The sequence below is a fragment of the Allosphingosinicella sp. genome, assembly GCF_036402135.1.
Lineage (GTDB): Bacteria > Pseudomonadota > Alphaproteobacteria > Sphingomonadales > Sphingomonadaceae > Allosphingosinicella.
Genome location: NZ_DASWTN010000029.1, coordinates 51,469 through 106,859, shown reverse-complemented (window position 1 = coordinate 106,859; position 55,391 = coordinate 51,469). Strand labels below are relative to the sequence as shown.

The 55,391-nt window shown below is 64.7% G+C and carries 56 protein-coding genes (2 of these 56 only partly in view); 30 read left to right on the top strand and 26 right to left on the bottom strand.

Features of this window, described 5'->3' with window-relative positions:
• A protein-coding gene (rarD, locus tag VGD10_RS08690; protein WP_331040419.1) for an EamA family transporter RarD crosses the window boundary here: on the bottom strand, positions 1–501 show its 5' portion. The gene continues 423 nt to the left of window position 1, outside the view; only the first 501 of its 924 coding nucleotides appear in the window; it begins with the start codon at positions 499–501; its stop codon lies off the left edge, out of view.
• 108 nt (positions 502–609) lie between these two features.
• Between rarD and VGD10_RS08685 the strand changes: the two genes are divergently transcribed.
• Genes VGD10_RS08685 through VGD10_RS08660 form a run of 6 tightly spaced genes read left to right on the top strand, consistent with a single transcriptional unit; the run spans position 610 to position 4,038 of the window.
• Positions 610–963 carry a ribose-phosphate pyrophosphokinase gene (locus VGD10_RS08685; protein ID WP_331040418.1) on the top strand — a complete coding sequence of 118 codons (354 nt, stop codon included), beginning with the start codon at positions 610–612 and terminating at the stop codon, positions 961–963.
• A 43-nt stretch (positions 964–1,006) separates the two neighbouring features.
• Complete coding sequence (locus VGD10_RS08680; protein ID WP_331040417.1) at positions 1,007–1,384, top strand: CrcB family protein; 378 nt, start codon at positions 1,007–1,009, stop codon at positions 1,382–1,384.
• Positions 1,381–2,466, top strand: a complete 1,086-nt coding sequence (locus VGD10_RS08675) for an RluA family pseudouridine synthase (protein WP_331040416.1) — start codon at positions 1,381–1,383, stop codon at positions 2,464–2,466. Before VGD10_RS08680 ends, VGD10_RS08675 begins: the two co-directional genes overlap by 4 nt.
• Positions 2,463–3,125 carry an HAD-IA family hydrolase gene (locus VGD10_RS08670; protein WP_331040415.1) on the top strand — a complete coding sequence of 221 codons (663 nt, stop codon included), beginning with the start codon at positions 2,463–2,465 and terminating at the stop codon, positions 3,123–3,125. Before VGD10_RS08675 ends, VGD10_RS08670 begins: the two co-directional genes overlap by 4 nt.
• Entirely contained in the window at positions 3,122–3,352 is a 231-nt protein-coding gene (locus tag VGD10_RS08665; protein ID WP_331040414.1) for a hypothetical protein, read from the top strand. The genes VGD10_RS08670 and VGD10_RS08665 overlap by 4 nt, the downstream gene beginning before the upstream one ends.
• Complete coding sequence (locus VGD10_RS08660; protein WP_331040427.1) at positions 3,349–4,038, top strand: ATP12 family chaperone protein; 690 nt, start codon at positions 3,349–3,351, stop codon at positions 4,036–4,038. The genes VGD10_RS08665 and VGD10_RS08660 overlap by 4 nt, the downstream gene beginning before the upstream one ends.
• A gap of 6 nt (positions 4,039–4,044) precedes the next feature.
• Here the strand turns inward: VGD10_RS08660 and gmk are convergent, their stop codons facing one another.
• On the bottom strand, positions 4,045–4,677 hold the full coding sequence (gene gmk / locus VGD10_RS08655) for a guanylate kinase (protein WP_331040413.1): 633 nt from the start codon (positions 4,675–4,677) through the stop codon (positions 4,045–4,047).
• 73 nt (positions 4,678–4,750) lie between these two features.
• Here gmk and VGD10_RS08650 point away from each other — a divergent pair, with 73 nt between their 5' ends.
• The gene (locus VGD10_RS08650) at positions 4,751–5,308 is read left to right on the top strand and encodes a DUF2585 domain-containing protein (RefSeq protein WP_331040412.1); all 558 of its coding nucleotides are present in this window, start codon (positions 4,751–4,753) and stop codon (positions 5,306–5,308) included.
• Here the strand turns inward: VGD10_RS08650 and egtD are convergent.
• From egtD to gluQRS, 5 genes are read right to left on the bottom strand one after another with little or no spacing between them, the layout of a single operon-like run.
• Complete coding sequence (gene egtD / locus VGD10_RS08645) at positions 5,305–6,270, bottom strand: L-histidine N(alpha)-methyltransferase (protein ID WP_331040411.1); 966 nt, start codon at positions 6,268–6,270, stop codon at positions 5,305–5,307. The genes VGD10_RS08650 and egtD overlap by 4 nt on opposite strands.
• Entirely contained in the window at positions 6,270–7,517 is a 1,248-nt protein-coding gene (gene egtB / locus VGD10_RS08640; protein WP_331040410.1) for an ergothioneine biosynthesis protein EgtB, read from the bottom strand. The genes egtD and egtB overlap by 1 nt, the downstream gene beginning before the upstream one ends.
• Positions 7,518–7,551: 34 nt before the next feature.
• A complete protein-coding gene (locus VGD10_RS08635) occupies positions 7,552–8,124 on the bottom strand; it encodes a cob(I)yrinic acid a,c-diamide adenosyltransferase (RefSeq protein WP_331040426.1) in 573 nt (190 codons plus the stop codon).
• A gap of 2 nt (positions 8,125–8,126) precedes the next feature.
• Positions 8,127–8,342, bottom strand: a complete 216-nt coding sequence (locus VGD10_RS08630) for an HIG1 domain-containing protein (protein ID WP_331040409.1) — start codon at positions 8,340–8,342, stop codon at positions 8,127–8,129.
• Positions 8,343–9,212 carry a tRNA glutamyl-Q(34) synthetase GluQRS gene (gene gluQRS, locus VGD10_RS08625; RefSeq protein WP_331040408.1) on the bottom strand — a complete coding sequence of 290 codons (870 nt, stop codon included), beginning with the start codon at positions 9,210–9,212 and terminating at the stop codon, positions 8,343–8,345.
• Between the two features lie 258 nt (positions 9,213–9,470).
• Between gluQRS and VGD10_RS08620 the strand changes: the two genes are divergently transcribed.
• Positions 9,471–10,037 (top strand): HNH endonuclease, encoded by a 567-nt coding sequence (locus tag VGD10_RS08620; protein WP_331040407.1) that lies wholly within the window; start codon positions 9,471–9,473, stop codon positions 10,035–10,037.
• On the opposite strand, the gene VGD10_RS08615 is transcribed toward VGD10_RS08620, so the two are convergent.
• The 6 genes from VGD10_RS08615 to argH are packed head-to-tail and all read right to left on the bottom strand — an operon-like array spanning position 10,034 to position 15,033.
• Positions 10,034–10,315 carry an HNH endonuclease gene (locus VGD10_RS08615; protein ID WP_331040406.1) on the bottom strand — a complete coding sequence of 94 codons (282 nt, stop codon included), beginning with the start codon at positions 10,313–10,315 and terminating at the stop codon, positions 10,034–10,036. The genes VGD10_RS08620 and VGD10_RS08615 overlap by 4 nt on opposite strands.
• Positions 10,315–11,271 carry a CorA family divalent cation transporter gene (locus VGD10_RS08610; RefSeq protein ID WP_331040405.1) on the bottom strand — a complete coding sequence of 319 codons (957 nt, stop codon included), beginning with the start codon at positions 11,269–11,271 and terminating at the stop codon, positions 10,315–10,317. Before VGD10_RS08610 ends, VGD10_RS08615 begins: the two co-directional genes overlap by 1 nt.
• Positions 11,272–11,275: 4 nt before the next feature.
• Positions 11,276–12,136: a UTP--glucose-1-phosphate uridylyltransferase GalU gene (gene galU / locus VGD10_RS08605; protein WP_331040404.1), complete on the bottom strand. Its 861-nt coding sequence runs from the start codon at positions 12,134–12,136 to the stop codon at positions 11,276–11,278.
• 16 nt (positions 12,137–12,152) lie between these two features.
• Positions 12,153–13,427, bottom strand: a complete 1,275-nt coding sequence (lysA, locus tag VGD10_RS08600) for a diaminopimelate decarboxylase (protein WP_331040425.1) — start codon at positions 13,425–13,427, stop codon at positions 12,153–12,155.
• Entirely contained in the window at positions 13,427–13,663 is a 237-nt protein-coding gene (locus VGD10_RS08595) for a hypothetical protein (RefSeq protein ID WP_331040403.1), read from the bottom strand. The genes lysA and VGD10_RS08595 overlap by 1 nt, the downstream gene beginning before the upstream one ends.
• A complete protein-coding gene (gene argH, locus VGD10_RS08590) occupies positions 13,663–15,033 on the bottom strand; it encodes an argininosuccinate lyase (protein WP_331040402.1) in 1,371 nt (456 codons plus the stop codon). The genes VGD10_RS08595 and argH overlap by 1 nt, the downstream gene beginning before the upstream one ends.
• 19 nt (positions 15,034–15,052) lie before the next feature.
• Here argH and VGD10_RS08585 point away from each other — a divergent pair, with 19 nt between their 5' ends.
• Positions 15,053–15,610: a TlpA disulfide reductase family protein gene (locus VGD10_RS08585; protein WP_331040401.1), complete on the top strand. Its 558-nt coding sequence runs from the start codon at positions 15,053–15,055 to the stop codon at positions 15,608–15,610.
• Here the strand turns inward: VGD10_RS08585 and VGD10_RS08580 are convergent.
• The 3 genes from VGD10_RS08580 to VGD10_RS08570 form a co-directional block, all read right to left on the bottom strand.
• The gene (locus VGD10_RS08580; protein WP_331040400.1) at positions 15,585–16,490 is read right to left on the bottom strand and encodes a DMT family transporter; all 906 of its coding nucleotides are present in this window, start codon (positions 16,488–16,490) and stop codon (positions 15,585–15,587) included. The two genes, VGD10_RS08585 and VGD10_RS08580, sit on opposite strands and share 26 nt — an antisense overlap.
• A gap of 73 nt (positions 16,491–16,563) precedes the next feature.
• Positions 16,564–17,391: a 2,3,4,5-tetrahydropyridine-2,6-dicarboxylate N-succinyltransferase gene (dapD, locus tag VGD10_RS08575; RefSeq protein ID WP_331040399.1), complete on the bottom strand. Its 828-nt coding sequence runs from the start codon at positions 17,389–17,391 to the stop codon at positions 16,564–16,566.
• Positions 17,388–18,056, bottom strand: coding sequence for a pyrimidine 5'-nucleotidase (locus VGD10_RS08570; protein WP_331040398.1), 669 nt, complete (start codon positions 18,054–18,056; stop codon positions 17,388–17,390). The genes dapD and VGD10_RS08570 overlap by 4 nt, the downstream gene beginning before the upstream one ends.
• Before the next feature lie 102 nt (positions 18,057–18,158).
• Between VGD10_RS08570 and VGD10_RS08565 the strand changes: the two genes are divergently transcribed.
• Positions 18,159–20,444 carry a S8 family peptidase gene (locus tag VGD10_RS08565; protein WP_331040397.1) on the top strand — a complete coding sequence of 762 codons (2,286 nt, stop codon included), beginning with the start codon at positions 18,159–18,161 and terminating at the stop codon, positions 20,442–20,444.
• A gap of 17 nt (positions 20,445–20,461) precedes the next feature.
• Here VGD10_RS08565 and VGD10_RS08560 read toward each other — a convergent pair whose 3' ends face one another.
• The 4 genes from VGD10_RS08560 to thrS all read right to left on the bottom strand — a co-directional run bounded on the left by VGD10_RS08560 (position 20,462) and on the right by thrS (position 24,359).
• Entirely contained in the window at positions 20,462–21,052 is a 591-nt protein-coding gene (locus VGD10_RS08560; RefSeq protein ID WP_331040396.1) for a hypothetical protein, read from the bottom strand.
• 136 nt (positions 21,053–21,188) lie between these two features.
• Positions 21,189–21,458: an usg protein gene (locus VGD10_RS08555; RefSeq protein ID WP_331040395.1), complete on the bottom strand. Its 270-nt coding sequence runs from the start codon at positions 21,456–21,458 to the stop codon at positions 21,189–21,191.
• A 238-nt stretch (positions 21,459–21,696) separates the two neighbouring features.
• Complete coding sequence (gene infC, locus VGD10_RS08550) at positions 21,697–22,209, bottom strand: translation initiation factor IF-3 (protein WP_331040394.1); 513 nt, start codon at positions 22,207–22,209, stop codon at positions 21,697–21,699.
• Between the two features lie 152 nt (positions 22,210–22,361).
• Entirely contained in the window at positions 22,362–24,359 is a 1,998-nt protein-coding gene (gene thrS / locus VGD10_RS08545; protein WP_331040393.1) for a threonine--tRNA ligase, read from the bottom strand.
• A gap of 111 nt (positions 24,360–24,470) precedes the next feature.
• Here thrS and VGD10_RS08540 point away from each other — a divergent pair, with 111 nt between their 5' ends.
• Genes VGD10_RS08540 through VGD10_RS08505 form a run of 8 tightly spaced genes read left to right on the top strand, consistent with a single transcriptional unit; the run spans position 24,471 to position 30,199 of the window.
• Positions 24,471–25,574 (top strand): YjgN family protein, encoded by a 1,104-nt coding sequence (locus tag VGD10_RS08540; RefSeq protein WP_331040392.1) that lies wholly within the window; start codon positions 24,471–24,473, stop codon positions 25,572–25,574.
• A 3-nt stretch (positions 25,575–25,577) separates the two neighbouring features.
• Entirely contained in the window at positions 25,578–26,618 is a 1,041-nt protein-coding gene (locus VGD10_RS08535) for a M48 family metallopeptidase (protein ID WP_331040391.1), read from the top strand.
• A gap of 44 nt (positions 26,619–26,662) precedes the next feature.
• Entirely contained in the window at positions 26,663–27,406 is a 744-nt protein-coding gene (locus VGD10_RS08530; protein WP_331040390.1) for an alpha/beta hydrolase, read from the top strand.
• Positions 27,403–28,170 carry a tetratricopeptide repeat protein gene (locus VGD10_RS08525; RefSeq protein WP_331040389.1) on the top strand — a complete coding sequence of 256 codons (768 nt, stop codon included), beginning with the start codon at positions 27,403–27,405 and terminating at the stop codon, positions 28,168–28,170. The genes VGD10_RS08530 and VGD10_RS08525 overlap by 4 nt, the downstream gene beginning before the upstream one ends.
• Positions 28,171–28,209: 39 nt before the next feature.
• The gene (locus VGD10_RS08520; RefSeq protein ID WP_331040388.1) at positions 28,210–28,626 is read left to right on the top strand and encodes a VOC family protein; all 417 of its coding nucleotides are present in this window, start codon (positions 28,210–28,212) and stop codon (positions 28,624–28,626) included.
• Position 28,627: 1 nt separating this feature from the next.
• Complete coding sequence (locus VGD10_RS08515; protein ID WP_331040387.1) at positions 28,628–29,035, top strand: VOC family protein; 408 nt, start codon at positions 28,628–28,630, stop codon at positions 29,033–29,035.
• The gene (gene gloB, locus VGD10_RS08510) at positions 29,019–29,756 is read left to right on the top strand and encodes a hydroxyacylglutathione hydrolase (RefSeq protein ID WP_331040386.1); all 738 of its coding nucleotides are present in this window, start codon (positions 29,019–29,021) and stop codon (positions 29,754–29,756) included. Before VGD10_RS08515 ends, gloB begins: the two co-directional genes overlap by 17 nt.
• 47 nt (positions 29,757–29,803) lie before the next feature.
• Positions 29,804–30,199, top strand: a complete 396-nt coding sequence (locus tag VGD10_RS08505) for a hypothetical protein (RefSeq protein WP_331040385.1) — start codon at positions 29,804–29,806, stop codon at positions 30,197–30,199.
• Here the strand turns inward: VGD10_RS08505 and VGD10_RS08500 are convergent.
• Positions 30,196–31,986, bottom strand: coding sequence for an AMP-dependent synthetase/ligase (locus VGD10_RS08500; RefSeq protein WP_331040384.1), 1,791 nt, complete (start codon positions 31,984–31,986; stop codon positions 30,196–30,198). The two genes, VGD10_RS08505 and VGD10_RS08500, sit on opposite strands and share 4 nt — an antisense overlap.
• A 126-nt stretch (positions 31,987–32,112) precedes the next feature.
• Between VGD10_RS08500 and VGD10_RS08495 the strand changes: the two genes are divergently transcribed.
• Positions 32,113–33,816, top strand: coding sequence for a gamma-glutamyltransferase family protein (locus tag VGD10_RS08495; protein WP_331040383.1), 1,704 nt, complete (start codon positions 32,113–32,115; stop codon positions 33,814–33,816).
• Here VGD10_RS08495 and VGD10_RS08490 read toward each other — a convergent pair.
• The gene (locus tag VGD10_RS08490; RefSeq protein WP_331040382.1) at positions 33,813–34,850 is read right to left on the bottom strand and encodes a quinone-dependent dihydroorotate dehydrogenase; all 1,038 of its coding nucleotides are present in this window, start codon (positions 34,848–34,850) and stop codon (positions 33,813–33,815) included. The genes VGD10_RS08495 and VGD10_RS08490 overlap by 4 nt on opposite strands.
• Before the next feature lie 105 nt (positions 34,851–34,955).
• Here VGD10_RS08490 and VGD10_RS08485 point away from each other — a divergent pair, with 105 nt between their 5' ends.
• On the top strand, positions 34,956–36,803 hold the full coding sequence (locus VGD10_RS08485; protein ID WP_331040381.1) for a DUF885 domain-containing protein: 1,848 nt from the start codon (positions 34,956–34,958) through the stop codon (positions 36,801–36,803).
• Here the strand turns inward: VGD10_RS08485 and VGD10_RS08480 are convergent.
• Positions 36,800–37,255: a hypothetical protein gene (locus VGD10_RS08480; protein ID WP_331040380.1), complete on the bottom strand. Its 456-nt coding sequence runs from the start codon at positions 37,253–37,255 to the stop codon at positions 36,800–36,802. The two genes, VGD10_RS08485 and VGD10_RS08480, sit on opposite strands and share 4 nt — an antisense overlap.
• A 100-nt stretch (positions 37,256–37,355) precedes the next feature.
• On the opposite strand from VGD10_RS08480, the gene VGD10_RS08475 reads away from it, so the two are divergent.
• The 8 genes from VGD10_RS08475 (at position 37,356) to VGD10_RS08440 (ending at position 46,575) form a co-directional block, all read left to right on the top strand.
• Complete coding sequence (locus VGD10_RS08475) at positions 37,356–37,769, top strand: Rrf2 family transcriptional regulator (RefSeq protein WP_331040379.1); 414 nt, start codon at positions 37,356–37,358, stop codon at positions 37,767–37,769.
• Positions 37,766–39,238 carry a Fe-S cluster assembly protein SufB gene (gene sufB / locus VGD10_RS08470; RefSeq protein WP_331040378.1) on the top strand — a complete coding sequence of 491 codons (1,473 nt, stop codon included), beginning with the start codon at positions 37,766–37,768 and terminating at the stop codon, positions 39,236–39,238. The genes VGD10_RS08475 and sufB overlap by 4 nt, the downstream gene beginning before the upstream one ends.
• Positions 39,239–39,641: 403 nt before the next feature.
• On the top strand, positions 39,642–40,385 hold the full coding sequence (gene sufC / locus VGD10_RS08465; RefSeq protein WP_331040377.1) for a Fe-S cluster assembly ATPase SufC: 744 nt from the start codon (positions 39,642–39,644) through the stop codon (positions 40,383–40,385).
• Between the two features lie 103 nt (positions 40,386–40,488).
• Positions 40,489–41,571 (top strand): SufD family Fe-S cluster assembly protein, encoded by a 1,083-nt coding sequence (locus VGD10_RS08460; RefSeq protein ID WP_331040376.1) that lies wholly within the window; start codon positions 40,489–40,491, stop codon positions 41,569–41,571.
• Positions 41,568–42,785 carry a cysteine desulfurase gene (locus VGD10_RS08455; protein ID WP_414639514.1) on the top strand — a complete coding sequence of 406 codons (1,218 nt, stop codon included), beginning with the start codon at positions 41,568–41,570 and terminating at the stop codon, positions 42,783–42,785. The genes VGD10_RS08460 and VGD10_RS08455 overlap by 4 nt, the downstream gene beginning before the upstream one ends.
• A complete protein-coding gene (locus VGD10_RS08450) occupies positions 42,782–43,237 on the top strand; it encodes an SUF system Fe-S cluster assembly protein (RefSeq protein ID WP_331040375.1) in 456 nt (151 codons plus the stop codon). Before VGD10_RS08455 ends, VGD10_RS08450 begins: the two co-directional genes overlap by 4 nt.
• Complete coding sequence (locus VGD10_RS08445; protein ID WP_331040374.1) at positions 43,237–43,596, top strand: iron-sulfur cluster assembly accessory protein; 360 nt, start codon at positions 43,237–43,239, stop codon at positions 43,594–43,596. Before VGD10_RS08450 ends, VGD10_RS08445 begins: the two co-directional genes overlap by 1 nt.
• A gap of 195 nt (positions 43,597–43,791) precedes the next feature.
• Positions 43,792–46,575: a TonB-dependent receptor gene (locus VGD10_RS08440; protein WP_331040373.1), complete on the top strand. Its 2,784-nt coding sequence runs from the start codon at positions 43,792–43,794 to the stop codon at positions 46,573–46,575.
• 51 nt (positions 46,576–46,626) lie between these two features.
• Here the strand turns inward: VGD10_RS08440 and VGD10_RS08435 are convergent, their stop codons facing one another.
• A complete protein-coding gene (locus VGD10_RS08435; RefSeq protein WP_331040372.1) occupies positions 46,627–49,359 on the bottom strand; it encodes a [protein-PII] uridylyltransferase in 2,733 nt (910 codons plus the stop codon).
• A gap of 15 nt (positions 49,360–49,374) precedes the next feature.
• Positions 49,375–51,981, bottom strand: a complete 2,607-nt coding sequence (gene mutS, locus VGD10_RS08430; RefSeq protein ID WP_331040371.1) for a DNA mismatch repair protein MutS — start codon at positions 51,979–51,981, stop codon at positions 49,375–49,377.
• A 118-nt stretch (positions 51,982–52,099) separates the two neighbouring features.
• On the opposite strand from mutS, the gene VGD10_RS08425 reads away from it, so the two are divergent.
• The gene (locus VGD10_RS08425) at positions 52,100–54,364 is read left to right on the top strand and encodes an NADP-dependent malic enzyme (protein WP_331040370.1); all 2,265 of its coding nucleotides are present in this window, start codon (positions 52,100–52,102) and stop codon (positions 54,362–54,364) included.
• Between the two features lie 14 nt (positions 54,365–54,378).
• On the opposite strand, the gene VGD10_RS08420 is transcribed toward VGD10_RS08425, so the two are convergent.
• Positions 54,379–54,843, bottom strand: coding sequence for an outer membrane protein assembly factor BamE (locus VGD10_RS08420; RefSeq protein ID WP_331040369.1), 465 nt, complete (start codon positions 54,841–54,843; stop codon positions 54,379–54,381).
• A gap of 149 nt (positions 54,844–54,992) precedes the next feature.
• Between VGD10_RS08420 and VGD10_RS08415 the strand changes: the two genes are divergently transcribed.
• On the top strand, positions 54,993–55,391 hold the 5' portion of the coding sequence (locus VGD10_RS08415) for a ubiquinol-cytochrome C chaperone family protein (protein ID WP_331040368.1). The gene runs 126 nt beyond the window's last position; the window shows 399 of its 525 coding nt (coding positions 1–399); the start codon lies at positions 54,993–54,995; the stop codon falls past the right edge of the window.

Here is a 55,391-nt window from a genome sequence, read left to right as displayed (position 1 = left end):
GGCGAAGCTCGAGGCAAGCGTAAGGCTGATCCAGAGGCCACTGCCGGCGCCTACCGCCAGCACGGCCACGCCCGCCGCGGCTAGGCCAACCGCGGCCTTTTGCGGATTGCTGAGCTTCTCCTTCAGAAGGAGGACGCCCAGCAGCACGTTGACGAGCGGGTTGAGATAATAGCCGAGGCTGCCCTCCAGCACATGGCCGTTCAAAACTGCCCAAATGTAGACCAGCCAATTGGTGCCGATCAGTACCGAGGTGAGGGCGAGCACGCCTAAAACCTTCGGCGTCCTCACCGCCTCCCGGATTGCGCCCCAGCGGCTCCACAGGGTCGCCAGAGCACCGAGGAACAGCAAAGACCAGAGGATGCGGTGGGCGACGATCTCGACCGGATCGACATGCGCCAGCGCCTTGAAATAGAGCGGCAGCACCCCCCAGAGAAGGTAGGCGCCGAAGCCTAGAAAGAGCCCGCCGCGGGCCCGCGCGTGATCCTGTGCGGGGGAGTTCATATGGGGGCACCTAGGCCTCGGCGGGATGCTCCACAAGCCGGTGCAAAGTGGATGCACCATCCAGTGAGACAAATTGGTGCAGGGGCGGCGATGCGCTAATCTGGAGCCATGACGCTTGCCGAACCGGAAGAAGTGCGCGCGATCCTGGTCGGCGCGGCCAAGGGCGGAACGGCGCTCACCTATGCCGAAGTGCTGGAGCAATTGGGCTATGCCTTTTCGCGGCCGAAGATGCGGGCGCTTTGCTCTATTCTCGGCGCCGTCGACGAGGAGGCGGAGGCTCGGGGGGAGCCGGAGCTTGCCGTGCTGGTCGTGAGGCAGAGCGATGGTCTTCCGGGACAAGGCTGGTGGGTTGCCGGCGGCGCGCGGAGCCGGGGCTATGACGGGCCATGGGAGGGGCGGGAGGCGGCAGCCTTCATCCGCAAAGTGCAGGCGGAGACCTTCGCTTACTGGCGTGGGCGCTAAGCCGCACTGGCGCACGCCGTCCGCCGTCGCTACATCGCCGCCCATGCCCAATTTCCTCCTCGTAATGATCGGCGGCGCCATCGGCGCGGGCGTTCGCTACGGCGTCACCTTGATCGCCGCGCAGCGGGCGAGCGCCGCCTTCCCTTGGGGCACTTGGGCGGTGAACCTTGTAGGGAGCTTGCTTGCCGGGCTGGCGCTGGGCATCATCCTGGCCCGGGGCGGCGAGGGCGACACGATCCGAGTTTTCATCCTCACGGGCATATTGGGCGGCTTCACAACCTTTTCGGCCTTCAGCGCAGAAACCGCCTTCATGATCTTCGAAGGGCAATATGCAGCGGCCGCTTTCTATGTGGCGTCGTCGGTGATCGGCGCGCTCCTGCTGACCTTCCTGGGCCTTTGGCTGTCGGGAGCAGGCGCATGAGCCTTGCCGGGGACGTTCGCCAGTTCACCGTCGATGCCGAAGATGACGGCATCAGGCTCGACCGCTGGTTCAAGCGACACCTGCCGGACGCGACGTTCAACATCGTGTCGCGCTGGGCGCGGACAGGACAGCTTCGCGTCGACGGCAAGCGCGCAGCGCCGGGCGATCGGATCGAAGCCGGCCAGATCATCCGCGTACCGCCTGCCGAACCGCCTGCCGCGCCGAAGCCGAAGGTGGAGAGGCGGCAGCTGAGCGAGGACGAGATCGCGTTTGTCCGGGAAATGGTGATCCACCGCGACGCGCAGGCGATCGTCGTCAACAAGCCGCCTGGCCTTGCGACGCAAGGCGGCACCAAGACCCAGACGCATCTGGACGGACTGCTCGACGGCCTTGCCGATGAAGGGCCGCGGCCGAAGCTCGTCCACCGGCTCGACAAGGACACGTCGGGCGTGCTGCTTCTTGCGCGGACGCCGCGAAGCGCCGCCTTCTTTTCGAAATCCTTTTCGGGCCGGACTGCGCGCAAAGTCTATTGGGCGCTCGTCGTCGGCGTGCCGGAGATCAGGGACGGCTTCATCGATCTTCCTATCGCCAAGCAGCTGGGCACGGGCGGCGAGAAGATGCATGTCGACGAGGAGAACGGGCTTCCCTCCAAGACACGCTACCGCCTGATCGAGCGGGCGGGCAACCGCGCCGCCTGGGTCGAGCTGCAGCCTTATACCGGCCGCACCCACCAGCTTCGCGTCCATATGGCGGCGATCGGTCATCCGATCGTCGGCGACGGCAAATATGGCGGCCAGGAGGCGTTCCTGACCGGCGCGATCAGCCGCAAGCTGCACCTCCATGCCCGGCGCATCAGGATCGATCATCCCGACGGCGGGCGGGTCGATGTGACCGCGGAGCTGCCCGATCATTTCGCGGACAGCATCGCCAGCCTCGGCTTCGATCCCGCACTCGGCGATCTGCCGCTCGACGAGCCGAAATTTTCTGAGACGCCGGAGGGCAAAAGGAAGGCGGCAACTGCTGCCGCCAAGGCCCGACGCAAGGAGCGGCGGGGTGAGCGGCGATCGAGGAGCGGCCGGTGACGAACCGCCTCGCTATCTTCGACTGCGACGGGACGCTCGTCGACAGCGGAGCGAATATTTGCCTAGCGATGGAAGATTGCTTCACGCGCGCCGGCTTGCCCTCGCCGCCGCGCGAGCGGACGCGGCGGGTGGTCGGGCTCAGCCTTTACGAGGCGATGCAGGCGATGCTTCCGGAAGCAGAACCCGGAATGCACCTCGCTTTGGCAGAGGATTACAAGCTCGCCTTCCAGCGGCTCCGCGGACGAGGGCTGGTCGAAGAGCCGCTTTATGACGGCGTGGTCGAGCTGATCGAGGAACTGGATGCGGACGGCTGGCTGCTGGGCGTCGCGACGGGCAAGTCGGACCGCGGCCTTCGGCTCTGCCTTGAGCGGCACGGGCTTCATCCCCGCTTCGTCACGCTGCAGACGGCCGACCGGCATCCGTCGAAGCCGCACCCGTCGATGATCGAGCAGGCGATGGCGGATGCGGGCGCCGCGCCGGAAACGACCCTGATGATCGGCGACACAAGCTTCGACATGGCGATGGCGCGGGCGGCGGGAGTCACGGCGATCGGCGTCGCCTGGGGCTATCACTCCGCAGCGGAACTGGAGGCCGCCGGCGCTCATTTCATCGCCAGCCGCCCCGCCGACATCAACGCGTACATAAAGGCCCTTGTATGAGCCGAGAGATCGACGAAGCCACATGGCGGAACCGCTTCATCATGATCCAGATGAGCCGGATCGGTTTCACGATCATGGTTTTCCTCGGCCTCGTCATTTGGCAGACGGACAAGATCGTCGAAGGAGGATCGATTATCGGTTTTCCCATTGCACTGATTGGCGTGATCGGAAGCTTCCTCGCACCGAAATGGCTCGCCCGGAAATGGCGGACGCCGCCCGCGCCATGAAGCGTTTCTACCAGAATGCCGAGGCCGCCCCAGCCGATGGCGGATATGAAATCCTGCTCGACGGGCGGCGGGTGAAGACGCCCGCGCGCGCCGAGCTCTTCGTGCCGACTAAGCAGCTTGCCGCCGCGGTCGCCGCCGAATGGAATGGGCAGGCCGAGGAAATCGATCCGCGCTCGATGCCGCTCACGGGTCTCGCCAACGCGGCCATCGACCGGGTGGCGCCTGACCCCGATACCTTTGCGGCAGGTCTCGGCGCCTACGGGGAGAGCGACCTTCTCTGCTACCGCGCCGATACGCCGCAGGCGCTCGTGCAGCGGCAGGCGGATATTTGGGACCCGCTCCTTGCCTGGGCGCGGCGGCGCTTCGACGTCGACTTCGAACTGGTCTGCGGCATCATGCACCGGCCGCAGCATGAGATGACCTTGAAGCAGCTCTCCCAGGCTGTGGCGGCGCGAACGGCATTCGAGCTTGCGGCGCTGTCGCCGCTGGTGACGATCAGCGGCTCGCTAATCATTGCCTTGGCGTTGGCGGAAGGAGCGATCGACTTGGAAGCTGCCTGGAATGCAGCCACGCTCGATGAGGCTTGGCAGGCCGAGCAATGGGGCGAGGATGCGGAGGCGAGCAAGGCGCTAGAGGCGCGGCGGCGCGATTTCGAAGCCGCACACCATTTCCTCCAGCTTCTCTAGTGGGCGTTAGCCGATCAGGCTTCGCACGAAGTCGTGGAGGAAGATGCGGCGCGTGGCCTTCAGGCGCTCGGCCTTCAGCACCGTGTGGACGAGCTTCCTGCAATGTTCGGCATCGTCGTTGATGAAAACATAATCATATTCGGCCCAGTGGCTGATCTCCGCCTTGGCGCGGGACATGCGGTTGGCGATCACCTCGTCGCTGTCCGTGCCCCGGGAGCGGAGCCGCCGCTCCAACTCCTCCATGGAGGGCGGGAGGATGAAGACGCGGACGATGTCGGGATCGACCTGCTTCAACTGCTGCGTGCCTTGCCAGTCGATATCGAGAAGCACGTCCTGCGCGCCCTCGATCTGCTTCGTCACTTCGCGCCGGAGCGTGCCGTAGCGATGGCCGAAGACGTGCGCCCATTCCAGGAATTCGCCGTCCGCGACCATCCGTTCGAACTCGGCGTCGGTGACGAAATGATAGTCCTTCCCGTCCACCTCACCGGGGCGGATAGGCCGGGTCGTCGCAGAGACGGACAATCCGATCCCGTCGTCGCTCTCGAGAATCATGCGCGAAATGGTGGTCTTGCCGGCGCCGCTTGGGCTCGAAAGGATGAAGAGGAGCCCGCGCCTTTTGAGGGGATTGACCGTCGCCATGCGCGCTACTGGCGGAGCGAGGGTGCGGGCGTCAAGCTTTTGACGCGGGAGCCGCAGCTGTTACCGTGGCGAAATGAAGATTGAACGGCGCCACTGGCTGATCGCGCTGGGCCTAGCCGCCGTGATGGCGCTCATCCTGCTCTGCATGGGCCGGCCGCCCATCTGCACCTGCGGCACGGCAAAGCTGTGGGTCAGCACCGTCCAGGGGCCGGACAACAGTCAGCATATCGCCGACTGGTACACGCCGAGCCACATCATCCACGGCTTCCTCTTCTACCTGCTCGGCTGGCTGTTCCTGCGCCGGAACCCTATCGGCGAGCGCTACATTGCCGCCGTCGCGATCGAGGCGGGATGGGAGCTGCTGGAGAACAACCAGTACATCATCGACCGCTACCGTGAGGCGACGTTCGCTTTCGGCTACAACGGCGACAGCGTCCTCAACAGCCTCGCCGATCTCGGCTGGATGAGCCTCGGCTTCTTCCTCGCGCGGCGGCTTCCCGTCTGGGCGACGGTCGCGATCGCCATCTTCTTCGAGCTGCTGACGCTTTGGACGATCCGCGACAACCTCACCTTGAACGTCCTAATGCTGGTGGCGCCGGTGGATGCTGTGCGGGAGTGGCAGTCGCTTTAGGGAGCGAAGCGCGGCGCTTCCGCCTGCGCGAGGATGAGGGCGAACTGGTCGTCGGGGTCCGTCCATTCCGTCGCGACGCCCCAGCCGGCCGCGCGGAGCAGCAGCCGGGAGTCGCGAAGGCCGTATTTATGGCTGTTCTCGGTGTGGATGGTCTCGCCTGCCTTGAAGGCGAAACTCTGCCCCTCGACGCTGAACTCCACGTCGCGAAGCGCCTCCAGGTGCATCTCGATCCGGCTCATCCGGTCGTTCCAGATAGCATGGTGGCGGAAGGCATCGACCGGGATGGTGCCCCGAAGCTCCCGATTGATGCGGTGGAGGAGGTTGAGGTTGAACTCCGCAGTCACCCCCGCCGCATCGTCATAAGCGCGGATCAGCACTTCTTCGTCCTTGATCCTGTCCATGCCGATGAGAAGGAAGGCGCCGACCCCGAGCGTGTCCTTCATGGCCCGGAGAAGGTCGACGGCGGTGCGGGCAACCATGTTGCCGATCGTCGAGCCGGGAAAGAAGCCGAGCTTCGGCAGCTTCGCCACCGCCTGCGGCAGATCGATCGGCTTCATGAAGTCGGCTTCGACAGGATGGATCGGGAGCAGCGGCATGCGCTCCTTCAGCGCCGCGGCGGAATCGCGAAGGAAGTCGCCGGAAATGTCGATCGGCACATAGGCTGCGGGATGCACCGCCTCGAGCAGGATCGGCGTCTTCGTGGAGGAGCCGGAGCCGAACTCGATCACGGCGGCGCCGCGCCCGGCCATCTCGGCGACGCTGCGACTGTAGCGGTGGAGCAGCGCTGTCTCGACGCGGGTTGGATAATATTCTGGAAGCTCGGTAATCGCCTCGAACAGCTCCGAGCCGCGCCGGTCGTAGAGCCAGCGCGCGGGTATTGCAGGAATGGGCGCGGCAAGCCCGGCAAGTACATCCGCACGAAAGGCGGGATCGGCTTCGATGATGGAAACAGGCGCGTCCATCAGAGATCCTTGGCGAGCCGGAGCCCTGAGAACATCCAGCGCTGATGCGGGTAGAAGAAGTTGCGGTAACTCGCCCGGCTATGCCCGCGCGGCGTCGCGCAGCTTGCGCCCTTCAGAACCATCTGCCCCGACATGAACTTGCCGTTATATTCGCCGACCGCGCCTTCGGCGGCGCGGAAGCCGGGATGGGGCAGATAGGCGCTCATCGTCCATTGCCACACATCCCCGAACAGACTGTCCCCGCCGATGGGCCGAACCGCGCCCGCGCTATCCAGCTGGTTGCCGCCGCAAGGATCGACGGAAGCGGCAGCAACCTCCCACTCCGCCTCGGTCGGGAGGCGCGCCCCGGCCCACCGCGCGAAGGCGTCGGCTTCGTAATAGCTGATGTGGCAGACAGGCTCGGCAAGGCTGACGGGCGTGACGCCGTCGAGGCCGAAACGCTGCCAGCCCTCCTCATCGCGCATCCAGTAAAGCGGCGCCTCCACGCCATTTTCCCGCACCCATGCCCAGGCGTCAGACAGCCAGAGATCGGCGCGCGTATAGCCGCCATCCCCGATGAACTCGATCCACTCGCCATTCGCCACAAGGCGCTCGGCAAGCGCATGCGGGCGGAGCAGCACCTCGTGGCGCGGCCCCTCGCAATCGAAGGCAAAGCCGCGCCCGTCATGGCCGATTCCGTGCACGTCGGTTTTGCCGGGGATCCAATTAACGGCACCGGGCAGCGGCGTCGGCTGGCGCGGTGGGCTTTTCCAGGTGGCAGGAAGCAGCGGGTTCGCCGCAAAGGTCGCGAGCATGTCCATCAGCATCAATTCCTGATGCTGCTGCTCGTGATTGAGGCCGAGCTCCACCAGATCGAGTACGTGGAGAGGCAGGTCCGGCACCGCGGCGAGAAGCGCCTTGTCTACGGCAGCGCGATAGGCCTTCACCTCGTCCAGCGACGGGCGGCTCAGCATGCCTCGGCGCGGGCGCGCATGCCGTTCGCCCTCCGCCTCATAATAGCTGTTGAAGAGGAAGGCCCAGCGCTCGGCGAATAGTTCGTAGCCGGGTACATGATCGCGCAGCACGAATGTTTCGAAGAACCAGGTTGTATGGGCGAGATGCCATTTTGCGGGGGAGGCGTCCGGCATCGGCTGGATCGTGGCGTCCGCGTCCGACAGGGGCGCCGCAATCGCAAGGCTGAGAGCGCGCACGGCTTCGAACCGCGCCGCGAGCGGGGCGCCTGCCGAGGCTTCGGCCTGTGTCGCCATCGCTTCCCTCCTGACGGAGCAAGGATAACCTAAGTTACCGGCTTCGTGTAGCGCCCGGTTGCCAGAGAATGTCGCCGCGCGCTTTAGCCACATAGCGTGCCGTCACGAACAGGTGATCTGAAAGGCGGTTGAGGTAGGTGAGTGCAAGCGGATTAAGCTGCACTTCGCGCGACGCTGCAACTGCCACCCGCTCCGCCCGCCGCACGATGGTGCGGGCGAGGTGAAGATGCGCCGCGCCCGCTTCGCCTCCGGGAAGGATGAAGCTTCGGAGCGGCTCCAGCGCCTCGTTCATCTCGTCGATCTCGCTCTCCAGCCGCTCGATTTGCTCGGGCGCGATGCGGAGCGTCATTTCGGACTGCGCGAAATCCTCGCCCGGCGTTGCAAGGTCGGCGCCGAGGTCGAACAATTCGTTCTGGATGCGCGAAAGCATCTGCCGCGCGCGTTCGTCCATGACGTGGAGGAGCGCGACGCCGATGGCGCTGTTCGCTTCATCGACATCGCCGATCGCCGCCATGCGCGCATCGGCCGTCGAGACGCGGGAGCCGTCGACGAGACCGGTCTCGCCGGAATCGCCGGTGCGAGTATAGATTTTAGTGAGCTTGACCAGCGTCAGGCCCCGTTGCCGCTCGCAAGCAGCAGGAGCAGCACGACGAAGATGATGGCGAGCGCCTGGAACATCACGCGCTTCCGCATCAGGTCCTGGCTACGCATGCCGGTGACGTCCTTGCCCTGCGCCATTCCGATCACGCCCTTCACGAGCACGAAGAGCGTGGCGGCGGCGGAAAGGACGATGAGGATGATGAGGATCGTCTGCATGGGCTCCATTTAGGCGCCTACCGCCGAATATCCAGCAGGCAATCGCCCGGCGAGCAAGTGGGCAGCAAGTTTCTCTGGATCCGCGCCCTGCTGCCGAAGCTCGGCAAGGGTGGGAGCACCATGCCTCTTGGCGAGCCTCTGCCCGTCTGGGCCGAGCAGCAGCGGGTGATGATGGTAGTGCGGCGTCGACAGCCCGAGCAGATGCTGGAGCAGGCGATGGACGTCGGTCGCGGCATAAAGGTCCCGGCCGCGGACGATGTCGGTGACGCCCTGCGCCGCATCGTCGATGGTGACCGCGAGATGATAGCTGACCGGCGCGTCCTTCCGCGCAAGCACCACGTCGCCGAACCGCTCCGGCTCCGCCTGCACCTCGGTATCCTCATCCTCCCAATAGAGCGGTCCCGCTTCCGCTGCCGCGCGCGCGATGTCGAGCCGCCAGGCATGCGCCTCCCTCGCGATCCTTGCCTCGCGCTCCTCGGCGGAAAGGCCGCGGCAGGTGCCGGGATAGAGGGGCCCGTCCGGGCCATGCGGCGCGGCGGCGCTGGCTGCGACTTCGGCAGCGATTTCGGAGCGCGTGCAGAAGCAGGGGTAGACGAGCCCGTCCGCCTTCAGTTCCTCAAGGGCAGCCGCATAGGTTTCCAGCCGCTCCGACTGGTAGACGATCTCCTCGTCGAAGCTGAGGCCGAGCCATTCCAGATCCTCGAAGATGCCGTCGATATGCTCCGGTCGCGCACGTGTCGGGTCGATATCCTCGATCCGGAGCAAAAAGATGCCGTCATGCTCCCGCGCGAAGCGGTGGGCGAGAAGCGCCGAATAGGCATGGCCGAGATGCAACCGCCCCGTCGGGCTCGGCGCGAAGCGGGTGACTTTGTCCTTCATGGTCCCGGCACTTCCAATTCGGTGTGGCCGGATTGCCGCGCCCTCTGTCCAATGACTGTCAGGGGCATCGAGGATAACACCGGCACTTGACCACGAGTCGCTACATGTGGTGTCATGCCCTCGTCACGCTTCCCTGCCAAAGCGTGGCGAACAGGAGAGAAGGCTCGTCTCGCCCAATCTCCCCTTGTTCTGAGTGCGACAGGGCCGAAGGGGCGTTTCGGGAGGTCTCTCCACGACGCGGGAGGCCTTTGCCGGTTCATGTACCATCCTGACCTCATCCGACATCCCGATAGCTGTCCCGCTCTCGTGCTGAACGCCGATTATACGCCGCTCAGCTACTATCCGCTCAGTCTCTGGCCATGGCAGACCGCGGTCAAGGCAGTGTTCCTGGAACGCGTCGACATCGTCTCCAATTATGCGCGCGAAGTGCACAGCCCGACGCGGACGATGCAGATCCCCAGCGTGATCGCGCTCCGCCAATATGTGAAGCCGTCCGAATATCCGGCCTTTACCCGGTTCAACCTCTTCCTTCGCGACCGCTTCGTCTGCCAATATTGCGGCGATCCGCGCGAGCTGACCTTCGACCACGTGATCCCGCGCGCCCAGGGCGGACGTACGACTTGGGAGAATGTCGCGACCGCCTGCGCCCCCTGCAATCTCCGGAAGGGCGGCCGTACGCCGGCGGAAGCACACATGAACCTCAACCGCCGCCCGATCCGCCCGACCAGCTGGCAGCTTCAGGAACATGGCCGCAGCTTCCCGCCAAACTACCTCCACGACAGCTGGCGCGACTATCTCTACTGGGACATCGAGCTGGATGCCTAAGCTTTCCGCCGCCGCGTTGGCGCGTGGAAGTCGGGTTCCTTGCTGCTTACCCAATCGACGAACTTGGCGAGTTCCGGATGCGCGCGGAGGGCTTCGGCTGAGGCGCAGTCGCGTTCGAGCTGTTTATTGGTGAGCGTGGCGTGGATGGTCTTGTGGCAGATGGGGTGGACGGGCGCGGTTTCGCGGCCGCCTCGGCTCTTGGGCACGATGTGGTGCCATTGCACCTTCTGCCCCAGCGGGCGGTCGCAGAGGAAGCAGGTCGGCGCTTCGTCCGGCACTAGCGCCTGAGCCAGTGCCTTAGCAGGAACCAGCCGAGCACCACAGCGCCGACGACAACGCAGAAGCCGACTACGCCCCAAAAAGCCCAGGGCTCCTGCGCATAGGGTATGCCTTCGACGTTCATACCGAGGAGACCGGTGATGAAGGTCAGCGGCAGGAAGATGAAGGCAACGATCGACAGTAGAAGCGCGCGGGAATCGAGCTGCTCGGCGCGCATGTCGGTGATCTGTTCGTGGAGGAGAGCCGCACGCTCGCGCACCGCTTCCAGTTCCTCGGTCATGCGGGCGAAGCGGTCGGCGGCCTCACGGATGTGGACACGGTCGTCGTCCTGCAGCCAGCCGACGCGAAGGTCGGCGAGGGTCAGAAGCGCGTCGCGGTCCGGCGCGACGAAGCGGCGATAGGCGATGGCTTCGGAGCGGATGCCGGCGATGGTGGCGCGAAGCTTGTAGACTTGCCGCGGCTCTAGGTCGCTTTCGGCATCGTCCAATTGGTCGCCGAGTGCGGCGACTTCGGGATCGAGCTGCTTCGAAATCGCGCGGGCGAAGAAGGCGACGAGATCGCCAGGATCATGGATCGCGCCCGCCTCCATCTGCCGGAGGACGATCTCGGTTGCGGCGAGCGGCCGGCGGGTGACGCTGCTGACCTTCCCTTGCCGCACCCACATGCGGATCGACACCAGGCGGTCGCTGTCATGCGTGTCCTCGACGCCGAGGCCGCGGAGGTTGACGAGCGCACCGTCCTCGATCTGGTCGCAGCGCGGACGCGTTTCGGTCGCCACAAGCGCGCTTGCTGCGACATCCGGAATACCATTGCCGCTCTTAAGGAGCGCAAGGTCGCTCTCGTCCGCCTGCTCGAAATGGACCCAGACGAAGCCTTTGCCGCGATAGGCTGCGGCTTCCTCTGCCGACACCCGCCGCGCCGGCCCGTCGCCCGCGACTATGGCGGTGCAGGCCATTTCCCTACCTGAGGTCCGCCACGAAGGCGCGGATCGCGGGCGCGACATCGTCACGCGCCATGGCAAGCGCGATATTGGCAATGACGAAGCCGGTCTTGTCGCCGCAATCGTGCCGGTCGCCCTCGAAGGTGAGGCCGTGGAAGGGCTGGGTGCCGATCAGCTTCGCCATCGCGTCGGTCAGCTGGATCTCGCCGCCAGCGCCTGTTTCCTTCTCGTCCAATACCTGCATCACCTCCGGCTGCAGGATGTAGCGGCCGACGACGGCGAGGTTCGACGGCGCGTCTTCCGGCTTCGGCTTTTCGACAAGGCCTTTGACTTCGGTGAGGCGGCCGTCGCTCGCGCCGGGCGTGATGACGCCGTAGCTTGCCGTCTTGTCCTTCGGCACTTCCTGAACGCAGATGATGTTGCCGCCGACCTTGTTGTACGCTTCGACCATCTGCGCGATGCAGCCGGGCTTTCCGACCATCAGATCGTCGGGGAGGAGGACGGCGAAAGGCTCGTCCCCGACAATGTCGCGGGCGCACCAGACGGCGTGGCCGAGGCCGAGCGGCTCCTGCTGGCGGACGGAGGCGATCGAACCCGGATTGGAACGCGTGGGCTGAAGCACGTCCAGCGACTTGCCGCGGCTCTTCATCGTCGTCTCAAGCTCGAACGCCACGTCGAAATAGTCTTCGAGGCCCACCTTGCCGCGGCCCGTGACGAAGATCATCTGCTCGATCCCAGCCTCACGCGCCTCGTCCACCACATATTGGATGAGGGGGCGGTCGACGATCGGCAGCAGCTCCTTGGCGAAGGCCTTGGTCGCGGGAAGGAAACGGGTGCCGAGACCGGCGACCGGAAAGACTGCCTTGCGGACGGGTTTCATTCTTGCTCCCTGTTTGTCAGTCGCTCGCAAGCCAAGGCGGCATGCGGTCGGCGCGGATCAGCGCCTCGATATCCTGCCTATCGCGTATCACCGCGAAACGGTTCCCGCGCACCATCACTTCGGCCGTCAAAGGCCGGCTGTTATAGGTGCTGGCCATGGTCGCGGCATAAGCGCCGGATGTCATGAAGGCGACGAGGTCCCCTTCCTCGACCCGGTCCACCTCCCGGCCCGTCGCGAAGGTGTCGCCGGTCTCGCAGACGGGGCCGACGACATTGGCGGTGACCCTGGCGCCGCGCGGCGCGACAGCGCGGATATCGTGCCAGGCGTCGTAGAGGCTGGGGCGCATCAGGTCGTTCATCCCGGCATCGACGATGACGAACGGATCGCCGCCTGCGCCGCCTTCCTTCACCCGAATGACGCGGGTGAGGAGGATGCCGGCATTGCCGACGATCACGCGGCCGGGCTCGAACACCAGCCGCACGTTCCAGTCCTTCGTCACCCGGGCGATCATCTCGCCATAGGCTTGCGGCGTCGGCGGCAGCGGCTTTGCCGGTTCGTATGGAACGCCAAGGCCGCCGCCGAGATCGGCGACCTGGATCTCGTGGCCCGCCTCCCGGAGTGCAGCGATCACGCCGCCTACCTTGGTGAAGGCCTGTTCGAGCGGGGCGAGACTGGTGAGCTGGCTGCCGATATGGACGGCAACGCCCTGCACCTTAAGGCCCGGCAGGGACGCAGCCCGCGCATAAGCGGCAAGCGCACGCACTTCCGGAATGCCGAACTTGTTCTCGGCGCGGCCGGTGGAAATCTTGGCATGGGTGCCGGCGTCCACGTCCGGATTGATGCGGAAGGCGATCGGCGCCAAGCAGCCGAGGCCGACCGCAACTTCCGACAGCATCTCCGCTTCGGATTCGGATTCAAGGTTGAACTGGTAGATGCCCCCGCGGCAGGCGAGCTCCATCTCGTCCCGCGTCTTGCCGACGCCGGAGAAGACGATCTTCGAAGCCGGGATGCCCGCAGCAAGCGCCCGCCGGAGCTCGCCTCCGGACACCACGTCCGCGCCAAGCCCCGCCTCGGCGAGGGTCTTCAGCACCGCGCCATTGGGATTGGCCTTAACCGCGAAGGCAATCAGCGGGTCGCCCAGACGCGCGAGGCCGGCGCGGAATGTCTCCGCCTGACCGATCATCGCGGCGCTGGAATAGACGTACACCGGCGTTCCCACCGCATCTGCGATCTCGGAGAGTGGAACATCCTCCGCGTGCATCGCGCCGCCGCGGAGTTCAAAATGCTTCATCATTCGGGCGGCGGCAGGTCGAAACGGTCGTCTTCGCGCGCTTCCGAACGCCGCAGGGGTTCGTCGACGCGCTCAGGCCGGACGATGGGCGGCAGCTCGAGCTGCTCTTCTGCAGTTTCCGCACGCGGCGCGGTTGCGGGCTTCGGCGGCGCAGGCTGGCCCGGCGCGCGCTCCAGCGGCTCCCGCGACCCGCAGGCGGCGAGCAGAAGCAGGGATGCGGCCACGATTATTCTCATCAGACTCCCAGCGCCTTCTTTGCTTCCTTGATCCGCGCCCGCACCTCCGCAGGGGCGGTCCCGCCGTGGCTCGTCCTGCTCCTTACCGAAGCATCGACGGAGAGAACATCGAAAACCGACTGGTCGATGCGCGGGTCGATGTCGCGCAGCGCCTCCAGCGGAAGCTCCCAAAGCGGCAGGCCGCGGTCCTCGGCCAGCTTCACGGCACGGCCGGTGATATGATGCGCCTCGCGGAACGGGACGTTCGCCGCGCGCACCAGCCAGTCGGCAAGGTCGGTGGCGGTGGAATGGCCCTGCTCGGCAGCGGCGCGCATCCGGTCCGTGTTGAACGTCGTCGTCTCCACCATCCCGGTCATCGCGGCGATAGACAGAGCCAGCAGGTCATGCGCCTCGAACACTGGCTGCTTATCGTCTTGCATGTCCTTCGAATAAGCGAGCGGCAGGCCCTTCATCGTCATAACCAGCGCCGTCATTGCGCCCGCGACGCGGCCGCTATGCCCGCGCACCAATTCGGCCGCGTCCGGGTTGCGCTTCTGCGGCATGATCGAGGAGCCGGTCGAATAAGCGTCGTGCAGAGCGATGAAGGAGAAAGGCTGGCTCGCCCAGATGATGAACTCCTCCGCCATGCGCGAAAGGTGGAGCGCGCACTGCGTCGCCGCCATCAGATAATCGAGCGCAAAGTCGCGGTCGGATACGCTGTCGAGCGAATTGGCCGTGGCCTTGTCGAAGCCGAGTGCAAGCGCCGCCGCCTCGCGATCGATCGGGAAACTTGTCCCTGCCAGCGCCGCAGCGCCAAGCGGAGATTCGTTCATCCGCTTCCGCGCATCTTCGAGGCGCGAGCGGTCGCGGCGGATCATCTCGTACCAGGCCATCAGATGATGACCCAGCGTCACCGGCTGCGCGACCTGAAGGTGCGTGAAGCCGGGCATGATGCTTTCGGCATGTTCCTCGGCGCGGGCGACCAGCGCCCGCTGAAGCGCCGCGAGTGCGTCCAGCGCATCGTCCATCGCCTCCCGCACCCAGAGCCGGAAGTCGGTCGCCACCTGATCATTCCGCGACCGGGCGGTATGGAGCCGCCCCGCCGCCGGGCCGATCAGCTCGGCGAGGCGGTGCTCGACATGCATATGGATGTCTTCAAGGCTCGCATTTTCTGGGACGCCGCTCGCCTCATATTCGTCGGCGACGCGGTCCAGACCTTCCTCGATGGCGTCGGCATCTTCCTGGGTGATGATCCCGCGCACCGCTAGCATCGCCGCATGCGCCTTTGAGGCTGCGATATCCTGCCGCCACAGCCGCTTGTCGAAGGCGATTGACGCATTTATCTCGCGCATCAGCGCCGAGGGACCCTCGGCAAACCGGCCGCCCCACATCTGATTGGCCCCTACGGAGATGTCCTTGCGGCTATTTATCGCCCTGCTCCTCGCGCTTCTGGCCAGCGGCTGCGATAGGCAAAAGCCCGCTGAGCCGCAAGGCGATGCGCCCGCCTCCGCGTCTCTGCCGGACAAGGGCAAGCTCGACCGGTCGAACGCCGGAAAGTCCGCGCCCGACACAGCCTTCCTGGATCCGGACGGTGAGCAGGTGTCGCTCGCGGACTTCCGCGGCAAGCCGCTGCTCCTCAACCTTTGGGCGACCTGGTGCGCGCCCTGCGTCGCCGAAATGCCGACGTTGGACGCGCTGGCGGGGAAGGGCGGCAACCTTCAGGTGCTTGCCGTCAGCGAAGATATCGAGGGGCAGGAACAGAAGGTCGCCACCTTTTTCGAGGAGCGAAAGCTCGCCAATCTGGAGGCCTTCCGCGATCCGGAACTCGGCCTGATGACCGGCCTCAACGCCAGCGTCCTCCCCACCACCATACTCTACGACAGCCAGGGCAAGGAAGTGTGGCGCATGGTCGGCGCCGCCGACTGGACCGGCGCCGAAACCGCTAAGCTGCTCGCCGAAGCCCGCTGAGCCGAACCAGCCGCCCATCAATGGCGGCGAGGCCGAGGCCGATCAGGGCCATGCCTATGAAATGACGCGTTTCCAGCACTTCGCCGAGCATGGCCGAGCCCAATAGGATCGCGGTGATCGGGATGAGGAAGGTGACGAGCAGGCTGTTCGTCGCGCCTGCGGACGCAATCAGCCGGAAAAAGAGGATGTAGGCGAAGGCGGTGCAGACGAGCGCCAGCGCCACGAGCGAGGCCCAGGCTTCGCCCGTCGGCGCCGTCGACTGCCATGGCTGCTCGAAGAGCAGCACGAGGGGCAGGGTTACGAGCGCTGCGGCGGTGAGCTGTCCGGTCGCAACCATCACCGGCGGCACACCCATGGCCTTGAACCGGCGCCCGAACACGCCGGCAAGCGCATAGCATAAGGTGGCGATCAGGCAGGCGATCTGCGCCCAGACCTCGGTGCCGATCTCGCGCAGGAAATCCGCGCCGATCATCACCGCTACGCCGCCGAAGCCGAGCAGCACGCCGGCAACCTTGGCCGGTGTCATCCGCTCGTCCTTCGTAAAGATATGCGCCACCACCACGCCCCAGATCGGCGTCGTCGCGTTGAGGATCGAGGCAAGCCCGCTCGCAATCTGCGTCTGTCCCCAGGCGAAGAGGATGAAGGGCAGTACGTTGTTGAGGAGGGCAAGGATCAAGAAGGCGGAGACTGCGCCATTTGGCAGGGCCAACGCCTGCCGCCGCGCCAGCAGGAACAACCAAAGCGCTAGCGCGGCGAGCGACACGCGGATCAGCACGAGCGTGATCGGCTTCACCGATCCGACGGCTACTTCGATGAAGAAGAACGACCCGCCCCAGATGATCGAAAGCAGGATGAGCGTCGCCCAGTCCCTGCCGCTCATGCGCTGATGTGCCTGCATGCGCCTCAATTAGCCGTGCGCGGTGGGTCGGGCACCCCGTATATTGCGCCCGAACTCAGTCGCGGAGCAGTTCGTTGATGCTGGTCTTGGACCGAGTCTGCGCGTCTACCCGCTTCACGATCACCGCGCAGGCGAGGGAGGGAGCGCCTTCCTTCTTCGCCGGCAGCGTTCCGGGGACCACCACAGAATAAGCGGGTACCCGGCCTATGAAGGTTTCGCCCGTTTCGCGATCAACGATCTTGGTGGAGGCGCCGATGAACACGCCCATCGACAGCACGGCGCCCTCCTCGACCACCACGCCCTCGGCGACCTCCGAACGCGCGCCGATGAAGCAATTGTCCTCAATGATGACCGGCCCCGCCTGAAGCGGCTCCAGCACACCGCCGATCCCCGCGCCGCCGGAGATATGGACGTTCCTGCCGATCTGCGCACAGCTTCCGACCGTCGCCCAGGTGTCGACCATCGCGCCTTCATCGACATAGGCACCGATATTGACGAAGCTCGGCATCAGCACTGCGTTCCTCCCGACGAATGCGCCGCGGCGGACGATGGCGCCGGGGACCGCACGGAAGTTAGCGGCGCCGAACTCGCCCTCGCCCCAGCCGCTGAACTTCAACGGCACCTTGTCCCACCAGCTTGCGCCGCCGGGTCCGCCGGAGATCGCCTCCATGGGGTTTAGGCGGAAGGAGAGCAGCACCGCCTTCTTGAGCCACTGATTAACGTGCCAGCCGTGCGCGCCCTTTTCCGCCACACGCGCTTCGCCGCGGTCGAGGAGGGCAATTGCTTCCTCTACCGCATCGCGCACCTCGCCACGCGTCGTGGCGCCGATGCCGTCCCGCTCTTCCCAGGCGCGGTCGATGGTCCGATCGAGCGCTTCCGTCATTCGTCCTCCAGAATGTCCTTCAGCCACGTGGCGATATCCTCCGCGCGATAATCGATAAAGCTGAGATCGTCGCCATGCCCCGCTTGCTCGGAGCCGTTGTCGATCCAGACGGTGGTCATGCCGAGCGCCTTCGCAGGCTTCAGGTTCCGGGCCATATCCTCGGCAAACAGCGCCGTTTTCGGATCAATGCCATGCCTTTCGCACATGGCCTCGTAGGCCGCCGGCTGCGGCTTCGGCACATAGTCCATCGCATGGATGTCGTGCATGCCGTCGAACGCATTGCCGAGCCCAAGCTTGTCAAGCACGCGGCGCGCATAACGCTCGTCGCCATTGGTGAAAACGAACTTCCGCCCGGGAAGCTTGTCGATGGCGGCGATCACGTCCGGATCGGCCGCGATGCGGGCAAGGTCGATGTCGTGAACGAAGTCGAGGAAATCGTGCGGATCGACGCCGCGGGTCCGCATCAGCCCGGCAAGCGTGGTGCCATGCTCGTGGAAGAAGCCCTTCTGTATCCGCCGCGCCTCCACTGCATCCACGTCCATAAGCTGCTGGATGTATTGACCCATGCGCTGGTCGATCAGTTCGAACAGATTGGCCGACGCCGGGTAGAGGCAGTTGTCGAGATCGAAGATCCAGCAGTCGACGTGGCGCAAAGCAGGAAGCATCGCTGCGCCCTAGCGGAAAAGCCCCTGTCAGCAAATTGAAAGCATGTTTCGGGTAAGAAGCGAGAATATTTTGACGACATATCAAATGGTTGAGGATCTGACATGGCCGGTGGAACGACGAAGAAGGCGCTGATCCTCTCGGTGTGCGTAACCGCACTCGCGCTTGCCGGGTGCGGCGGCGGCAGCGGCGCGAAGCCGCAGCCTGCGCCGCCGCCCCCGGCAGCGCCTCCGCCGCCACCGCCACCTCCGCCGCCGCCTCCGGCAACAGGGGCGAGCTACGACGACACCGAATATCGCCGTTCCGCGGGCGCGGCGCACAGCGCGATCTCGGCCTACACGGCCGGCGGCACCGGCCAGGGCGTGAAGATCGGCGTCGTCGACAGCGGCATCAATCCGAACCTCCCCGAATTCGCGGGCAAGATCGATCCAGCGAGCCGCGACATCGCCAGCAGCCGCGGCGTCGTCGACAATGAAGGCCATGGCACCGCCGTGTCCGCAGTCGCCGCCGCTTCCCGCAACGGCAGCGGCGTAATGGGCGTCGCGTTCAACTCGACCATCATTTCATTGAACACCTCCAATCCGAACGACTGCGACCCTGAGGACGGCTGCAAGCACAGCGATTCCGCCATCGCGCAGGCGATCGACATTGCGCGCGTGAACGGGGCCAAGGTCATCAATATTTCGCTCGGCGGTGACGGAGTCGGCTCGGCCGTTCTCGGTGCCGTTTCGCGCGCTACCAGTGTCGGCATTGTGATCGTGATGTCGGCGGGCAATGAAGGGCGGGAGGCGACCGGCGGCAATCCCGGCGGCTTTGCGCTGACGTCGGCGAAATATGGCAATGGTTCGCTCATCATCGCCGGCGCGCATGATGCCGCGCGGCAGATATCGGACTTCTCCAACCGCGCCGGAACTGGCCAGCAATATTATCTCACCGCGCTCGGCAGCCGGGTCGTCGCTCCGGACGAGAACGGCTCGCTTTACTACTGGAACGGCACGTCCTTCTCCGCTCCGGTTATCTCCGGTGCTGCCGCGCTTCTCGCGAGCGCCTTTCCGAACTTGAGCGGCCAGCAGATCGTCCAGATCCTCCTGTCGACCGCAGACGATGCGGGCGCGGCCGGGCGCGACGCGGTCTACGGCAACGGCATCCTCAACATCGCCCGCGCCTTCCAGCCGCAGGGCGCCACCACCGCTGCCGGAACCGGCACGCCCGTCTCGACGGGGGACAATGGCGGCGCTTCCGGAACCATGGGCGATGCCGGCGGGCAGATGGCGGGCGCCATCATCCTCGACGGCTATTCGCGCGCCTATGTTGTCGATCTGGCGCGCACGCTTTCCCGCGCACCGCAGGAGCGGCCGCTGGCGGATGCGATCGGCGGCACCGAATATCGCACCGCCTCGGCGGCGCTGAAGGGCACGTCCGTGTCGATCACGATGAAGCGGAACCAGGCGTCGGGTCAGGCCCAGCTTGAACTGGCCCAAGCGGGCCTCGGCTACGAAGACGGTCGCAAGGCCAAGGCTGTGGCGGGCTACGCGCTGTCGCGCCTGACGCCGAAGACGGCGATGGCTTTCGGTTTTTCGGAGAGCGGCCGCACGCTTCAGCAGCGCCTTTCCGGCCATCACGGCAACGCTTTCCTCGTGGTGCGCGATCCGATGACCCGAACCGGCTTCCAGGCCTATGCCGCGACCGCGCTGGGGGTAAGGCACGATCTCGGGCCGGTGGCGCTCACCGTCACCTCCGAACGAGGCGATGTCCGGAACCCCGGCCTTCAGACGAAGCTCGGCCTTCCAAACTATAGCATTGCCGCCATCACCGCGGATAAGACGATTGGCCGCGGCACCTACAGCCTCGGCGCTACGCGCCTTGACGAGGAAGCGACGGTGCTCGGAGGACGGTTCTCCTCGGCCTTCACAAACGGCGGCGCGACGAGCTTCTTCCTTGACGGTACGGCGAGCTACGATCTCGGTAAGGGCTGGGGCGCGTTCGCGAGCTATCGCCGCGGCTGGACCTCAGTGCCCGGCACCGGCGGCTTTGTCGACGACGGTAAGCTCCGGACCGACGCCTTCGCCTTCGACCTCTCGAAACTGGGCGCGTTTCGCGCCAACGACCGGCTCGTCTTCCGCGTCATGCAGCCGCTCCGCGTAACGAGCGGCGGCTTCAACATGAACGTGCCGGTGAGCTATGATTATGCGACCGGCGCTGCGGGGTTCGAGCAGCGCTTCTTCAATCTCGCGCCGACCGGCCGCGAGATCGATTACGAGCTCGCCTACGGCACGCGGGCATTGGGCGGCGACCTAAGCCTCAACGCCTTCCTCAGGACCCAGCCGGGGCACATCGCCGCGGCCGATAACGATATCGGCGGAGCGATCCGCTACACGCTCGGCTTCTGACTTGGTCAGGCGGTGCCTTAGATCGGCACCGCCTCTTCGCCTTCCGCGCCTTCGATCGGCTCTTCCGGGCCGCCCATGCCCTGTTCCGAGCTTCCGGCGGCGCCGGCCCATTTCTCACTCATGCAGGTGGCGAGCTGGGTCATCGCCTGCGTACCGCCCGTCAGCGAGACGCTGTCGATCGCCTGGCCTTCATGTCCGATGCTCATGCCGCTGGCGGACGAGAATTCCTTGATGAAATTTGCGCCGTCGGGGCGGCCGGGCCGCACCGCGAAGATGAGGCCGGGGCCGTCGCGGTCGAGATTCTGCTGGGCAAGCGCGGCGATCTGCCACTCGCCCTTGTCATCGAATTCCACTTCGATTGGATATTGCTGGCCGTCCGAAAGCTCCGCCAGCGCATGGTTCTGGACGATGAACAGCAACGCCTCCTCGCCCGGCATGGCGGAGATGGAAAGGACCGTACCCTGCCGGCCGGACGCGTGCACCATGCAGCCTTGCGAGCCGTTGGCGAGCGTCCAATTCTGAGGCGCGGACGGGGTGGTAGCGGGTTGAGCGACCGCGATCGCGGCAGGCGTCGCGGAGATCAGCAATGCAAGCAGGGGCTTCAACATAACTCGGCTCCTTACAGCCCACCGCCCATGCCCTCATGTTAACCGTTGAACCCCGCAGATTCCCTTTGGTTGCAGAGCGCGCCAACAATCCGCCGCATGGGAGATGCGACGGATTGCGGGAACAAATTGCGTCGATTCAGTTGATCGAGATCACACCGTCCACCGCACGCCATTCGGCGGGCCGGATGAGATGCTGGTGCGCGACCCTCACGGAATGAACAGCGGCCTCGATTTCCAGCCGCCAATGGTCGAGGAACTTGGCAAGCACCGGAAAGGCGGGCGCCACGTCATATTCCTGCCAGATGAAGAGTTGGATGAGGCTCGGATGATCGGGCATGTAATAGCTGATTTCGGCCGTGGTGAGGCCGTAGCCCTCGAGCTGGATGAGAAAGTCCCGGCTGCTCATGAGGCCGCCTCCGCCGGGAATGCTGAAAGAGATGAAACAAGGTCAAGCGTGCGTGCCGCCTTCACCAACCTTTCCTCCTTCCTGTCGCTCCTTTGCCTATGCCGGAGACAAGTCTCCGCCGCCGATGCTATCAAAATGCTGAACGGCTTCCAGACATTTCGACGCGCCGGGGCAGAGTAAATTCAGGAGAGGAAATGCTGTTCCCGCCGGGTCCGGAGGCAGTCGGCGATGCGCACCCTTATTTGGGCGCCAGCACCATCAGCATCTGGCGGCCTTCCATGCGCGGATGCTGCTCGACCTTGGCGGCCTCGTTCGTGTCCTCCTGTACGCGCTGGAGGAGCTGCATGCCGAGCTGGCCGTGGGCGAGCTCGCGGCCGCGAAAGCGGAGGGTGATCTTCACCTTGTCGCCCTCGCCTAGGAATTTCTGAACCGCCCGCATCTTCACGTCATAATCGTGATCGTCGATGTTCGGACGCATCTTGATCTCCTTGATCTCCTGCGTCTTCTGGTTCTTGCGGGCAAGGTTCGCCTTCTTCTGCGCCTCGTACTTGAACTTGCCGATGTCGAGGAACTTGGCGACGGGCGGGTCGGCGTTGGGAGAGATTTCGACGAGGTCCAGGCCCACTTCGGCGGCCTGCTCAATGGCTTCAGCGGTCAGGAGAACCCCCAGATTTTCGCCATTCTCATCGATCACGCGCACCTTCGGCGCGGAGATGAATTCATTGTAGCGGGGGCCATTCATTGGCGGCATCTGCGGACGCCGGGTCAGAGGGGGACGTATAGCTGTTTCTCCTAAAGCCGAAATATCAGCGCCTCACCTAGTGAGTCGCGCACGCAAAGGGAAGATGCGGGCGGGACGAGCCGCCGCTTTTTAGCCGATTGTTGCGGATCAGCCGCGAGCGCTCAGCGCAGGTCGGGAGGCAGAGCTTCCGCCTTGAGGCGCTCGATCAGAGCGTCCAGCGGCAGCACTTCCTGTCTTGCATCCGTGCCGAGCGGGCGAAGCGCAATCGTCCGCTCCTCCGCTTCGCGCTTGCCCACGATGAGCAGGTTGGGGACCTTGGCGAGGCTGTGCTCGCGCACCTTGTAGTTGATCTTCTCGTTGCGGAGATCAGCTTCGGCGCGGAGGCCCGCGGCGGTCAGCGCCTCCACCACTTCGCGCGCATAATCGTCGGCATCGGACACGATCGTCGCCACCACCGCCTGCACCGGCGCGAGCCAGGCGGGCAGCTTGCCGGCGAAATGCTCGATCAGGATGCCGATGAACCGCTCGTAGGAGCCGAAGATCGCGCGGTGTAGCATGATCGGGCGGTGCCGCTCGCCATCCTCACCAACATAGGAGGCGTCGAGCCGTTCCGGCAGCACGCGGTCCGACTGGATCGTGCCGACCTGCCAGGTGCGGCCGATCGCGTCCGTCAGATGCCATTCGAGCTTCGGCGCGTAGAATGCGCCTTCGCCCGGTAGCTCCTCCCAGCCATATTCCGGCGTTGCGAGCCCCGCCTCTATGACGGCATTCCGAAGCTCCGCCTCCGCCTTGTCCCAATCGGCGTCGGAACCGAAGCGCTTCTCCGGCCGGAGCGCCAGCTTGATCGCGTAGGTAAAGCCGAAATCCTTGTAGATGCGGTCGGCGAGCGCGCAGAAGGCGCGTACTTCGTCCACAATCTGGTCCTCGCGGCAGAAGATGTGCGCATCGTCCTGCGTGAACTGGCGGACGCGCATGAGGCCGTGGAGGGCGCCGTGCGGCTCGTTCCGGTGGCAGGTGCCGTTCTCGTAGAGCCGGAGCGGCAGGTCGCGGTACGACTTGATGCCCTGGCGGAAGATCAGGACGTGCGCCGGGCAGTTCATGGGCTTCAGCGCCATCCACTCCGCGTCGTTGGAAACGATCGGCCCCTCATCCTCGGTGTTCGGCACCTCGTCGGGAATGACAAACATATTCTCGCGATATTTGCCCCAGTGGCCGGACTGCTCCCACTGGTGCGCGTCCATCACCTGCGGCGTCTTCACCTCACGATAGCCAGCGGCGTCGATCGCGCGCCGCATATAGGCTTCGAGCGCCCGCCAGATGAGGTAGCCCTTGGGATGCCAGAAGATCGATCCGTGCGCTTCCTGCTGAAGGTGGAATAGGTTCATTTCCTGTCCGAGCTTCCGGTGGTCGCGCTTCGCCGCTTCCTCGAGCCGCGTCAGATGCGCGTCGAGCTGCTTCTTGTTGAGCCAGCCCGTCCCGTAGATGCGGGACAGCATCGCGTTCTTCTGGTCGCCGCGCCAGTAAGCGCCGGACACGCGCGTCAGCTTGAACGCCTGCGGGTCGAGCTTGCCCGTCGATGCCATGTGGGGCCCGCGGCAAAGATCCATCCACTTGCCGGAACGGTACATGGTGATCGGCTCGCCTTCGGGCAGCTCCATCACCCATTCCGCCTTGAACGTCTCGCCCGTCTCCTCGAAGAACTTCCGCACGTCCTCGCGCGACCACACCTCTCGGATCAGCGGCTCGTCGCGCGCGATGACGCGGCGCATCTCCTCCTCGATCATGGGAAGGTCTTCGTCCGTGAACGGTCCCCGCTCCGGGTTCGGCGCGAAGTCGTAATAGAAACCGTCCTCGGTGGCCGGGCCGAAGGTGATCTGCGTGCCGGGGAACAGGTTCTGCACCGCCTCCGCAAGCACATGCGCATAATCGTGCCGCGCAAGCTCAAGCGCATCCGCTTCGTCGCGGGAGGTGATCAGCGCCAGCTCGGCATCCCCCTCCAGCGGCCGATTGAGATCCCGCACCTCGCCATTGACGCGCGCCGCTAGCGCCGCCTTGGCAAGCCCCGGCCCTATCGCCGCCGCGATGTCGCCGGGCGTAGTGCCTTCCGGCACCTCGCGCAGGGAGCCGTCAGGAAGGGTGATCTTGAACATCGCGGACATAGAAGGGGCATGTAGCGCCCGGTGCGGCGGCGGCAAGAGGGGCTGCATAAGGAAAGCGGCTTGCGCTCCGCCGCCTGCCGTTGCAGGCTTGCCGAAAAGGGGGAGTATCAAATGAATGATATGTCGGAGATTTCCGGCGCGCGCGATGCGTCCGGAAGCGCTTTCACGTTTACGGGGCAGTGGCGTGAGTTCCTGCCGATCGCTTTAACGAACCTAGCGCTCACCATCGTGACGCTCGGCATATATCGTTTCTGGGCGAAGGCGCGGGAGCGCCGCTATCTGTGGAGCCGCACCCGTTTCATCGACGATACGCTCGAGTGGACCGGCACGGGCAAGGAGATGTTCTTCGGCTTCCTCATCGTGATGGCGGTGGTCGTGCCGGCGCTGCTCGTCCTGAATTTCGGCCTGGAAGCACTGATCCTTCGCGGCGAGTTCTTGGCTGCGGGCGTAATTGGCTTCGCTCTCTATGCGGGCCTCTTCTACCTCTATCACGTCGCCCGTTTCCGCGCGCTTCGCTATCAGCTCAGCCGAACCTTCTGGCACGGCATCCGGGGCGGCAGCGACAATCCCGGCTGGGCCTATGGCCTGTCCGGGGTCTGGCGGTTCGCAGTCGGCTTCGTGACGCTCGGCCTGCTAATCCCCTGGGCTATGACCCGGCTCTGGAACGAGCGCTGGGGCAGCATGAGCTTCGGCCCGCACCCCTTCCATGCGGAAGCGTCTTCGGAAGGGCTGATGGGACGCTGGCTGCTCATCTATCTCGCGCCCGTCCTGGGCGTCATTCTGATGGGCGCCCTCGGCTTTGCCGGCGCAGCAGCAGGATCGGTAAGCGGAAGCGAGGACGGAATGGCCATGGGCGCCGTCGCCGCGATCTTCTTCGGGGCCATCCTCTTCTACGTCCTCCTCCTGATCCTCAGCCTCAGCTTCTACGCGCTTTTCTACCGCCATGTCGTCGACGCGACCTCCGTGGCCGGGGTGGATCTCCGGTTCACAGCGCGCACTAAGGACTGGCTGAAGCTCATCCTCGGCAACATCGCCCTCGTCGTCGTCACCTTGGGCGTCGGCCTTCTCTTCATCTCCTATCGGAACTGGTCGTTCCTGGTTTGTCATATGGAGGCGGCGGGCGTGGTCGATCTGGACGTACTGACCCAGACGACGACTAGGGCGCCGACGGACGCGGAAGGTCTGGCGGACGCTTTCGACTTCGGCGCCATCTGACCAATGGTGGAAGGTTGGCTGTATGATGGGCGGAGCGCCGTCAGGCGCTCCGTTACCGTTGCCGCTGCTGGCTCGTCGCTCCGCGTCGAAAACGACGGCGGCGACAGCTTCGAAGTATTTCCTGCCGACCTCGTCCATATCGAAAGCCGGGGAGACATAGAAGTCTACGGCAGGTCCGACATTCCCGGTTGGCGGCTCGGGCTGCCCAACACCGCCGGGCAAGAGGTGGCGGCGCGGCTTCCGGCAAGGCAGGTCTATGGCGGGTTCATCGACCGGATAGGCCTGCCCAAAGCGCTCGCCGCAGGCGCTTTGGTATCGGCCCTGATCCTCTTCGTCGGCTACAGTTCGCCGGCCTGGCTCGCGCCGCTCGTTCCGATGCACGTCGAGAAGAAGATCGGTAATGCCCTCGTCGGCGATTTCGGCGGAGAATATTGCGTCGGAGCCGGCGGTCAGGAGGCACTGAACAAGCTTGCGGCAAGGCTCAGCCCGCGGGCGGGTGAGCTCAATATACGTGTCGTCAACATCAAGATGGTCAACGCCGCGGCTCTTCCCGGCGGCAACATCGTCATCTTCCGCGAACTGATCAGCGAGGCGGACGGGCCCGACGAGGTGGCGGGCGTACTTGGCCACGAGATCGCCCACGTCGAGGAACGCCATGTGACGGAGGGCATGATCCGGCACCTCGGCTTCGGCATGATTGTCGCACTTTTCGGCGGCAGCACCGGCGCCAACGCGGACATGCTGTTGGCGGCGGGTTACAGCCGCGGCGCTGAGCGGGAGGCCGACGAGCGCGCGATCGAGGCGCTGAAAAGGGCCAACATATCGCCCGCGGCGACTGCCAAATTCTTCGAGCGCCTCGGCGAGCATGAGGAGAAGCTCGGCCGCATCGGTGACGGCCTCGAATATCTCTCAACCCACCCGATGTCGCAGAGCCGGGAAAAGCTTTTCAAGGATGCCGAGGTGAAGGGAGCGACCTATCAGCCGTCGCTCAGCCGCGACGAATGGGAGGCGCTGTTCAGCATCTGCCATAACAAGCCTGCCTGAGCGATCCTCGCTCCTGCCCCTCGGCCATGCTAAGGCCCCGCGCGATGAGTGACCTTCCCTTTGTCGAAGCCGCCGACGGCTGCCGCCTTGCCTATCGCTATCGGCCGGGACGCGGGCCCGCGATCCTGTTCCTTCCGGGCTATATGTCCGACATGGAGGGCGGGAAGGCAACCGCGCTCGATGCCTGGGCCGCATCCGAAGGCCGGGCGATGCTGCGGTTCGACTATCGCGGGTGCGGCGCGTCCACGGGTGAGTTCGAAGCGCAGAGCCTCGCCAACTGGCGGGACGACGTGCTGCTGATGCTGGACGAGATGCTTGATGGGGAGCCGGCGGTGCTGGTCGGCTCGTCCATGGGCGGCTGGCTGATGCTGCTGGCGGCGCTTGCCCGTCCCGAGCAGGTGAAAGGCCTGGTCGGTATTGCCGCGGCGCCCGACTTCACCAGCTGGGGCTTCACCCCCGAACAGAAGATGACGATCCTACAGGAGGGGCGGCTCGAGGAGCCGTCGCCTTATGGCGATGCCCCCTACGTCACCACCCGCACCTTCTGGGAAAGCGGCGAAGCGCTTCGCGTCCTTTTCGGTGAGATCGGCATCGATTGTCCGGTGCGGCTCCTCCACGGCCAGAAAGACGAGGACGTGCCCTGGACTTGGGCTTTGGACCTGATGGGCAAGCTCTGTTCAGCCGATGTGCAGGCGACCTTCGTCAAGGACGGCGACCACCGCCTGTCGCGGGACGGCGACATCGCCCTCCTCATCGCGACCGTGAAGGGACTGCTGGAGGTCTTGTGATTTCATTCCTGCTGGCGCTTGCCGCCGCCGCTCAGGCCGCTCCCCAAGGGGAGGAGGCGCAGTTCAAGGCCTGTGCTGCTCTCGTCAAAAGCGATCCGCAAAAGGCGCTCTCAACGGCCAATGAATGGCGCATCAAGGGCGGCGGCATCGTCGCCCGCCAGTGCCTCGGCCTTGCCTATGTCGAACTCGGCCGCTGGGCGCCTGCCGCCGTTTCGTTCGAACAGGCGGCGCGCGATGCAGAAAGGGCGAACGACCCGCGCCGCGCCGATTTCTGGGTGCAGTCGGGCAATGCCTGGCTCGCCGCGGAAGACGGCGCGAAGGCGAAGACGGCGTTCGATGCCGCGCTCGCGACCAACGCGCTCAGCTCTGAGCTCCGCGGCGAGGTCCATCTCGACCGGGCCCGCGCAGCCGTCGCGACGGGCGATCTCAAATCTGCCCGCACCGATATCGACCGCGCCCTGCAATTGGTCGCGAAGGACCCGTTCGCCTGGTATCTTTCCGCCGGCCTCGCGCTTCGGGAAGGCAATATGGCCAAGGCCAATGCCGATATCGGCAAGGCGGTCGAACTGGCGCCCGACAATGCCGACGTGCTCCTCTATGCGGGCACCATCGCCGGCACGTCCGGCGACATCGCTTCTGCCAAAGATTATTACGTCAAGGTGGTGAAGATCGCGCCGGGAACCGATGCGGCCAAATCGGCGCAAGCCGCGCTCGATGCCGCGGCAGAGCCGCCCGAGCCCGTTGAAGCCGAGGAAGAAGAATAGCGGCTGGAACAGCCGTCGCCGGTCACCCATATTACCGGCATGAAATATCTTCACACCATGATCCGCGTCTCGGACCCGGACGAGACGATCCGCTTTTTCAACCTTCTCGGCCTCCGCGAGCTGCGGCGGATGGACAATCAGCAAGGCCGCTTCACCCTCATTTTCCTGGCCCCCCCCGGCGACGAGCAGGCGCAGGTGGAACTCACCCACAACTGGGATGAAAAAGGCTATGAGGGCGGCCGCAATTTCGGCCATCTCGCCTATCGCGTCGATAATATCTACGAGACCTGTCAGGGATTGATGGACGCCGGCGTCACCATCAACCGCCCACCGCGCGACGGCCACATGGCTTTCGTGCGGACCCCCGACAATATCTCCATAGAATTGCTGCAGGCCGGCGATGCCCTGCCGCCGCAGGAACCCTGGGCCTCGATGCCGAACACGGGTACATGGTAGGATGCCGGGGCTGCTCCTCAACATCGACGTGCCGAACATTGCCGCAGGAGAGGCTTTTTACACCCAGGCGCTGGGGCTGACAGTCGGACGCAGGTTCGACAAGGATTTCATCGAGCTTCTGGGAAGCGATGCGCCCATCTATCTTCTCCGGAAGGAGGAGGGGACCAGCATCGGCCCAGAAGGCGGCGATACGCGCCGCTACGATCGTCACTGGACTCCCGTCCACCCGGACTTCGTCGTCGAGGACATTGAGGCCGCAACACGTCGCGCCGTTGCCGCGGGTGCGGTGCAGGAGGGTGAGACTCGTGAGGCGCCCTACGGCAAGCTGGCCATGTTCGCGGATCCGTTCGGCAACGGCTTCTGCCTGATCGAGTTCAATGCGGAGGGTTACGATGCCCTCCTCGCTTGAGATTGTCCGCATCCCCGCGCTTAGCGACAATTATATCTGGCTGGTGCACGAGCCAGTCTCGGGCGAAACCATGGTCATCGATCCTGCCGTCGCCGAGCCGGTGCTCGCCGAGGCGGAGGCGCGTGGCTGGAAGATCACCCAGATCTGGAACACGCATTGGCATCCCGACCACACCGGCGGCAACGCGGCTATCAAGGAAACGACCGGCTGCCACATCACCGGCCCGGCCGCCGAAGCCGCACGCATCCCGACGCTCGACCGGCGGGTGGGGGAGGGCGACCGCGTCACCCTCGGAGGCGTGGAGGCGGAGGTGCTGGAGGTGCCGGCGCATACCGCCGGGCACATTGCCTATCATCTGCCGTCCGAAGAGGTCGTGTTCGTCGGCGACACCCTGTTCGCCATGGGCTGCGGCCGCCTGTTCGAAGGCACGGCGGAGCAGATGCATACGAACCTACAGCGGCTTTCTAAGCTGCCGCCGGAAACTCGCGTCTATTGCGCGCATGAATATACGCTCTCCAACGCCCGCTTCGCCGTTACCATGGAGCCCGACAATCAGGCTCTGCTGGAGCGGGTGGCGGCGGTGGAGGCGGCGCGCGCGCTCGGCCAGGCGACCGTGCCGACCACGATCGCGCTCGAACGGGCCACTAATCCATTTATGCGCGTTTCATCGGCTGAGGAGCTTGCGGAGCGGCGGATCGCGAAGGATAGTTTCAAAGCTTGAGGGGCTGAGTCTGACCGGCGGATGCGTTCGCCAAATGGAGGTTCGAAATGAAAAAGCTTCTCGCTCTCACCGCCGCCGCAGTCGCTGCCTGCGCACCGACGACACCCGTCGAACTTACCGCCCGGGAACAGGGTGAGTTGAACGAAGCACTCCGCGGCCGCGTCGCAGGCACTCCGGTAAACTGCGTTCAGACGCGAGACCTTCTCGGCAACAGGTCCGTCGGGGAGGGTGTAATCCTCTTCGAGGGACGCGGCGGCGTGGTTTACGTGAACCGACCGGCAGCCGGATGCCCAAAGATCGATTCCGGCCGGGCTCTTGTCACCCGCACCACCAGCACCCAGCTTTGCCGCGGCGATATCGCCACTGTGGTCGACCCGGTTGCGGGTTTCACCTACGGCGGCTGCGGCCTCGGCGACTTCGTGCCCTACCGGCGAACCAACTAGCGTTTGTAGAGCGCGTCCAGCCGCTCGCCGTAAACCTGCTTCAGGACGTGGCGCCTGATCTTGATCGACGGCGTCAGCTGCTCGTTCTCAACGGTGAACGGCTCGTCCGCGATGATGAAGCGGCGCACTTTCTCGATCACCGAAAGCTCGGCATTCACCCGGTCAACGGCGGCGGATAGCCCCCGCATGTAATCCGGATCGGTGCGGAGATTGGCGAAGTTGCAGCCGCGCCGGTTCCGGGCGCAGAATTCCTGCGTCCATTCGGGATCGGGGACGATCAGGCCGACCAAATAAGGCCGCTTGTCGCCCATCACCATCGCCTGCACGATCTCGGGCTGCAGCGTCAGCATGCCCTCAACCTTCTGCGGCGCGACATTGTCGCCCTTGTCGAGGACGATGATGTCCTTCTTCCGGTCGGTGATGACGATGCGACCCGCCTCGTCGATATGGCCGACGTCGCCGGTATGGAGCCAGTCGTCCACCACCGTCTTCTCTGTCAGCGCCTCGTTCCGCCAATAGCCCTTCATGACCAGCTCGCCGCGGACCAGTATCTCGCCGTCCTCGGCGATCCTGACTTCGGTATTCTTCAGCGGCGGCCCCACCGTGTCCATCTTGATTCCGGCCTTGGGCCGATTGCAGCTGATCACCGGAGCCGCCTCGGTCTGGCCATATCCCTGCAGCAGGGTGAGGCCCATCGAATGGAAGAAGATACCGACTTCCGGATTGAGCGGCGCGCCGCCCGAAACCATCGCCTTGATCCGCCCGCCGAACCGCTTCGCCACCTTCGGCCGCAGCGTGCGGCCGAGGATGAAGTCCATCGGCCGGTCGACCAGCTTCATCTGGCCGGCATAGTCTCTGGCGCCGATTTGAAGTGCCCGGTCGAGCAGGTAATTGGTAAGCCGCCCCTGCTTCTCGACCTGCTTCAGAATACGCTGGCGGAGCACCTCGAACAGGCGCGGCACGACGACCATCAGCGTCGGACGCACCTCCTCGATATTGGAAGCGAGCTTCTCGAGCCCTTCCGAATAATAGATCTGCCCGCCGAGCGCGATCGGGAAGAATTGTCCGCCGGTATGCTCATAGGCGTGGCTTGCCGGAAGGAAGGACAGGAAGATCTCGTCGTCCCAGCCGAAGTCATTGGCGATGACGTCGATGCAGCCTTCGACATTGTGGAGGATGGCGCCGTGATGCTGCATCACGCCGCGTGGCGCCCCGCCGGTTCCGCTCGTGTAGATGATGCAGGCAAGCGCGTCGCGGCCGAAGGTTGCGCCGTCCGCGCAGGCCTGAACGTCCGCCTTCTCGCCCGCGATCAGCTGCTTCCAGTCGTGGAACTGGACGTTGCTCGCCTGTTCCCAGCGAATAGGCTCGATGCCGATCACATGCTCGCAGCCCGACGTGCGCTGCGCAGCCTTCAGCAGGGGCGCCGCGAGCTTGGCGGTGGAGACGATCACCGCCCGTGCGCCGCTGTCGTCCAGGATATGCTGGTGATCGCGCTCGGTATTGGTGGTGTACGTCGGGACGGTGACGCAGCCCGCCGCCATGATGGCGAGGTCGGAGATGCACCATTCCGGCCGGTTCTCCGACACCAGCATCACATTGTCGCCGGGGCGAAGGCCGATCCGCTTCAGCGCCGCCGCGAGCGAGGCCACCTGCTCCGCCGCCTCGCGCCAGCTTGTCGAAACCCATTTCCCGTCCCGCTTCGCCCACAGGAACGGCTTGTCCCCCATCTTGCGGGCGCGCGTGAAGAACATCGTGACCAGATTCGAAAAGCGTTCGAATTCGCGCATCCACTCTCCCCCGCCGCGCGACTTTTCCGCGTCGGCAGCCTTCCTTAGCTTCCGCCCTGCCGCGGCGCCAGTATTCTGAAGGTTGAGGACGTAGACGCCACCCAGTTCATGATTTAACCGCAGGGGATGCAACTCATTCGTGCCCTTCTGTCGATCGTGGCCGCGATCAGCGTCACGTCCTGCGCTCGCCCTCCTCTCGCAGGCACCCCTCAGCCGAAGCGGGCACAATATTTCGTGGTGGCGGCCAATCCGCTTGCCACGGAAGCGGGCTTAGCGGTTCTGCGGCGCGGCGGCAGTGCGGTGGATGCCGCGATTGCCGTTCAGGCGATGCTTTCGCTCGTGGAGCCACAAAGCTCCGGACTGGGCGGTGGCGCCTTCCTCAACTACTACGATGCCGGCAGCCGCCAGATCATCATATATGATGGCCGGGAAACTGCGCCGGCTGGTGCGCGCGAGGACATGTTCCTCGATGCCTCAGGGACAGCGCTGCCGATTGATCAGGCGATGCTCAGTGGCCGCGCAACGGGCGTGCCCGGCGCGGTTCGAATGCTGAAACTGGCGCATGAAGAGCATGGCAAGCTTCGCTGGAGCTCGCTGTTCGGCGATGCCGAGCGGACGGCGGAGCAGGGTTTCGTGGTCACGCCGCGCCTTTCCCGTTTTGTAAACGGCTCGGGTCCGCAAGCGGCTGCACCCGACGCGCGCGCTTATTTCAGGGAAGCGGACGGGACGCTCATAGAGGTGGGTGACCGGCTCCGCAATCCGGCCTATGCCGAGTTTCTGCGGCGCCTTGCCGCCGAAGGGCCTGATGCGATGTATCGGGGCCAGACGGCGGAGCGGATTGTCGCCCGGACCCGCGCGGGGCCGCTCGGCGGCACGATGACGATGGCCGACCTCGCCGCTTACCGGCCGGTGAAGCGGGAGCCGCTATGCCGCACCTACCGGGTACATCTCCTTTGCGTACCGCCGCCGCCGTCGAGCGGCGTCGGCCTCCTTCAGCTCATGGCCATTCTCGAGCGGACGGATATCTCCGAACGCGGTCCCAACGATCCGCAGGCATGGTTCATCTTCGCCGAAGCAAGCCGGATCATGTATGCAGACCGCGACCGCTACGTCGGAGACGTGCCTGTGCCGGTGCATGGCCTCCTTGATCCTTCTTACGTCGCGGGCCGAGCAGCCCTCATTGGTGAGCGAGCCGGCGCACCGCCAGTGGCGGGCCGGCCTCAAGGCGCCGTTGCCGCGGCCGCCGATCGGACGCTGGAGCCTGCTGGCACTTCTCACTTCGTCGTCGGGGACGCGCAAGGAAATGTGGTTTCAATGACCACGACAGTGGAGTCGCTGTTCGGTTCAGGTCGGATGGTGGACGGCTTCTTCCTCAACAACCAGATGACCGATTTCACGCTCCAGCCGCGCGATGCGGAAGGACGCCTTTCGGTTAACGCCGTTGCGCCGGGCAAGCGACCGCGCTCGTCCATGACGCCAGTCATAATACTCACCGATGATCGCGACTTTGTAGGCGCATTCGGCTCGGCAGGCGGCAACGCCATTCTGGCCTATGTCGCTAAGTCCTTAGTCGGAGCACTCGACTGGAATTTGTCAGCGCAAGAGGCTCTGTCGCTCCCGAACCTCGTAGCGCGGGGAAGCAACTTCAACGGCGAGGTGACCAAGTTCCCGCCACAGGTTCTGGAGGGGTTGCGCGCTCGGGGCATCGAACTGAGGCCAGGGCAAGGGGAGGATTCCGGTCTTCATGGAATGATGATCCGCAACGGCCGCTTCGACGGCGGCGCGGATCCGAGACGCGAAGGGGTCGCGAAGGCTGAGCCGGCCGGTTAGGCCTCAATGCCGACAGCCTCGGCGATGTTGCTGAACCCGTCGCGGTCCAGAAGGCTGCGAAGCTCGCCAGCGATCATGCGGGCAAGCGCTGGCCCCTGATAGACGAGGGCCGAATAAAGCTGCACCAGAGACGCACCGGCCTTGATCCTGTCATAGGCATCGACCCCATTCTCGATCCCGCCCGTAGCGATCAGCGGCAATGCGCCGCCGGTCGCGCGCCGGAAGTCGCGAAGCCGCTCAAGCGCAAGCGCCTTCAGCGGCGCTCCGGAAAGCCCGCCAGCCTCGTCGCGCTGACGTGATCGAAGCGGCGGCCGCGAAATGGTGGTGTTGGACACGATCAACGCATCGATCCGCCGCTCCATCGCCACGGCCACAATGTCGTCGATGTCTGCGCGCTCCAGATCGGGCGCCAGCTTCAGGAACACCGGCGGCCCCTCCGCCCCCCGCGCGTCCATCACCGCCGCCAGCAGAGCGTCCAGCGCACCCTTGTCCTGTAGCGCCCGAAGCCCCGGCGTGTTGGGCGAAGAGATATTGACAGTAAGATAATCCGCCACCGGGGCCATGGTCCGCACGCCTGCCACATAATCGGCGATGCGGTCCTCGCTGTCCTTGTTGGCCCCAATATTGACGCCAACGATGCCGCGGCTCCGCTTCCGTTTCGACAGCCGCGTCTTGGCTGGATCTAGGCCCCCATTGTTGAAGCCCATGCGGTTGATCACCGCCCGGTCCTCGGCAAGTCGGAACAGGCGAGGCTTCGAATTGCCCTCCTGCGGCAGCGGCGTCAGCGTGCCCACTTCGGTAAAGCCGAAGCCGAGTTCCAGCATCTGCCGGAACACTTCGGCATTTTTGTCGAACCCAGCGGCGAGTCCGACCGGGTTGGGGAAATCCAGTCCCGCCACCTGGATGGAAAGCTTCGGGTCCGCCTCAGGCCCCGATAGCGCCGGAAGCAGCTTAAGCGCCTTCAGCGTAAGTCCATGCGCCCGCTCCGCATCCAAGGCGAAAACCAACGGCCGGAGCATGGGATAGACAGGCATGGCCGCGCCTATGGCACCGGCGCCTAGCCGGGTCAAAAGCCGCTTCTTGCCTCCCGCCGCTTTGCCTCTACGGTATCGCTAACGACTTCATGAGGATTCCCCCCGATGCTCCGTTCGCTCCTGCTCGCTTCCACCATCCTCATCGTCGGCTGCGCCACCTATGAAGCCGCGCCCGTCGCCGCCGTCCCCGCTTCCGAAGCGGCGCCTGCACCTGCCGCGACGGTCGAGCGCAACGCCGAACTCGCGGCCTTCTTCGAAGCTTATGACAAGGCCGAACTTGCTCTGTCGCCGCTCGCCAAGGCCTATCGAGGCATCAAGGATCAGGATTATGGCAAGTGGGACGAATATACCGACGCGGCCGCCGAGGAATCGCGCCAGCTAGACCTTCGCACTCTCGCCGAAATGCGCAGCCGTTTCGACCGCGCCTCGCTCTCGCCGGAAGACCAACTCAGCTACGACATTTTCGAGAACCGCGTTGCGCGCAGCGAGGCGATCTGGCCGTTCCGCAAGAACGCCTATGTCTTCGACCAGATGAACGGCGCCCAGAGCGAGGGGCCCGCCTTCCTCATCAACATCCACCGCGTCGACAATCTCGCCGATGCCGAAGCCTATGTGTCGCGGCTGCAGACGCTCGACACCTATCTCGACCAGGCGATCGCCGAAGCCCGCGACCGGCAGGCGAAAGGCGTGCTGCCGCCGCGGTGGGTCTTCCCCTATGTCATTGACGATGCCCGCAACATCATCAGCGGCGCGCCTTACGGCCCTGGCGCGGACAGTGCCCTTTTCGCCGACTTCAAGGAAAAGGTGAACAAGCTCGACATCGCGCCCGCGGAAAAGACGCGCCTTATTAACGCTGGCCGTACTGCGCTCGTCGAGGAGGTAAAGCCCGCCTATCAGCGCCTCATCGCGCTGATGGAGGAACAGCAGAAGGCAGCCGGCACCGACGACGGCATCTGGCGGTTCCAGAATGGCGCCGACCAATATTCGGCGCTGCTCCGCTACTACACCACCACCGGCATGAATGCCGAGCAGATCCATACGCTCGGCCTCCAGCAGGTCGCCCGCATCCACGACGAAATGCGCGCCATCATGCGTCAGGTCGGCTTCACCGGCACACTGCAGCAATTCTTCGAGAAAATGCGCACCGACAAGCAATTCTACTTTCCGAACACCGATGCCGGGCGGCAGGCCTATCTGGACCAAACGCAGCAGTTCAATCGCGAGATGGAGGCTCTGCTGCCGCAATATTTCGGCACCACGCCGAAGTCGCCGCTGGTCGTGAAGAGAGTCGAGGCGTTCCGCGAGAAATCTGCAGGCAAGGCCTTCTATCAGAGCCCGGCGCCGGACGGCTCCCGCCCCGGCACCTATTACGTCAATCTCTACGACATGAACGACATGCCCGCGACCGAGATCGAGGCGCTTTTCTATCACGAGGGCATTCCCGGCCACCACCTTCAGCGTGCGGTGCAGACGGAGCTTGGCGGCAAGGTGCCGCCGTTCCGCCAGTTCGGCGGCTTCACGGCTTATTCTGAAGGCTGGGGTCTTTACTCGGAGCGGCTCGGCAAGGACATGGGCCAGTATAAGGACCCGTATCGCGACTTCGGCCGGCTCCAGCTCGAGCTTCACCGCGCCATTCGCCTCGTCGTCGATTCAGGCCTTCACCACAAAAGATGGACCCGCGAACAGGCGATCAAATATGTCGAGGACAATTCGGCCGACGCCAGGGGCGGTATCGTCAAGGCGATCGAACGTTATGTCGTCTATCCGGGTCAGGCGACGGCTTACATGGTCGGCAAGCTGAAGATCGAGGAGCTGCGCGAACGGGCGCGCACCCGCCTCGGCGACCGCTTCGACATCAAGGGCTTCCACGATGCGGTCCTGCTTTCGGGGCCCGTGCCTCTCGACATATTGGAGCGGAACGTCGACGCCTGGATCGCGCGGCAGGCCGGCTAAGCTTCCCAGCCGAGCACGAAGTCCCGCAGCGCGCGCGCATCGTGCAGCGCGTTGTGGGGCACGGCGCTGTTCTGCGCGGTCGAAAAGCCGGGATTGCGGAGCAGCTCGAAGCGAAGGCCGCCGACTTCGGCCATGTCTCCAGGCTTTGTGACCAGCAGGTGGCAGAAATAGCCGATGTCATCCGGCCAGTCGGCAACGATCACTGGATCGGGATCGCCTGCGAGATAGCGGGCGATCTCCTCGGCTGCAGCCCGCCTCGTCGTCTCGCCGCCGAGCACCCCGAGCGGCACCGAGTTGAGATACGGCACCACATGCCGCTCCACCCAGGGATGCAGCGCCTCCGGGAGCGGCAGGACGGCATAATAATCCTGGTCGCCATATTCGGGCACCAAAGCGAGGCTGATCAGCTCGCCGCCGAAGCCGTTGAATTCCGTGTCCAGGAAATAGCGCATTTAGGCTCGCATAGCGTCACTTTCGCCGAGAGGCGACGGGTTGATTTCGGCTCCTCAAGCGCCCACATGCGCAATCGGAACGAATCGATCCGATTAGAAGATGCGCCTGACCTCCCTTGCCGACTATGCGGTCGTAATGATGGCCGCCGCAGCCCGTCACCCGGCGGGCGAGCGGCTGACCGCGTCCAATCTGGCCGAGGAGACCGGCGTGCCGCTGCCTACCGCGCAGAAATTGATGGGGCGGCTCGCCTCGGCCGGCCTCCTCACCTCGGCGCGGGGCACCGGCGGCGGCTTCCGCATGGCGCGGGAGGCGAAGGGCATCAGCCTCGCCGACATTATCGAGGCGGTCGAAGGGCCGATCGCGATGACCAATTGCATCGAGGGCGCGGCACATGATTGCGTTTTAGAGGGCAGCTGCCGCGTGAAGCCGCACCTCAATGCCGTCAATTTCGCTGTCCGGGGCGCGCTTCAGGGCGTCAGCCTCGCCAGCCTGTCTCAAGGTGTTTCGAAGTGAGTGAAGTCCGCAACAAAGAGGCCCAGGAAGCCGCCGACCGCGCCTCCACCTACGAATGGGGCTTCTCCTCCGACATCGAGCAGGAGTTCGCGCCGAAGGGCCTGAGCGAAGACACCGTCCGTTTCATCTCCGCCAAGAAGGGTGAGCCGGAATGGATGCTCGAATGGCGCCTCAAGGCCTATCGCGCCTGGCTTGAGATGGAGGAAGTGAGCTGGGCCAAGCTCGACATCCCGACCATCGATTTCCAGGACGCTTATTATTACGCCGAGCCCAAGCAGAAGCCGAAGCTCGGCTCGCTCGACGAAGTCGATCCGGAAATCCTTCGCGTCTACGAAAAGCTCGGCATTCCGATCGAGGAGCAGAAGGTGCTCGCAGGCGTCGAAGGCGCCCGCAAGGTCGCCGTGGACGCCGTGTTCGACAGCGTCTCCGTCGCCACCACCTTCCGCGCGGAGCTGGAGAAAGCGGGGGTCATTTTCCGCTCTATTTCCGAGGCCATCCGCGAATATCCGGAACTGGTCCGGAAGTACCTCGGCAGCGTTGTGCCGCAGCGCGACAATTACTTCGCCTGTCTCAACAGCGCCGTCTTCTCCGACGGCACCTTCGTCTACATTCCGGAGGGCGTCCGCTGCCCGATGGAGCTATCCACCTATTTCCGCATCAACGCGGAGAATACCGGCCAGTTCGAACGCACCCTCATCGTGGCCGACAAGGGCAGCTACGTCTCCTACCTCGAAGGCTGCACCGCGCCGATGCGGGACGAGAACCAGCTCCATGCCGCAGTGGTCGAACTCTTCGCGCATGAGGATGCGGAGATTAAATATTCCACCGTCCAGAACTGGTATCCGGGCGACGCGGAAGGCAAAGGCGGCATCTACAATTTCGTCACCAAGCGCGCGCTCTGCTCGGGCGACCGGTCGAAGGTGAGCTGGACGCAGGTCGAGACCGGCTCCGCCATCACCTGGAAATATCCGTCCTGCATCCTGAAAGGCGAGGGCAGTGTCGGCGAATTCTATTCGGTCGCGCTCACCAACAATATGCAGCAGGCCGATACCGGCACGAAGATGGTGCATATCGGCAAGAATAGCCGCTCGACTATTGTGTCGAAGGGCATCAGCGCCGGCCGCTCCAACAACACCTACCGCGGCCTCGTCCGGGTGAACGCCGGCGCGGAAAACGTCCGCAACTTCACCCAGTGCGATAGCCTGCTGCTCGGCGACAAATGCGGCGCCCACACCGTCCCCTATATCGAGGTGAAGAACCCGTCTGCCCAAATCGAGCATGAGGCCACCACCTCCAAGATCAGCGACGACCAGCTCTTCTACGCCATGCAGCGCGGCCTCAACACCGAGGATGCAGTGGCCCTCATCGTCAACGGTTTCGCAAGAGAAGTGCTCCAGCAGCTCCCCATGGAGTTCGCTGTGGAGGCGCAGAAGCTCTTGGGAATCAGTTTGGAGGGGAGCGTAGGATGAGACATTTATTGGTTCTGGGAGGCTCCCTAAGCCTCACCTTTATGGCTGCGCCAACGGTGGGAGCTGTTCAGTCACCGGAGACAAGTTCGGGTCTTGCGGGCTACGCGAATTGCGTAAGTCACCTACTCGCTGTCGATGCTGATGGAGGGGGCAGCGCTGGCGAAGTTCTCGGTCGCATGGTGAAAAGGTGCTCCGCAGAGAAAGCTGCCGCACGGCGGGAGTTGCTCGGCGAGCTACCGGAGATAGTTAATACACATCAGGGTGACTTGCCCAAAGGTGAGGCCGTCGATCTCCTTTTTCGCGAAATAGAGGCTCGGTATCGGGAAGCTCTCGAAGCAGCCTATAACTCATCTGAAGTTTCGTCCGAACCAGAAACAGTTGCTTCACAACCAGAGTGATCGCGATGTTGAGTATTAACAACCTTTACGCCGAAGTTGACGGCAAGCAGATCCTCAACGGGCTGACGCTCAGCGTCGGCGCGGGGGAGGTGCACGCGATCATGGGGCCGAACGGCGCGGGCAAGTCGACGCTCGGCTATGTGCTCGGCGGCCGCCCCGGTTATGAAGTGACCGAAGGCTCCATCACCTTCGACGGCCGCGACCTGCTTGAAATGGAAGCGGATGAGCGTGCCGCCGCAGGCCTGTTCCTTGGCTTCCAATATCCGGTCGAAATACCCGGCGTCTCCAATGTCCAGTTCCTCCGCACCGCGCTTAACGCCCAGCGCCGCGCCCGCGGCGAGGATGAGGTCAGCGCGGGCGATTTCCTGCGGCTTTCGAAGGCGCAGGGCGAGGCGCTCGGCGTGTCGATGGACATGTTGAAGCGGCCGGTGAATGTCGGCTTTTCGGGCGGCGAGAAGAAGCGGAACGAGATGGTGCAGATGGGGATCATCGATCCCAAGCTGGCCGTGCTCGACGAAACGGACAGCGGCCTCGACATCGACGCGCTCCGCGTCGTTGGCGACGGCATCAACCGCATCATGCGGAAACCCGACAAGGCGGTGCTGCTCATCACCCACTATCAGCGCCTGCTCGACATCGTCCGGCCGGATTTCGTCCATGTGCTCGCCGAAGGCCGCATTACTCGCTCCGGCGGGCCGGAACTCGCGCTGGAGCTCGAGCGCCAGGGCTATGGAGCGGTGGCGGCGTGAGCATGGAGACCTCGATCCTCCGCCCCGGAGGAAGGCGGCGCGCGCAGCGCCTCCACGATTGCATTTTCCTACACACCGCCCGGGATGCTGAGGTGGCGGCCTGATGCTGCTCGACCTCCCCTCGAACCGCGAAGAAGGCTGGCGCTGGAGCGACCTGTCGGCGCTTCCGAAATGGGCGGAAGTTCACGGAAAAGGTGCCGCACCCCATGCACTTCGTGAACTTCCGTGGATCGAATGCGGCCGCGAGGGGCCGCGCCTGCTGTTCGTTGATGGGAAGCTTTCGGTAGAAAGCACGCTTGGCCCGATTCAAATCGCTCCGCTTGCGGGCGAACATGGCCATGCGCTCGCCGGTCATGCCGACGGCGAGGGCTGGAGCCTCAAGCTCGGCCGCGATCATGCGCCGCAGGGGCTGGTGCAGATCGTCCATGTCACCACCGGCGCTGCCGACCACCTTCCATCAGAGATCGCGCTCGATACCGATGCGCAGGCAAGCATCGTCGAAACCTTTATCGGCGAAGGCTGGACCAACCGGCTGACCCGTATCCGGCTAGCCAAAGCTGCGCGGCTGATGCTCCACCGCCGTGTCCTTGGCGATGCCGGCTTCGTCAGCTTCACGGATCGCGCCGACGTGGGCGAGGGCGCGAGCCTCGTCTCGGTCGCGGCTGCCGCTGGCGCCCGCGACACCCGTTTCGACGGTAGCATCAGCCTCACCGGCGAAGGTGCCTATGCCGAAGTTGCCGGCGCGTTACTCGCCCGCGAACGCCAGCGGCACGATGCCAACCTCGTCCTCCGCCACGAAGCGCCGAACGGCACCAGCCGACAGGTCTGGCGCTCGGTTGCGGCGGACAAATCTACCTGCTCCGTCGCCGCCCGCGTCGAGGTCGCGCGCGGGGCGCAAAAGACGGACGGCGAACAATCGCTTAAAGGTCTGCTGCTCGACCGAGGCGCTACGATCAACGCCAAGCCGGAACTGGAAATCTTCGCCGACGACGTGAAATGCGCGCACGGCGCCACCGTCGGCGAGCTAGACCGCAACGCGCTCTTCTACCTCGCCAGCCGCGGCGTTCCGCGGCAGGAAGCGCGTGCGCTCCTGACTCAAGCTTTCGTCGCCGACGCCACCGCCCGCATCGGCGAAGAGGCGGTGCGGGAAGCGTTCGAAGCCGATGTCATGAAGTGGTTCGGATGATGGACGCGATCGTCTCCACCCGGCCGCTCGACCTCGTCGCCGACTTCCCGGCCATTCCGGAAGGCTGGGCCTATCTCGACACCGCCGCCACCGCGCAGAAGCCAGCGCAAGTGATCGATGCGATCGCCCACGCCTATTCCGAAACCTACGCGACCGTGCACCGCGGCGTCTATCAGCGATCGGCCGAAATGACGCTCGCTTTCGAAGCCGCGCGCCGGCGTGTCGGGCAGTTCATCGGCGCCAATGCGCCGGAAGAAGTGATCTTCGTCCGCGGCGCGACCGAGGGCATCAACCTCGTCGCGCAAAGCTGGGGCGGCGCCTTCCTGAAGCCCGGCGACCGCATCATGCTGTCGGTGCTGGAGCATCATTCGAACATAGTCCCCTGGCAGCTGATCGCCGAGCGGGCGGGCGCGGAAATTGACGTCGCCCCGCTGACCGAAGACGGCCGGATCGATCTCGACGCCATGGCCGGGATGCTGACCGATCGGCACAAGCTGGTCGCGCTCGCCCACGTCTCCAACGTGCTCGGCTCCGTCCTTGACGCTCGCCGCGCCGCGAAGCTCGCGCATGATGCCGGCGCGCTGCTCCTCCTCGACGGCTGCCAGGCGGTGCCGCGAATGCCGATCGATGTTCAGGCGCTCGGCTGCGACTTCTACGTCTTCTCCGGCCACAAGCTTTACGGCCCCACCGGCATCGGCGTCCTCTGGGGACGCGCCGATCTGCTGGACGCGATGCCGCCGTGGCAGGGCGGCGGCGCCATGATCGACAAGGTGAGCTTTTCCGGCACAACCTTCGCCCCGCCGCCTGCTCGCTTCGAAGCGGGGACGCCGCATGTGGTGGGCGTGCTCGGCCTTCACGCTGCGGTCGATTACGTCACCGGCATCGGCCTCGACGCCATTGCCGCGCATGAAGAGGCGCTGGTGCGCGAGGCGCGGTCCGCGCTTTCGGCCATGAACAGCGTTCGCCTGCTGGGGCCGGAAGACAGCGCCGGCATCGTCAGCTTCGCAGTTGAGGGGGTGCATCCGCACGATGTCGGCACCATATTGGATGAGAGCAGGGTCGCGATCCGCGCGGGTCATCACTGCGCCCAGCCCCTGATGGAGCATCTCGGGCTCGACGCGACGGCCCGGGCAAGCTTCGGCGTCTATAATGGCAGGAAGGATGTCGAGGCCCTGGTCCGCGGCATCGAGCGAGTGACGAGAATCTTCGGATGAATGAAGAACGCAAGATCGAGATCGAAGAGGTCGACGAAGCGGTGAAGCCGCCGAAGGCGCGCGTGGCCGAGACTTTCGAGCGCAAGAAGGACTATCTTGCCGGCTTCCTGGCGCAGAAGCCCGCGGAAGCCTCGCCTGCAGAGCCGGGCGGTGATCTCTATGAAGCAGTGATCGACGCGCTGAAGGAAATCTACGATCCCGAGATCCCGGTCAACATCTACGACCTCGGTCTCATCTACGACGTGCAGATCAGCCCTGAGAACCATGCCAAGGTGCTGATGACGCTGACCACGCCGCATTGCCCTGTCGCGGAGTCCATGCCCGGCGAAGTCGAGCTCCGCGTCGGCGCTGTCCCTGGCGTCGGCGATGCCGAGGTCGAACTGGTCTGGGATCCCCCCTGGGACCCGCAGAAGATGAGCGACGAAGCCAAGCTCGAATTGGGAATGCTGTGATGAACGCCGAGACCAAAACCCGCGCCCGTCCCGCAGCATTGACGCTCACGCCGGCCGCCGAAGCGCGCATCGCTGCGCTGATGGCGAAGGCGCCTGAAGGCACGGTCGGCGTCAAGCTTTCGACGCCGCGTCGCGGCTGCTCCGGGCTCGCCTATTCGGTCGATTATGTGAGCGACGAGAAGCCGTTCGACGAAAAGATCGAGACGTCGGGCGGTACCTTCTATGTCGATGGCGCCTCCATCCTCTATCTGATCGGCAGCCGCATGGACTGGGTGGAAGACGATTTCACCGCCGGCTTTGTGTTCGAAAACCCCAATGCTAAGGGCGCATGCGGCTGCGGTGAGAGCTTCACGGTTTAGACGGGCTTTGGCCGCTTCTCAGCCGCGCCAGCTTTCCGTAACGGCATCGGAAAGCTTGGTTTTCTTCTGCAACTAAAATGTTGCTGAAATGCAATGATTTTGCTGCGACAGGCGGGAATCTGCGGATTTCGGCTGGTCGACCCCTCCGCTTTTCATTAGCCTCTTACGCAAACGTAAAGCGAGGTGGAGGGGTTTATGTCTAAGAAGCTTTGGTTGATGTCGGCTGGCGTCCTTGCACTCGCCATGCCCGCTTATGCGCAGGACAATACCAGCCCGCCGCCGAGCCCTCCCGAAAGCCCGACCGAGCAGGCTGAGGTTCAGGATGATGGCGCGGGTGAAGAGATCGTCGTCACCGCGCAGGGCCGCCAGCAGGTCCTTCAGGATGTGCCGCTCGCCGTTTCTGCGGTTTCGGCCGAACTACTCCAGAATAGCGGCGCGACCGACATTCGTGCTCTGAACCAGCTTGCACCGTCTCTTCTCGTTTCCTCGACGGGCACCGAAGCGAACGGCTCCGCCCGTATCCGCGGCATCGGCACCGTCGGCGACAATCCTGGCCTTGAAAGCTCGGTCGCCGTCTTCATCGACGGCGTTTATCGCTCGCGTACGGGCGTGGGCCTCAACGAGCTCGGCGAGATCGAGCGGATCGAGGTGCTGCGTGGCCCTCAAGGCACGCTCTTCGGCCGCAACGCCTCGGCCGGCCTCATCCATATCATCAGCAAGAAGCCGAACCTCAACGAGACCGAAGGCTATGGCGAGCTGACGATCGGTAATTACGACATGCGCCGTATTGCCGCCGGCATCACCGGCCCGATCGGCGAGGGCACGCTCGGCTACCGGGTCGACGGCGTCTACATGAAGCGTGACGGCTTCTATAAGGTCGACAATCCGCAGGGCGGCACCGAAGAACGTGTCAACGACCGTGACCGCTTCTTCCTGCGCGGCCAGCTCATGTACGAGCCGACCGCCGATCTCTCGATCCGCCTCATCGGCGACTACACCAAGCGCGACGAATCCTGCTGCGGCGCCGTTTATACGGAAATCCGCGAAAGCTTCGATCCGACGCCGGATGCGACGCCCAACACAAACACGGACGGACAGGTAAGCTTCCGCGACAATCGCATCGCCGACGTTCTGCGCAGCCTCGGCGAAACGTTCCCGTCAGCGGACGATCCCTACAGCCGCGTGATCAGCGTCAGCCCCGGCCGCACCTATCGGAACGAAACCAACGATTGGGGCCTGTCGGGTCAGGTGGATTGGGACCTCGGCTTCGGCAGCCTCACCTCCATTACCGCCTATCGTGACTATAAATCCGGCGGTGCTGGCGATGTCGATTACAGCCGCGTCGATATCCTGGCTCGTCCTGACGACGGCAACTCCTTCCGCGCCTTCGAGACTTTCAGCCAGGAACTCCGGCTGCAGGGTTCTGCCTTCAACGACCGGCTCGATTGGTTGGTCGGCGGCTATTACGCCAACGAAGACCTGCACGTCGCCGACAACCTTCAGTTCGGCTCGCAATATGGCGCCTTCGCCGCATGCCGCATTATCGCTACGGTGAATCCCGCTGCGGTGCTCCGCAACCCGGCTAATCCGGGCTGCCTCAGCACGGCCGGCCGCGCTGCACTATCCGCGCAGCTTGCGCCGCTCGGGCCCGCAGGCGCTGCGATCCTCGCGGGCATCGATCGCCTCAGCACTGTCAACAATGTCGGCGATAATCGTGCGGATTACTATCAGAACAGCAAGAATTGGGCGCTGTTCACGCACAACATCATCAATATCACCGACCAGCTGAGCCTTACGCTCGGCGCGCGCTATACGAGTGAGAGCAAGGACTTCAATGCCGATTTCAACAACACCAACACCATCTGTCCGACGCAGCAGGCGGCGCTCGGACCGTTGCTTGGCAACGCCCTTATTCCCGCTTCGACGCGGGAGCTGATTGGCGGCATCATCACCCTCACCTGTGTCGGCAATTCCAGCTCGTCGCTCAACAACCTGGACCTGCAAAGTGACCGAGACGAGGATGAGATCACTGGAACGGTGGTTCTCTCGTACAAGCCGAACCCCGATGCTCTGCTCTATGCCAGCTATTCCAAGGGCTACAAGGCAGGCGGCTTCAACCTGGACCGTTCGGATCTGGGCTCTGCACTCTTCCCGCGGAGCAACGCCGATGCGGCAAATCTCCAGTTTGCCGCTGAAAAGGTGGATGCCTATGAAATCGGCGCGAAGATCAGCGGCCCTCAGGGCCTCACCTTCAACATTGCGGCCTTCCGACAGGAGTTTTCGGATTTCCAGCTGAACACGTTCAACGGCACGGTATTCATCGTCCAGAACATCAACAGCTGCGGGACCGACCTCAACGGGGCGGATCGCGATGCGTCGGGGACCACCGGCACCTGCGATCCCGACGATGTTGAACCCGGCGTGCTCTCGCAGGGTATCGAGCTCGAAATCACGGGCTCGCCGATGCGGAACCTCCGGCTCACCGGCGGCTACACTTATGCCGATACTAAGTATCGCAAGAACCTAATCGGCAGCTCGACTGGTGAAGCGCTGGACCCGGCGCTGTTCCTGCTGTCCGGCGACAATCTGTCCAATGCACCGGAGCATGTGCTCACCGGCTCGTTCGCCTATACGCCGCCGATTGGTGCAAGCGGGCTTTCCGGCCTGCTCTATGTCGACGGCCGCTACACCTCCGCTTTCAACACCGGCTCTGACCTGTTCCCGGAGAAGGAGCAGGAAGCGTTCTTCCTGATGAACGCACGCGTCGGCGTTCGTGGGCCGGACGATCGCTGGGCGGTGGAGCTCTGGGCGCAGAACCTGCTGGACGAGGATTATCAGCAGGTAGCGTTCAACACGCCGGTCCAAGGCGCTCGCAGCCGTGCGCAGGTTCAGGCGTTCGGCGGCGTCGGCAACCAGCTCTTCTCGAGCTTCCTTGCCGAGCCGCGGACTTACGGCCTCACGCTTCGCGGTCGATTCTAAGTCGCGAGATTTTGATTGAAGGGCCTCGCCGCTGGCGGGGCCCTTTTTCTTTCAGGCGGCCGCCTTGGAGGACAGGGTCTCGGCCGCGGCTTCAATAAGCCGCTGGCGAAGCGCCTTAAGCTTGGCGGCGCTGACAATCTTTTCGCCCTTCAGGTCGGTGAGGTAAAACACGTCCACCGCCCGCTCGCCGTAGGTGGCGATATGGGCGGAATGGATCGCCGCCTTCGACTGATAGACGGCTTGGGCAAGGCCGCTGAGCAGAGCCGCGCGGTCGCGTGCGTTGACCTCAACGACGGTATAGCGGCTGGACGCTTCGTTATCGATGAAGACGGCGGGTCGGATCGGAAAGGCCCCTGCGCGGGTCAGCGGCAGCGGCTTCGCTTCGAGCTTCGCCATTTCAGGCTCGGCGCCTTCGATCGCTGCCTTTACCGCGGCCTCCAGCCGCTCCAGCTGGTGCGGATCGTTGAACGGTTTTCCCGACGTATCCTGAACGAGAAAGTTGTCGAGGGCCATGCCGTCGTCGGTTGTATGGATGCGGGCATCGATGATGTTGCCGCCGGCAAGGCTGATCGCGCCGGCGATCCGGTAGAACAGGCCGGGTTGGTCTTTCGCGTACACCGTGACGAGAGTGGCGCCGCGCTCCGGCTGCACCTTCGTCATCATCGGTGGCGCGTCCGGCACCCGATCCGCTTCCTCGATGAAGCGGGCGTTGAGGTCGAGCACTTCCAACGGCTCGGCCAGCCAATAGGAATCCGGAAGCCGCCAGGCGAGGCGTGCGAAGCGGCTCTGCTCCCAGCCGAGCCTTTGGCCCAACTCTTCCTGAACGGCGGCCACCCGTTCGCGCCGGCCCTGCTGCTTGTGGCCGAGGCGGAGCAGCTCCTCCGCCGCTTCGAAAAGCTCATGCAGCAATTGCCGCTTCCAGCTGTTCCACACGCCGGGCCCAACGGCGCGTATGTCAACGACGGTGAGGAGGAGAAGGAGGTGCAGCCGCTCGAGGCTTTTCACCCGCCCCACGAAATCCTCGATCGTTTTCGGATCGGAAAGGTCGCGTTTGAAGGCGGTCGCCGACATGAGGAGATGCCAGCGCACCAGCCAGGCAACGGTTGCGGTCTCCGCGTCGTCGAGGCCGAGCCGCGGGCAGAGCTCCATCGCTACTTCGGCACCGAGTTCGCTATGATCGCCGCCTCTGCCCTTGGCGATGTCGTGCAGCAGCACCGCCACGTAAAGCACTCGGCGCGAGGAGATGCGCTTGATGATGGCGCTGGAGAGCGGATGATCTTCCTTAAGGTCGCCGCGCTCAATCCGGGCCAGCAGCCCGATCGCGCGGATGGAATGCTCGTCCACCGTATAATGATGGTACATGTCGAACTGCATCTGCGCGACGACGCGGCCGAAGTCGGGGATGAAGCGGCCGAACACGCCCGCTTCGTTCATCCAGCGAAGCACAGTCTCTGGATGGCGGGGGCTGGTCAGCACGTCTAGGAACAGGGCGTTGGCGCGCGAATCCTGCCGCACCTGATCGACCAGCTTGGCATGCCGCGCCGCCGCCCGCATGGCGAGGGGGTGGATCTCCAGCTCATATCTGTCGGCCAATGCGAATAGCTGGATGAGCCGCACCGGGTCCTGCGTCAGGAACTCTTCGTCGTCGGGCAGCGCCAGCCGACCGCGGTCGAGCACAAAGCCTTCCAGCCTGCTCGGCCGCCGCCGCAGCGCAGGAAGGCCGATCCGCCGCCCACGCTTGGCGAACTTCTCGTCGAGGTGGGCAAGGAAGACGCCGGTCAGATCCCCCACCATTTTCGCGTGCAGGAAATAATGCTGCATGAAGCGCTCGACCGGCGACTTGCCTGGCCGATCGGCATAATGCATCCGCTCGGCGATCTCGCGCTGATAGTCGAAAGTGAGCCGGTCCTCCGCCCGGCCGGACACGATGTGAAGGTGGCAGCGCACGGCCCAGAAGAAGCGCTCCGCCCGCTGGAACTGCCTTAGCTCTTCGGGCGAGAGCAGCCCCTTGTCGACCAGCTCCGGAAGCGAGCGCACCTGATAAGCATATTTGCCGATCCAGAAGAGGGTGTGGAGATCGCGAAGGCCGCCTTTCCCCTCCTTCACATTGGGTTCGACCACATAGCGGCTGTCGCCCATGCGCAGATGGCGCGCGTTCCTTTCCTCGAGCTTCTCGGCCACGAATTCGCCGCCGCGCCCAGCGACCACCTCATTCCAGAACCGGGCATAGACTTCATCGAACAGGCGCTCGTCGCCCCAGACGTAGCGCGCCTCCAGGATAGCGGTGCGGACGGTGAGGTCGGATGCGGCGACGCGGACGACATCGTCCACCGAGCGGCTGGAATGGCCGACCTTCAGGCCCAAGTCCCAGAGCAGGTAGAGCATGGCCTCGATCACCTGCTCGCTCCAGCCGGTCGGCTTCCACGGCGTCACGAACGCGATGTCGACGTCGGAATGGAGGGCCATCTCCCCGCGCCCGTAGCCGCCGACCGCAATCAGCAGCAGCCGCTCCGCCGCAGTCGGATTGCCAAGTGGATAAAGGCGCTGTGTCACATAATCATAGGCAAGGCGGAGGATCTGGTCGGCGAGGAAAGCATAGGCCGCCGCCGTCTCGCTGCCCTGATAAGGCCTCTCCTCAAGCCTCCGTGCAATCTCGGCGCGTCCCGCCGTTAGCGCCTCTTTCAGAAGCGCCGCCGCTCGGGCGCGGTCGGCTTCCCGCAGCCGGTCGGCAAGAGCCCGCCGGTCGATAATGGCCCGGCGATTGGGAAGGGAGGCGACGCGCATCGCCTCAATTTAGGCTCAGCCTTGCTCCGCCGCCAGCCGCTTCAACTTGTAGACCAGATCGAGCGCTTCCCGCGGGCTCAATGCATCCGCATCAACCTCCGCCATCGCAGCATGCAGCGGATCGGGTGCAGCCTCCTCCTGCGCCGCAGCCGCGAACAGTGGAAGATCGTCGAGACCTGCTGCAATGCCGCCGGTGGCGGCGCGGCCTTCCTCAAGCTTGGCAAGCACCGAGCGGGCGCGCGAGAGTACCTGCGGCGGCAGGCCGGCCAGCTTCGCTACCGCAAGACCGTAGCTTCGGTCGGCTGGGCCTTGCGCCACCTCGTGCAGGAAGACGAGTTCGCCCTTCCACTCCCGCGCGCGAACATGGTGGAGCGACAGCGCGTCCAGCCGTTCCGCAAGCCGCGTAAGCTCGTGATAATGAGTAGCGAAAAGGCAGCGGCACTTGTTTCGATCATGGATTGCTTCGACCACCGCCCAGGCGATGGCAAGGCCGTCATAGGTCGAAGTGCCGCGCCCGACCTCGTCCAGGATCACGAAGCTCCGCTCCGTCGCCTGGCTAAGAATCGCCGCCGTCTCCACCATCTCGACCATGAAGGTGGACCGGCCGCGGGCAAGATTGTCCGAGGCGCCGACGCGGCTGAACAGGCGGTCGACGAGGCCAAGCTTCGCCTTTGCTGCAGGCACGTACGAACCCGCCTGCGCCAGCAAGGCGATCAGCGCATTCTGGCGGAGGAAGGTGGATTTGCCGCCCATATTGGGGCCGGTGACGAGCCACAGCCGCTCGCTCTCCGAAAGCCCGCAATCGTTCGCCACGAAGCGCGCGCCGCTGGAGCGAAGCGCTTCCTCCACCACCGGATGCCGGCCCCCTTCCACATCGAAGCAATTGTGAAGCTCGAACGAAGGCCGGCACCAGCCACCTTCAGCCGCCCGCTCCGCAAGCCCCGCTGCAACGTCGAGCCGCGCTAGCGCATCGGCCGCCGCCGCGATCTCGTTGGTGCGATGGAGCGCGGCGGCGATCAGCTCCTCGAGATGCGCGGCCTCGGCGGCAAGCGCATGCGCGCCTGCCTGGCCCACCCGCATCGCCTGCTCATGAAGGTCGGGCGCATTGAAGCGCACCACGCCGGCAAGCGTTTGCCGGTGCGTGAAGCCGCTGTCGGCCGCCATCAGCGGGTCGGCGTGCTTGGCAGGCACCTCGACATGATAGCCGAGCACGCCATTATGCCGGATCTTGAGCGCGGCAATACCGGTCTCCAGCCGGTACTTGGCTTCGAGGCTCGCAATAGCCCGCCGTCCTTCCCCGCCTGTCGCGCGAAGGTCGTCCAGCGCCGCATCATGGCCCTCGGCAATATAGCCGCCGTTCGCCGCGTCGATCGGCGGCGAGGGCACCAATGCGCGAGCGAGCAAATCCACCAGCGAACCATGCCCAGTGAGCGCCGGAAGCAGAGCATCGAGCAGGTCCGGCCGGTCCGGCAGCGAGGCAAGCCGGTCGTGCAGCCGCCGCGCCTCGTCGAGCCCGTCGCGAAGCTGGCCGAGATCGCGAGGGCTTCCGCGCCCCGCCACCAGCCGCCCCAAAGCGCGGCCGATATCCGGCAGCGCCTTCAACTGCCGGCGCAGCATGTCGCGGGTGCCGCCGTCGCCTTCGAAAAGCCTGACGAGCTCAAGCCGCGCTTCGATCGCGGCCCGATCGAGCAAAGGCGCGCCGATGTCCGCCGCGAGCAGCCGGGCGCCGGCGCCGGTGACGGTCCGGTCGACCGCATGGAGCAGGCTTCCCGCCCGCGTGCCGCTCGCCGACACCGTAAGCTCCAGACTCTCCCGCGTCGCCGCGTCAATCATCATATGCGCGTCGGCGGCGCGCGCGACCGGCGGCTGCAGGAAGGGGAGCGATTCCCGCGCCACCTCGTCCAGATAGGCGAGGAGCCCTCCGGCAGCGGCGAGCGTCGCGCGGTCGAAGCTGCCGAAGCCGTCCAGGGTGGCGACGCCGAAACGCTCTTTCAGCCGCCGCTCGGCCAAGATTGAATCAAAGCCGCTCTTCCGAAGCTGCGCCTCGACCCCGTCCGCCGGCTCGCAGGCGATGATCTCCGCCGCCGACAGGCGGGCAAGCTCGGCATCGAGCGCATTGGGAGCGACCGAGGAGAGCTCGAAACGCCCCGTCGAAACGTCGGCGGCGGCAAGCCCGAACCGGTCGCCGACGCGGGCGAGCGCCACCAGCCAATTGGCGGCGCGGCTGTCGAGCAAAGCCTCTTCCGTCAGCGTTCCCGCCGTCACCACCCGTACGATGCCGCGCGCGACCAGCGACTTCGATCCGCGCTTCTTCGCTTCGGCCGGGCTCTCCGTCTGCTCGGCGATGGCGACGCGGTGCCCCGCTTTGATGAGCCGCGCCAGATAGGCTTCGGCGCTGTGCACCGGTACGCCGCACATCGGGATCGGCTCGCCTTCATGCTCGCCCCGCGCCGTCAGTGCGATATCGAGGCAGGCGGCGGCGATCCTCGCATCCTCGAAGAACAATTCGAAGAAGTCGCCCATGCGGTAGAAGAGGAGGCAATCCGCGGCCTCGGCCTTCAGCGCAAGATATTGCGCCATCATCGGGGTCGGGGCCGACTCTTCCTTAAGCTTCGTTGCCATGTGCGGCAGCCTAGTGGGTCAGGCCGGTGCTTGAAACCGGCCAATCCGACTTATCCCCAACCCTTGCGGCCGTAACGTTACCGCGCTTAAGGCGTTAGCGCCTCCAAGGGAGACCCGAATGAGCGAAGGCAGCAACGTCAAATTCTCGGAAGCCGAAGCGCTCCGCTTCCACTCGAAGGGACGCCCCGGAAAGATCGAGATCATCGCATCAAAACCGATGGCGACGCAGCGGGACCTGAGCCTTGCCTATTCGCCCGGCGTGGCGGTCCCCGTCCGCGCCATCGCCGACAATCCCGCCTGCGCCTACGATTACACGGCCAAGGGCAATCTGGTCGCGGTCATCTCAAACGGCACCGCCATTCTCGGCCTGGGCAATCTCGGCGCACTTGCCTCGAAGCCGGTGATGGAAGGTAAGGCCGTGCTGTTCAAACGCTTCGCCGACGTCGATTCGATCGACCTCGAAGTTGCGACCGAGGATACGGACGCCTTCATCAATGCGGTGGCTCTGCTGGAGCCGAGCTTCGGCGGCATCAACCTCGAGGATATCGGCGCTCCCGCCTGCTTTATCATCGAGCAGACGCTCCGCGAGCGGATGAACATCCCCGTCTTCCACGACGACCAGCACGGCACCGCGATCATCACCGCCGCCGGCCTCATCAATGCCTGCTACCTCACCGGCCGGGAGTTGAAGGACGTTCGCGTCGTGGTGAACGGCGCCGGTGCCGCAGCCATCGCGTGCACGGAGCTTATCAAGGCGATGGGCGTCCGCCACGACCATGTGCTGATGTGCGACCGTAAGGGCGTCATTTATCAGGGCCGGGCCGAGGGCATGGACCAGTGGAAGTCAGCCCATGCGGTAGATACCGACCGCCGCACGCTTGCCGAAGCCCTGGTCGGTGCCGACATCTTCCTCGGCCTCTCCGTCGGCGGCGCGGTGACGCAGGACATGGTGCGGGAGATGGCGCCGTCGCCCATCATCTTCGCCATGGCCAATCCCGATCCTGAGATCCTGCCGCCGGACGCAAAGGCAGCGCGGCCGGATGCCATCGTCGCCACCGGTCGCTCCGACTATCCCAATCAGGTCAACAACGTCCTCGGCTTCCCCTTCATCTTCCGCGGTGCCCTCGACGTGCGGGCGACGACAATCAACGACGAAATGAAGATCGCGGCCGCCGAAGCGCTGGCTGAACTCGCCCGGCAGCAGGTGCCGGAGGAAGTGGCTGCGGCCTATGGCGGCAAGGCCCACAATTTCGGCCCCGACTATATCATCCCGGCGCCCTTCGACCCGCGCCTGATGGAGATCGTGCCGGCTGCGGTCGCGCAGGCGGCGATGGACAGCGGCGTCGCTCAAAAGGCGATCGAGGATATGGCCGCCTACCGGACGACCCTCCGCTCACGGCTCAACCCGACGACCTCGGTGCTTAGCCTTGCCTACGACGCGGCACGCGCAAATCCGAAGCGTGTGATCTTCGCAGAAGGGGAGGAGGAAGTGGTGCTCCGCGCCGCAATCGCCTTCCGCGACGGCGGCTACGGCACGCCGGTTCTCGTCGGCCGCGACGACATTCCGGATCGGCTGCGCGCGCTTGGCGTCGACGATCCAAGTAGCTTCGAGGTCCAGAACAGCCGCAATTCCGAGCTGGTCGGCGAGATGGTCGAATATCTCTATGGCCGCCTGCAGCGGAAGGGGCACCTCCATCGGGAGGTCGAGCGGCTGGTCAACCAGGATCGCAACATCTTCGCGGCCCTGCTCCTCGCCCTGGGTAAGGGCGACGTGATGATCACCGGCGTCACCCGGCCCTACAGCCAGACGCTCTGCCAGGTGCAGTGGGTGATCGATCCCATGCCGGGCGGCACGCCTTTCGGGCTTCAGGTGCTGGTGGGTCAGAACCACACCGTCTTCATGGCCGACACGACGGTGACGGAGCGGCCTTCGTCGGAACAGCTGGTGGACATCGCGGTGCAAGCGGCGGCGGTTGCGCGCCGCATGGGTCACGAGCCCCGCGTTGCCTTCCTGTCTTATTCCACCTTCGGCAATCCCGAGGGCACGTTCCTGGAGAATATCCGCGGCGCCGTGCGCCTGCTCGATGAGCGTGGCGCCGATTTCGAATATGAAGGGGAAATGCCGCCGGACGTGGCGCTAAATCCCGCCATGGCGAAATATTATCCGTTCAGCCGCCTGTCCGGCCCAGCCAATGTGCTGGTGATGCCGGGGCTTCAGTCGGCAAATCTATCGGCGAAGCTGCTTTCTGAGCTAGGCGGTGACTCCGTCATCGGCCCAATGTTGGTCGGTATGGCGCAGCCGGTGCAAGTCGCAACGATGACCTCGACCGCATCAGATCTCGTGACTCTGGCAGTGCTGGCGGCGGGCGGGATCGTCCGCTAGCCGGGCAACCTTGCTTATTGCGGGTTGTCGGCGGTGCCGCCCTGCTGGCCCGTTGCGCCGACCGTGCCGATATTGCCGAACAGCTCTTCGAAGAAGCCGCGATTCTGTCCGAGTGTCGGCGTCTTATCGTTCGAAGGGTTGATCGACGCGACGCGTTCAAGGCCCGTACGCTCGACCGCGGCCACATTTCCTGCCTCGTCGAAGCGGACATGAAGCACGGTCTGCTTGTCTGGACGCGGCGCTGCGAAACCGAGATTCTTCGTGTCGCGCGACACATAATACCAGTCGCGCTGGTCGAATTGGCCGACGAAGCTCGGGCGGCCGAGCGATCCCAACACAGAGTCGCGATTGTCGACGCCGGGCTGCACGGACGCAACGAGGGTCTCGTCGAGCAGGAAGCCCTGGTGATCGCGATACTGGGCGCAGCCGCCGACGAGGCTCGCGCCGAGGGCCACCGCCAGAACAGCGCTTCGTCCCATGCCAATCTTCATTGTAAAGAAATCTCCTGAAAGCTGCCCGCGCGCCACTTCCGTGCGAGGCTCCGCCTTGCGGGCGGCCGTTTCGGCCACCATTATGCGATGAAAGCTGAACGGCGCAAGTACGGCGCTCGTCTCACAGAGGGAAACCAGTGTCCTTTTTCTCCCGCCTTTTCGGCTCCCGGCCCGCCCAATCCCAGTGCCGGCCGCTCTACGACCGCATCGTCAGGATCGGCCGCGATCCCGCCTGGTATATCGATGGCGCGGTGCCGGACACGCTCGACGGCCGTTTCGACATGATCGCCGCGGTTATGGCGTTGGTGCTCCTGCGGCTGGAGCGGGAGGGAGGGCGGACAGCTCAAGCTGCGGTCGAACTCGCTGAAATCTTCATCGAAGACATGGATGGAACGGTGCGGCAGATTGGCATCGGCGACCTGATGGTCGGCAAGCATGTCGGCAAGATGATGGGCGCGCTCGGCGGGCGGCTCACCGCCTTCCGCGACGCTGCGCAGGCGGGCGGCGATTTTGAGGAACCAGTGCGCCGCAATATC

Bases quoted from the DNA above. Each gene is read 5' to 3' on its own strand.
- VGD10_RS08685 (WP_331040418.1), top strand. From the start codon at position 610: ATGACGCTTGCCGAACCGGAAGAAGTGCGCGCGATCCTGGTCGGCGCG.
- VGD10_RS08680 (WP_331040417.1), top strand. From the start codon at position 1,007: ATGCCCAATTTCCTCCTCGTAATGATCGGCGGCGCCATCGGCGCGGGC.
- VGD10_RS08675 (WP_331040416.1), top strand. From the start codon at position 1,381: ATGAGCCTTGCCGGGGACGTTCGCCAGTTCACCGTCGATGCCGAAGAT.
- VGD10_RS08665 (WP_331040414.1), top strand. From the start codon at position 3,122: ATGAGCCGAGAGATCGACGAAGCCACATGGCGGAACCGCTTCATCATG.
- VGD10_RS08660 (WP_331040427.1), top strand. From the start codon at position 3,349: ATGAAGCGTTTCTACCAGAATGCCGAGGCCGCCCCAGCCGATGGCGGA.
- gmk (WP_331040413.1), bottom strand. From the start codon at position 4,677: ATGGCGACGGTCAATCCCCTCAAAAGGCGCGGGCTCCTCTTCATCCTT.
- VGD10_RS08650 (WP_331040412.1), top strand. From the start codon at position 4,751: ATGAAGATTGAACGGCGCCACTGGCTGATCGCGCTGGGCCTAGCCGCC.
- egtD (WP_331040411.1), bottom strand. From the start codon at position 6,270: ATGGACGCGCCTGTTTCCATCATCGAAGCCGATCCCGCCTTTCGTGCG.
- egtB (WP_331040410.1), bottom strand. From the start codon at position 7,517: ATGGCGACACAGGCCGAAGCCTCGGCAGGCGCCCCGCTCGCGGCGCGG.
- VGD10_RS08630 (WP_331040409.1), bottom strand. From the start codon at position 8,342: ATGGAGCCCATGCAGACGATCCTCATCATCCTCATCGTCCTTTCCGCC.
- gluQRS (WP_331040408.1), bottom strand. From the start codon at position 9,212: ATGAAGGACAAAGTCACCCGCTTCGCGCCGAGCCCGACGGGGCGGTTG.
- VGD10_RS08620 (WP_331040407.1), top strand. From the start codon at position 9,471: ATGTACCATCCTGACCTCATCCGACATCCCGATAGCTGTCCCGCTCTC.
- VGD10_RS08610 (WP_331040405.1), bottom strand. From the start codon at position 11,271: ATGGCCTGCACCGCCATAGTCGCGGGCGACGGGCCGGCGCGGCGGGTG.
- galU (WP_331040404.1), bottom strand. From the start codon at position 12,136: ATGAAACCCGTCCGCAAGGCAGTCTTTCCGGTCGCCGGTCTCGGCACC.
- lysA (WP_331040425.1), bottom strand. From the start codon at position 13,427: ATGAAGCATTTTGAACTCCGCGGCGGCGCGATGCACGCGGAGGATGTT.
- VGD10_RS08595 (WP_331040403.1), bottom strand. From the start codon at position 13,663: ATGAGAATAATCGTGGCCGCATCCCTGCTTCTGCTCGCCGCCTGCGGG.
- argH (WP_331040402.1), bottom strand. From the start codon at position 15,033: ATGTGGGGCGGCCGGTTTGCCGAGGGTCCCTCGGCGCTGATGCGCGAG.
- VGD10_RS08585 (WP_331040401.1), top strand. From the start codon at position 15,053: ATGTCCTTGCGGCTATTTATCGCCCTGCTCCTCGCGCTTCTGGCCAGC.
- VGD10_RS08580 (WP_331040400.1), bottom strand. From the start codon at position 16,490: ATGAGCGGCAGGGACTGGGCGACGCTCATCCTGCTTTCGATCATCTGG.
- dapD (WP_331040399.1), bottom strand. From the start codon at position 17,391: ATGACGGAAGCGCTCGATCGGACCATCGACCGCGCCTGGGAAGAGCGG.
- VGD10_RS08570 (WP_331040398.1), bottom strand. From the start codon at position 18,056: ATGCTTCCTGCTTTGCGCCACGTCGACTGCTGGATCTTCGATCTCGAC.
- VGD10_RS08565 (WP_331040397.1), top strand. From the start codon at position 18,159: ATGGCCGGTGGAACGACGAAGAAGGCGCTGATCCTCTCGGTGTGCGTA.
- VGD10_RS08560 (WP_331040396.1), bottom strand. From the start codon at position 21,052: ATGTTGAAGCCCCTGCTTGCATTGCTGATCTCCGCGACGCCTGCCGCG.
- VGD10_RS08555 (WP_331040395.1), bottom strand. From the start codon at position 21,458: ATGAGCAGCCGGGACTTTCTCATCCAGCTCGAGGGCTACGGCCTCACC.
- infC (WP_331040394.1), bottom strand. From the start codon at position 22,209: ATGCCGCCAATGAATGGCCCCCGCTACAATGAATTCATCTCCGCGCCG.
- thrS (WP_331040393.1), bottom strand. From the start codon at position 24,359: ATGTCCGCGATGTTCAAGATCACCCTTCCTGACGGCTCCCTGCGCGAG.
- VGD10_RS08540 (WP_331040392.1), top strand. From the start codon at position 24,471: ATGAATGATATGTCGGAGATTTCCGGCGCGCGCGATGCGTCCGGAAGC.
- VGD10_RS08535 (WP_331040391.1), top strand. From the start codon at position 25,578: ATGGTGGAAGGTTGGCTGTATGATGGGCGGAGCGCCGTCAGGCGCTCC.
- VGD10_RS08530 (WP_331040390.1), top strand. From the start codon at position 26,663: ATGAGTGACCTTCCCTTTGTCGAAGCCGCCGACGGCTGCCGCCTTGCC.
- VGD10_RS08520 (WP_331040388.1), top strand. From the start codon at position 28,210: ATGAAATATCTTCACACCATGATCCGCGTCTCGGACCCGGACGAGACG.
- VGD10_RS08515 (WP_331040387.1), top strand. From the start codon at position 28,628: ATGCCGGGGCTGCTCCTCAACATCGACGTGCCGAACATTGCCGCAGGA.
- gloB (WP_331040386.1), top strand. From the start codon at position 29,019: ATGCCCTCCTCGCTTGAGATTGTCCGCATCCCCGCGCTTAGCGACAAT.
- VGD10_RS08505 (WP_331040385.1), top strand. From the start codon at position 29,804: ATGAAAAAGCTTCTCGCTCTCACCGCCGCCGCAGTCGCTGCCTGCGCA.
- VGD10_RS08500 (WP_331040384.1), bottom strand. From the start codon at position 31,986: ATGCGCGAATTCGAACGCTTTTCGAATCTGGTCACGATGTTCTTCACG.
- VGD10_RS08495 (WP_331040383.1), top strand. From the start codon at position 32,113: ATGCAACTCATTCGTGCCCTTCTGTCGATCGTGGCCGCGATCAGCGTC.
- VGD10_RS08490 (WP_331040382.1), bottom strand. From the start codon at position 34,850: ATGCCTGTCTATCCCATGCTCCGGCCGTTGGTTTTCGCCTTGGATGCG.
- VGD10_RS08485 (WP_331040381.1), top strand. From the start codon at position 34,956: ATGCTCCGTTCGCTCCTGCTCGCTTCCACCATCCTCATCGTCGGCTGC.
- VGD10_RS08480 (WP_331040380.1), bottom strand. From the start codon at position 37,255: ATGCGCTATTTCCTGGACACGGAATTCAACGGCTTCGGCGGCGAGCTG.
- VGD10_RS08475 (WP_331040379.1), top strand. From the start codon at position 37,356: ATGCGCCTGACCTCCCTTGCCGACTATGCGGTCGTAATGATGGCCGCC.
- sufC (WP_331040377.1), top strand. From the start codon at position 39,642: ATGTTGAGTATTAACAACCTTTACGCCGAAGTTGACGGCAAGCAGATC.
- VGD10_RS08460 (WP_331040376.1), top strand. From the start codon at position 40,489: ATGCTGCTCGACCTCCCCTCGAACCGCGAAGAAGGCTGGCGCTGGAGC.
- VGD10_RS08455 (WP_414639514.1), top strand. From the start codon at position 41,568: ATGATGGACGCGATCGTCTCCACCCGGCCGCTCGACCTCGTCGCCGAC.
- VGD10_RS08450 (WP_331040375.1), top strand. From the start codon at position 42,782: ATGAATGAAGAACGCAAGATCGAGATCGAAGAGGTCGACGAAGCGGTG.
- VGD10_RS08445 (WP_331040374.1), top strand. From the start codon at position 43,237: ATGAACGCCGAGACCAAAACCCGCGCCCGTCCCGCAGCATTGACGCTC.
- VGD10_RS08440 (WP_331040373.1), top strand. From the start codon at position 43,792: ATGTCTAAGAAGCTTTGGTTGATGTCGGCTGGCGTCCTTGCACTCGCC.
- VGD10_RS08435 (WP_331040372.1), bottom strand. From the start codon at position 49,359: ATGCGCGTCGCCTCCCTTCCCAATCGCCGGGCCATTATCGACCGGCGG.
- mutS (WP_331040371.1), bottom strand. From the start codon at position 51,981: ATGGCAACGAAGCTTAAGGAAGAGTCGGCCCCGACCCCGATGATGGCG.
- VGD10_RS08425 (WP_331040370.1), top strand. From the start codon at position 52,100: ATGAGCGAAGGCAGCAACGTCAAATTCTCGGAAGCCGAAGCGCTCCGC.
- VGD10_RS08420 (WP_331040369.1), bottom strand. From the start codon at position 54,843: ATGGGACGAAGCGCTGTTCTGGCGGTGGCCCTCGGCGCGAGCCTCGTC.